The organism is Nonomuraea marmarensis (assembly GCF_043197025.1).
Classification (GTDB): Bacteria; Actinomycetota; Actinomycetes; order Streptosporangiales; family Streptosporangiaceae; genus Nonomuraea; species Nonomuraea marmarensis.
This window is the reverse complement of the sequence record NZ_JBICRM010000002.1, coordinates 280,114-337,154: the sequence shown is the minus strand read 5'-3', so window position 1 is coordinate 337,154 and position 57,041 is coordinate 280,114. Positions and strand designations below refer to the sequence as shown.

The following is a 57,041-nucleotide window of genomic DNA, read 5'->3' as shown; positions in this document are numbered from 1 at the left end:
ACGCGCTGGCCGCGTACGCGGTGCTGCGCGACCAGCTCGACGGCGGGCACGCGATCGAGCCCGACTCCGAGCTGCAGCTGCTCTACCACCGCATGCTGCACGACGACGTGTCGCTGCACGTCTCGGCGGGCCCGCCGGTGCTGCTGCCGCCCGACGTGACCGGCTTCACCGGCCGCGCCGACCTGCTCGACCGGGTGGTCGGCGGCCAGGTCGTGGTGCACGGCCAGGCGGGCGCGGGCAAGTCGGCGCTGGCGGTGCACGCGGCCTGGCGGCAGCGGGAGAGCTTCCCCGACGGCATCCTGTACGCCGACCTGCGCGAGACGACGGCGCCCGCGGCGGTGCTGGAGGACTTCCTGCGCTGGCTGGGCTGCCCGGCGCAGGCGATCCCGGCGTCGCTGGAGCAGCGCGAGCGGCTGTTCCGCACCTACACGGCCAATCGCAGGCTGCTGGTGCTGCTGGACAACGCGGCGGGCGAGGCGCAGGTGCGGCCGCTGCTGACCTCGTGCCCGACAGTTGTGACCAGCCGGTCCCCGCTCGGCGGCCTGACGGGGGCGCGGCGGTTGTCCGTGGGCGTGCTGGACGACGGGGACGCGCTCGACCTGCTGATCAGGAGCTCGGGCCGGCTGGCGCACGAGGCCATGCGCAGGCTGGCGCGCTTCTGCGGCGGCCTGCCGATCGCGCTGCGCATCGCCGGCTCCCGGCTGGCGGCCCGGCCGGAGTGGACGGTCGACTACCTGGTCGGCCTGCTGGAGGACGAGCACGAGCGGCTCGACGGGCTGCACGCGGGCGACCAGACCGTGCGCAGCGTATTCGCCATCGGCTTCGACGGCCTGCCTGAGCCGGCCCGGCGCACGCTGCGCGGGCTCGGCGCGCTGTCCGCGCCCGACTTCGCGGACTGGGTGACCGAGCAACTCGGCGGGCACGCGGAGGCGCTGGTGGACGCGGGGCTGCTGGAGACGTACGGGGTGGACGTGGCGGGTCAGGTCCGCTACCGGCTGCACGACCTGACCCGGTTGTTCGCCCGCGAGCAGCCGGTGCCCGGGGTGCTGGCGACGTTGTCGGCGGTGGTGCTGGCCAGGGTGCAGGCGTCGCGGTTCTCGCTGGTGTCGGGCGATCCGGCCACGGCCGTGGCCACCAGGGACATCAGGGAGTCGGTGGAGTGGCTGGCGGCCGAGCGGGCGTTCCTGGTCAGCCTGGTCGCCGACCTGCACGCGGCGGGGCTCGACGACGAGTGCTGGCGGCTGGCGCACCTGCTGGCGCCGTACCTGGAGCGCCACCGGTTCCTGGACGACTGGCGAGCCGTGGCCGGGCCGGCGCTGGAGTCGGCGCGGCGGGCGGGCGACGACCGGGGCGCGGCGCTCATCCTGCGCGACCAGGGCGACCTGCACCTGGCCGAGCGCGAGTGGGACGTGGCGCACGAGCGGCTGCGGCTGGCGCTGGGCATGTTCCTGCGGCAGGGCCGCGCCCGTGACGTCAACCACTCCAGGCGCCGGATCGGCCGGGTGCACCTGGAGCTGGACCGCCTGGAGGAGGCCGAGCGGGCCCTGCGCACCTGTCTGGAGGGCGCCGACAACCTGCGCGACGCCGCCGACGCCGAGCGGGTGCTGGGCTCGGTGTTGCGCCGCGCGGGCCGGCTCGACGAGGCCGCCGAGAGCCTGCTGGCCGCCGTCGGGCACCTCGCCGAGCTGGGCGACCGGCACCGGCAGGCAGACACGCTGCTCGAATTAGCCGCAGTACACCTGGCGCAGGCCGCCAAGCCGGCCGCCAGGGCCGCCGCCGAGCAGGCCAGGGGCATCGCCGTCCGCCTGGGCGACCGGCTGCTGGACGCCCAGGCCCTGCTGTCCCTGGCCAGGGTGAACCGGGCGGAGGGCGCGGCCGGGCGGGCGCGCGAGCTGGCCGGGGCGGCGCTGGAGGTCTTCGAGCAGACCGGCGACCGCCAGGGCGCCGCGAACGCCCGTGCCGTCCTGGCCCAGCGTTAGACCGCGAGCAGGCGGCGGACGTCCTCGCGGTGCAGCTCCTCGGCGGCCCCGGTACGCACGACGTGCCCGCCGTCGAGGATAACGAACCGGTCGGCCAGCCGCATTGCGATGTCCAGGTACTGCTCCACCAGCAGCACGGCCAGCCCGGAGGCGTGCAGCCGTTCGATGGCCGCCTCGATCTCCAGGATGATCGACGGCTGGATGCCCTCGGTCGGCTCGTCGAGGATGAGCATCTTCGGCCTGGTCACCAGCGCGCGGGCGATGGCGAGCTGCTGCTGCTGGCCGCCCGACAGGTGCCCGGCGCTCCGCTTGAGCAGCGGCTTGAGCGCGGGGAAGATCTCCAGGGCCTCGTCGATGGCCTCCCTGGTCACCTTGGCGGCCTCCATGGTCACCAGCAGGTTGCCGAGCACGGACAGCTGGGGGAAACACTGGTGGCCCTGGGGGACGTACCCCATGCCGAGCCGCACCCGTTCGTGCGGCTTCAGCCTGGTGACGTCGCGGCCGTCGAACGTGACCGTGCCCGCCGTCGCCGACAGCACGCCCATGACGGTGTTGAGCAGCGTCGTCTTGCCGACGCCGTTGCGCCCCATGACGCACACGAGCTGGCCCGGCTCGACCTCCAGCGAGACTCCGAACAGTACGCGCGCCCTCCCGTACCCCGACTCAAGGCCGCTTACCGACAGCGTCACTGGGCCTCCTCCCCAAGTAGACCTCCTGCACCCTGGGGTCGGCGCTGACCTGGTCCACCGACCCCTCCACGAGCACCTTGCCCTCGTGCAGCACGGTCACCTTCGAGGCGTGCCGCCGCAAAAACTCCATGTCGTGCTCCACCACGATCACCGTGTGGTCGTCGGCGATCTGGGTGAGCAGCTCGCCGGTGCGCTCGCGTTCGTCGCTGGACATGCCCGCCACCGGCTCGTCCAGGAGCAGCAGCCGCGGCCGCTGCGCCAGCAGCATGCCTATCTCCAGCCACTGGCGCTGGCCGTGCGAGAGAACTCCCGCTGAACGCTCGGCGAGCTCTTCGAGCCCCGTCCTGGTCAGGGCCTCCTCGACCGCCTCCGACACGCCCTTGCGCCGCCTGGCCAGCGCCCACAGCGGCTTGCGGAAGCTGGCCGCGAGATCGAGGTTCTCGACCACGGTGAGCTCCTCGAACACCACCGACGTCTGGAAGGTGCGGCCGACGCCCAGCCGGACGATCTGGTGCTCCTTCCGGCCCACCAGGTCGTGGCCGCCGAACCGCACGCTGCCCGCCGCCGGCTTGGTCAGCCCGGTGATCACGTCGATCAGGGTGGTCTTGCCCGCGCCGTTGGGGCCGATGAGGAAGCGCAGCTCGCCCTCGGGCACGGTCAGATCGACGCCGTCGAGGGCGCGGAAGCCGTCGAAGACCACCTGTACGTCACGTAGTTCGAGCACGACGCAACCTCCCCGCCAGCCCCACGATGCCCTTCGGGGCCAGGCTCATGACCAGGATGAACAGGGCACCCTGCAGGTAGAGCCAGCCGTCGGCGAACTGCTCGCTGAACGCCGTCTTGGCGTAGCCCATGACGACCGCGCCGAGCACGGCCCCGACGAGCGCGTGCCGCCCGCCGACGGCCACCGCGACGACCAGCTCCAGCGAGGGCACGACGCCGAGCAGCGCGGGCGAGATGATGCCGACCACCGGCACGAACAGCGCGCCCGCCAGCCCCGCCATGCCCGCCGAGGCGGCGAAGGTGACGGTCTTGACCAGGGCCGGGTCGTAGCCGAGGAACCGCACCCGGTCCTCGCCGTCCCTGACCGCGACGAGCAGCCGCCCGTACCGGCTGTTCACGAGCTGCCGGGTGGCGAGGTACAGGACCCCGAGTACGCAGGCCACCACCAGGTAGAGCCCCCGCTGCGTGGAGTCCTCGGCCAGGTCCTGGCCGAACAGGTCGAAGAAGTTCGTCATGCCGTTGGTGCCGCCGGTCAGGCCCTGCTGGCCGACGAGCAGGATCACCATGGCGGCGGCCAGGGCCTGGGTGAGGATGGCGAAGTACGCACCGCGTACGCGCTGCCGGAACACCAGCGTGCCGAGGATCAGCGCGATCGCCACGGGCCCCAGGATCGCCATCCCGATGGCGAACACCGGGTTGGCGAACGGCACCCACAACGCGGGCAGCCGCTCCACCCCGCTCCACACCATGAAGTCAGGCAGCCCGCCGCCCTCGGTGAGCTTCAGGTACATCGCCATGGAGTAGCCGCCGAGCCCGAAGAACACGCCCTGCCCGAGCGTGAGCATGCCGCCCTTGCCCCACGCCAGCCCGATCCCGAGCGCGACGATCGCGTAGCACAGGTATTTCGCCAGCAGCCCCAGCCGGAACGGCTCCAGCAGCAGCGGGGCCGCCACCAGCGCGATCACGGCCACGGCGGCGAAGGGCAGATGTCGTTTGATCATGTGAGCACCCTCGACCTCAGCACGAACATCCCCTGCGGCCGCACCTGCAGGAACGCGATGATCACGGCGAACACGATCACCTTCGCGAGCGAGGCGTCCGACCAGAACTCGGCGTAGGAGTTGAGCAGCCCGAGAGCGATCGCGGCCAGCACCGCCCCCCGCAACTGCCCCAGCCCGCCCGCCACGACGACCAGGAACGCGTCCACGATGTAGTACGTGCCGAGCCCCGGCCCGACCGGCCCGATGAGCGTCAGCGCCACCCCGGCCACGCCCGCCAGCCCCGACCCGATGAAGAACGTCAGCATGTCCACCCGGCCGGTGTCGATGCCGCTGGTCGCGGCGAGCTGCCGGTTCTGCACCACGGCCTGCGTCCTGCGGCCGAGCCCGGTGCGGGTGAGGTAGACCCAGATCGCGACCACGCCGGCGATCGCCAGCCCCATGATGAACAGCCGGTTGTACGGCAGGATCCCCACCCCTCCCGACAACCAGGAAGGGGCGGGCACCTGCACGTTCGGCGCGCCGAACAGGTCACGGGCGAGCTGCTGCAACACCAGGCTGACCCCCCAGGTGAGCAGCAGCGTGTCCAGCGGCCGCCCGTAGAAGTGCCTGATGGCGGCCCGCTCCAGGATCAGCCCCATGACCCCGGCCACCACGAACGCCACCGGCAGCGCCAGCACGAGATCCTGCATCAGGAACGCGGTGTACGCCCCCGCCATGATGAACTCGCCGTGCGCCATGTTGATCACGCCCATCTGCCCGAACGTGAACGTCAGCCCGAGCGCGATCAGCAGCAGCACCGCCCCGATCGACAACCCGATGGGCAGCTGGTTGACGAAGGCCGACATCAGCCGGTCGCCAGCCCGGTCGCCCACGGGTAGCCCTTGAGGTACGGGTCGGGCTTGATCGGCTTGCCCGAGTCCCACACCTGCTTGATCAGGCCGTCCGGCTGGATGATGCCGATGCGGGCGGTCTTGTACATGTGCTGGTTCTCTCCGTCGATGGTGACCAGGCCCTCAGGGCGTTCGAGCGCGATGCCGGGCGCGGCCTTCTTGACCGCCTCGACCTCGGTCGAGCCCGCCTTCTTGACGGCCTCGGCCCACAGGTAGACGGCGTTGTAACCGGCCTCCATGGGGTCGCTCGTCACCTTGCCGGGCCCGTACTTGGCCTTGTACGCCTTGACGAAGGCGTCGTTGGCCGGCGTCTCGGTGGTCTGGTAGTAGTTCCACGCGACCGGCTGGCCGACGATGTTGTCCACGCCGATGCCGGTGACCTCCTCCTCGGCGACGCTCACCGACAACACCGGCATGCTCTCGGCGGTGGCCCCGGCGCTCTTGAGCTGCTTGAAGAACGCGACGTTGCTGTCGCCGTTGAGCGTGTTGAAGACGGCGTCCGGCTTGGCCTGCATGACCTTGTTGACCAGCGTGGAGTATTCGGTGTGACCCAGCGGCGTGTACTCCTCGCCGAGGATCTCCATCCCGTTCGCGGCCGCGTACGCCTTGATGATCTTGTTCGCGGTACGCGGGAAGACATAGTCACTGCCGACCAGGAACACCTTCTTCTTGCCCTGCTCTTTCAGGTAGTCCAGGCCCGGGATGATCTGCTGGTTGGTGGTGGCGCCGGTGTAGAAGATGTACGGCGAGCTCTCCAGGCCCTCGTACTGCACCGGATACCAGAGCAGCGCCTTGTAGCGTTCGAAGACCGGCAACATCGCCTTCCTGCTGGCCGAGGTCCAGCCGCCGAAGACGGTGGCGACCTTGTCCTGCCTGATCAGCTTGGTGGCCTTCTCCGCGAAGGTGGGCCAGTCGGACGCGCCGTCCTCCACCACGGGGACGAGCTTCTTGCCCAGCACGCCGCCGGCCTTGTTGATCTCCTCGATCGCGAGCAGCTCGGCGTCGCGCACGGTGACCTCGCTGATCGCCATCGTGCCGCTGAGCGAGTGGAGGAGCCCGACCTTGATCTCGCTCTGCTGGGCGGCGGGCTCGGCGTCGGATCCGCAGGCGGCCAGCGCTAAGACAAGCATCGTGGAGACAATCGGGCGGGAGATGCGCACGGCGGTTCCTTCCTGCCGAACTGGTTCTGGGGAAAGACCGGTTCTGCGAGAAAGGTGACTCCGCGAAATTTCCCAGGAAGATCCCGGGCGTTAATTGGCTATTGCCAAACGTTCACAAATGCACTTAACCCGACATATGGCAGTTCATCCCAGCGCGAAACCAACACGACATCCCCCGGCAACAGCATGGAAACGGCCCTTTCCTATGGTCCGGCCATGCGGCTTACCTCACACGAGCAGGAACGGCTGCTCATCCACGTCGCCGCCGGGGTGGCGCGCCAGCGCCAGGCCCGGGGCCTGCGGCTCAACCATCCCGAGGCTACCGCCATCATCGCGTCATTCCTCATGGAAGGGGCCAGGGACGGGCGCACCGTGGCAGATCTGATGGAGGCCGGGCGCTCGGTGCTCGCCCGGGCCGACGTCATGCAGGGAGTGCCGGAGATGCTGGACACCGTGCAGATCGAGGCGACGTTCCCGGACGGCACGAAGCTGGTCACCGTACACAGGCCGATCCCGTGATCCCCGGCGAATACGTTCACCCGGAGGGCTCTCTCGCCCTCAACCCGGGGCGCGAGCGGGTGACGGTACGGGTGGTCAACACGGCCGACCGGCCGGTGCAGGTGGGCTCGCACTACCACTTCGCGGCCGCGAACCCGGGGCTGGAGTTCGACCGGAAGGCGGCCTGGGGGATGCGGCTCGACGTACCCGCCGGGACGGCGGTCAGGTTCGAGCCGGGCGTCGAGCGCGACGTGACGCTGGTGCCTCTGGCGGGCCACCGCGTCGTGCCGGGCCTGCGACCGGAGTGGGCGGGGCCGCTCGATGTCTGACGGAGCTCGGATCTCGCGCGCCCGCTACGCGGCGCTCTACGGGCCCACCGTCGGCGACCAGATCCGGCTGGCCGACACCGACCTGTTCGTGGAGGTCACCGAGGACCGGTCGATGGGGCCTTCGGGACCCGGCGACGAGGCCGTGTTCGGCGGCGGCAAGGTGATCCGCGAGTCCATGGGGCAGGCGCGGACCACCCGGGCGGAGGGCGCGGCCGACCTGGTCATCACCGGCGCGGTGATCCTCGACCACTGGGGCGTGGTGAAGGCCGACGTCGGCATCCGCGACGGCCGCATCTACGCCATCGGCAAGGCCGGCAACCCCGACACGATGGACGGCGTGGACCTGGTCATCGGGCCGTCCACGGAGGTGCTCGCGGGCAACGGCAAGATCCTCACCGCCGGGGCCGTCGACTCGCACGTCCACCTGATCGGCCCGCAGCTGCTCGACGAGGCCATCGGATCCGGTGTCACCACGATCGTCGGGGGCGGCACCGGGCCCGTCGAGGGCACCAAGGCGACCACCGTCACCGGGGCCTGGTATCTGGGCCGGATGCTGGAGTCGCTGGACGCGTACCCACTGAACTTCGCGCTGCTCGGCAAGGGCAACACGGTCAGCACCGACGGCCTGCTGGAGCAGCTCGAGGCCGGGGCCTCCGGGTTCAAGCTGCACGAGGACTGGGGCACCACGCCCGCCGCCATCGACGCCTGCCTGAGCGTGGCCGACGCGTCCGGGGTGCAGGTCACGATCCACACGGACACGCTGAACGAGGCCGGGTTCGTCGAGTCGACGCTCAAGGCCATCGGGGATCGCACAATTCACGCGTACCACACGGAGGGGGCGGGCGGCGGGCACGCGCCCGACATCATCCGGGTGGCCGCCTACCCCAACATCCTGCCCTCCTCCACCAACCCGACCAGGCCGCACACCATCAACACCCTCGACGAGCACCTCGACATGCTGATGGTCTGCCACCACCTCAACCCGTCGATCCCCGAGGACCTGGCCTTCGCCGAGTCGCGCATCAGGCCCACCACGATGGCCGCCGAGGACGTGCTGCACGACCTGGGGGCGATCTCCATGATCGGCTCCGACTCGCAGGCGATGGGGCGCATCGGCGAGACGATCATCCGCACCTGGCAGACGGCCCACGTCATGAAGGCGCGGCGGGGCTCGCTGGGTGGTCCTGCGGACAATCTGCGTGCGCGCCGCTATATCGCAAAATATACGATATGTCCGGCTATCGCCCATGGGCTGGACGCCGAGCTCGGCTCCGTCGAGCTCGGCAAGCTCGCCGACCTCGTCCTCTGGGACCCGGCGTTCTTCGGGGTCAAGCCGGACCTGGTGGTCAAGGGCGGCGTGGTGGCCTGGGCCCAGATGGGCGACGCCAACGCCTCCATCCCCACCCCCCAGCCGGTGCTGCCCCGTCCCATGTTCGGCGCCTCCCCGGTCACCGCCGCCGCCACCTCCCTCCACTTCGTCTCTCCGCTCGCCCTGGAGTCCGGTCTCGCCGACAGGCTGTCCGTACGCCGCCGCCTGGCCCCGGTGGCGGACGTACGCAGCCGGGGGAAGTCCTCGATGCCCCTCAACGACGCGTTGCCCAGGATCGAGGTGGCGCCGGACACCTTCGAGGTCCGCATCGACGGCAGCCTCGTCGAACCCGCCCCCGCCACCCGCCTCCCCATGGCCCAGCGCTACTTCCTGTTCTGATGCACCCCGCCCTGCTCCTCCTCACCGACTCCCGCCTCCCGGCCGGAGGCCACGCCCACTCGGGTGGCACCGAACAGGCCGTCACGTCGGGGGCGGTCCACGACGTGCCCTCACTGGCCCGCTTCCTGAGGGGCCGCCTCCACACCGCGGGCGCAGTCACCGCCGCCCTGACGGCCGCGGCCTGCGCCCAAGCCTCCTGGACGACTGCCGTCCCCGAGCCTTGGCCACGACTCGATGCCGAGGTGGACGCCAGGACCGCCAGTCCCGCCCAGCGGGACGCCTCCAGGACGCAAGGGCGGCTCCTCCTGAGGGTCGCCCGCCGGGTGTGGCCGTCGCCGGTGCTGGACGCGCTGGCGACCGCCGTACCGAATCCCCATCATCCGATCGCGCTCGGAGCGGCGGCGCACGCGGCCGGGGCCACGCCGGAGGAGGCGGCCGTGGCGGCGGCGTACCACGCGATCAGCGGCCCGGCCACGGCGGCGGTCCGGCTCCTGGGCCTGGACCCGGTCGCCGTGCACGGCCTGCTGGCCGACCTCACCCCCGACCTCACCGCCGTAGCCGCGCAAGCCTGCCTCGAAGCCCCCGGCTGGGAGGCTCTCCCCGCGTACTCAGCACCAGCATTGGACCTCCTGGCCGAGCAGCACGCGTCGGCCGCGGTCAGGCTGTTCGTCTCATAGGAAGGACACACGATATGGGCGCCAATCACGACGATCACCACCACGCCCCCGACGGCCGCGGCCGGGCGCTGCGCCTCGGGGTGGGCGGCCCCGTAGGCAGCGGCAAGACCGCCCTGGTGGCGGCCCTGTGCAGGACACTGGGCCCGACGCTCTCCCTGGGCGTGGTGACGAACGACATCTACACCACGGAGGACGCCGACTTCCTGCGCAAGGCGGGCGTGCTCGACCAGGAACGCATCCTCGCCGTCGAGACCGGCTGCTGCCCCCACACCGCCATCCGCGACGACATCGCCGCCAACCTCGACGCCGTGGAAACCCTGGAATACCGGTTCGGCCCGCTGGACCTGGTGATCGTGGAGAGCGGTGGCGACAACCTGACGGCCACGTTCAGCCGGGGTCTGGCGGACCGGCAGATCTTCGTCCTGGACGTGTCGGGCGGCGACAAGGTGCCGCGCAAGGGCGGCCCCGGCGTCACCACGGCCGACCTGCTGGTCATCAACAAGACCGACCTGGCCCCGATGGTGGGCGCCGACCTGGGCGTGATGGCCCGTGACGCGGCCGCCGTGCGCGGTGAGCGGCCCGTCATGTTCACCTCGATCAGGCAGGACCCCACCGCCGTCACCGTCGCCGACTGGGTCTCCGACCAGGTGTCGGTCTGGGCGCACACCCACGCGGCCCCCGTCTCCTGATGTCCGGGCAGCCCCTTCATGACGTGGGCCGCCGGGCGATGCGGGCCCGCGCCGCCGTGGCGACCGCCCGGTCGCCCGACGGCCGGACCATCGTGCACCGCCTGGCCTCGGCGCCTCCGCTGACGCTGCGCCAGACGGGCCCGTACACCGTCCACCTCGTCTCCACCGCGGCGGGCCCGCTCGGCGGCGACCGGCTGGCGCTGGACCTGGACGTCGCCCCGCGCACCACCCTGGAGCTGGGCTCGGTCGCGAGCACACTGGTCCTGCCCGGCGAGGGCGAGTCCGAGATGCTGATCACCGCGAGGGTGGGCACCGGCGCCACGCTCCGCTTCACGCCGGAGCCGACGGTGCTCGCCGCCGGTTGCCGGCACCGCCTTCTGGTACGCCTCACGCTGGAGCCGGACACGACCGTGGTCTGGCGAGAGGAGATCATCTTCGGCCGGCACGGCGAGGAGCCGGGCCGCTGCCACGCCCGCTTCGACGCCACCTGCGACGGCCTCCCGCTGCTCAGGCAGGAGTTCACCATCGGCGACCCGGCGCTGGACACCTCCCCTGCCGTCTACGGCGCGGCCCGCTGCGTCGGCACCACGTTCCTCACCACCCCCGCCAAAGAACCGCTGGTGGCCGAGGGGGTCGCCGTCCTCCCGCTGGCCGGACCCGGCACCCTGGTCTCCGCCCTGGCCGCCGACGCGGTCCAGCTCCGCTCGCGCCTCGAATGGGGCGAACGCGCGGTGGTCGATGGTGACGACTCCGTTGCGTTCAGTGGTGGCGGGCGCGCGCCCGGCTTACAGTGATCGTGTGGCCGATTACCTCCAGCCCACGCCCTCCAAGCCGCGGACCCGTCGCGGCTACCCGTTGGCCGTCGTGGTCGCCGGCGCCCTCCTGGTGTTCTGCGCGGTCCTGCCGTGGGCCGGCCTGGAGGTGAAGAGCAACCTGATCGGCGGCGGGATGGTCAACGACATCCGCGGCATCGACGACACGTTCGGCGTCTACACGCTGGTGGCCGGGCTGCTGGCGCTGGCATGCGGCCTGGCGGGCCTGCTCACCCGCCCGATGATCGCCGCCCTGGCCGCCGTCCCGGGAGCCGTGGCGGTGGCGGTGCTGGTGCTGTTCATGACCGACGGCAGCGGCATGCGCGACCGGCTCTCCGTCAACCTGGGCGACGTGTTGTCGATCGGGCCGGTGATCAAGTTCGGCTGGTTCGCCGCGCTGGCCTGCTCGGTGGCCGTCGTCGTCCTGTCGATCCTCGCGCTCTTCCGCCGTCAGTCGTAGAAGCCGAGCCGGCGCAACTGCTTCGGGTCGCGCTGCCAGTCCTTGGCCACGCTGATGCGCAAATCCAGATAGACGCGGCTGCCCAGCAGCGCCTCGATCTGCTTGCGGGCGTTGGTGCCCACCTCGCGCAGCCGCTCCCCCTTGTGCCCGATGACGATCGCCTTCTGCGAGGGCCGCTCCACGAACATGTGCGCGTAGATGTCCAGCAGGTCGTCGCGCCCCTCCCGGGGCAACATCTCGTCCACGACCACGGCGATCGAGTGCGGCAACTCGTCGCGTACGCCCTCCAGCGCCGCCTCCCTGATCAACTCCCCGACCAGCACCTGCTCGGGCTCGTCCGTGAGCTGCCCGCCCTCATAGAGCGGCGGCGACTCGGGCAGGTGCTCGATCAGCACGTCCGCCAGCACGTCGAGCTGGTCACCCGACTGCGCGGACACCGGCACGATCGCCGCGAACTCCGCCACCTGCGACACCGCCAGCAACTGCTCCGCGATCCGCTCCTTGCTCGCCAGATCGCACTTGGTCACCACCGCGATGACCGGCGTCTTCTTCACCGCCGACAACTTGTCGGCGATGAACCGGTCACCCTTGCCGATCGGCTCGTTGGCGGGCACGCAGAAGCCGATCGCGTCCACCTCGGTCAGCGTGGACAACACCAGGCTGTCCAGCCGCTCGCCGAGCAGCGTGCGCGGGCGGTGCAGCCCCGGCGTGTCGACGACGATGAGCTGGGCGTCGGGCCGGTGCACGATGCCCCTGATGACCCGCCTGGTCGTCTGCGGCTTGGACGAGGTGATCGCCACCTTCGAGCCGACCAGGGCGTTCATCAGCGTGGACTTGCCGACGTTCGGCCTCCCCACGAAGCAGGCGAATCCGGCGCGATGGTTGTCTGGCGAAGTCACACTGTGCATTGTGTCCCATCAACCGGCCTGGTCACGCCACCAGGCGAACGCCGTGGGCGCCACCAGCGGCGTCCACGGGGTCGTGTGCAGCCCGGGTAGCTCCTGCTCCGGCACCCACCGGAAGTCGTTGATCTCCACGCCGTCGGGCTCGGGATCGCCCGAGACGATCGCGCAGCCGTAGACGGCGATGACGTAGCCGACCTGGTGGCCGTTCGGGTAGAGGGTGCGGAACTCCGGGCCGCCGTAGACACCGATCAGGCCGCGTACCTCGATCTCGATGCCGAGCTCCTCCCGCAGCTCCCTGACCACGGCGTCCTCGGGGCGCTCGTCGGGGTCGATGCCGCCGCCCGGCGCCGCCCAGAGTCCCACGTCGCCGTGCCGCGCCATCAGCACCCGGCCGGCCTCGTCGAACACGAACCCCGAGGCCGACGGCAACATGAGCAGCTCAGAGCCGACCTTGTCCCGCAACCTCGCCAGAAACGGCGACATGGGCATGTCAGCTCCTCAACGTGCCGTCGGGACCGGCCACGAGCAGCGACTTGACGCCCAGCTCCGCGGCCACGGCCTCGTCGGCGGCGCTCGGCCCGCCCTCGCTGACCAGCGCGACGGCCTCCAGGGACCGCGCACCGCTGGAGATCGCCATGGCCGCCGCCACCTGCACCGCCGACAACGTCAGCGCGGCCAGCGACACGTTCGTCGCCGAGTACGTACGGCCGGTCTCATCCCGTACGGCGGCCCCTTCCGCGGAGCCGTTGCGCGCCCTGGCGGCCCGGGCCAGAGTGATGATCTTGCTGTCTTCAGGATCGAGAGTCACGCAACCCAGGTTAGCCAGGACGGATCCGTCTCAGGCGGCGGCCATGGAGATGACCGCCTCGACCACCTTGGCGGTACGGCCGGCGTCCACGTCGTCGACGCCCGTGTGCACCACGGACACCAGGGTGTCGCCCACCCGCGACAACACGACGTCCAGCGCGTACGGGTAGCCGTTCAGCCGCCCGCGCAGCCGCGCGCCCACGGCCTCGTCACCGGCGTCCTCGACCTCCAGGTCCTGCACCCGCAGGTTGGTGCCGCCGGAGACGCGGACCGCCCGGCACGACTGCAGCGCCTCGGCCAGGTCGTCGAGGCGCTCCTCGGCCTCCCCGCCCGCGTACCGCGCCAGCCCCACCCCGGCCTGCTCCCCCAGCCCTTCGCCGGGGTAGCTGACCGCCGCCTGTGCGGTCAGCGCCTGCCCGGGCGCGTGCCCACCCGCGGGGTCGAGCGCGGCCCGGCAGTTCCGGTCCGCCTGCCCGAACGGCACCCGCCACGCCTGCTCCGGCCTGACCGTGAAGCCGTCCGGCAACTGCGGCTCCCTGTTCAGCACCTCGCGCAACTGCGCCATGGCGCGCGGGTCGAGGACGCTCTCCGCTCCCCCGCCCCCGCATCCCGCCAGGGCGCAGGCCAGCAGCCCGCAGGCGATGATCTCGCGATTCATGATCCCCCCTGGAACGCAACGTCCCCCACCGACGAATGCGGCAATCCACCGGAGTTTCCACCAATACGCAAAAAGGGTGCCCCCATCCGGCTTTCCGGACGAGAACACCCTTTACGCCGACTCGCGTCCCAGCCGGCCCAGCCGGCCGTGACGCTGTCGTCCCCCCAGGAGCATCCTCCCGCCGCGAACCCCACCCGGCGTTCGGACGCTCCCTTTGTGACACCCACCGCACTGGATGTCGTGTTATGAGAGTGCCGGGCCGTGGTTGCAGACGACTTGTAGAACACTTGCGGCATTCGCCGGCATATGTCCGCAGCTAGTCGCGTTCGGCAGCGGCCTGTACGACCTCGTCCTCCGGAGGCGAGACCCGGCGCACGACCACGGTGCTGATGCGGTTGCGGCGGCCCGCGAGGCTCTCGGCGGTGAGCGCGAGCCCGGCCACCTCCGCCTGCGACCCGGCGATCGGCACCCGCCCGAGCGCATGGGCGAGCAGCCCGCCCACGGTCTCCACGTCGTCCACCTCGATCTCGGTGTCGAACAGCTCGGCCAGCTCGTCGACCGGCATCCGGGCCGTCACCCGGAGAGCACCGCCGGGCATGGGCTCGACCCGGGGCGCCTCCTGGTCGTATTCGTCGGTGATCTCGCCGACGATCTCCTCCAGCACGTCCTCGATCGTGACCAGGCCGGCGGTGCCGCCGTACTCGTCGATGACGATGGCCATGTGGATCTGGCGGGCCTGCATCTCGCGCATGAGCTGGTCGATGGGCTTGCTCTCGGGCACGTACGTGGCCGAACGCATGATCGACTCGACCGGCTCCTTGCCGCCGCCCTCGCCGGACTCGTGGATCTTGCGGGCGATGTCCTTGAGGTAGGCGATGCCGATGACGTCGTCCTCGTTCTCGCCCACGACCGGGATGCGGGAGAACCCGCTGCGCAGCGCCAGCGACAGGGCCTGGCTGATGCTCTTGCCGCGCTCGATGTAGACCATGTCGGTGCGCGGCACCATCACCTCGCGCACCAGCGTGTCGCCCAGTTCGAAGACCGAATGGATCATCTCGCGCTCGTCGGGCTCGATCACCCTGCGCTCCTCGGCCAGGTCGACCAGGTCACGCAGCTCGGCCTCCGAGGTGAACGGGCCGTCGCGGAACCCCTTGCCCGGGGTCAGGGCGTTGCCGAGCAGGATGAGCAGCCTGGGCAGGGGGCCGAAGATGCGCGTCAGGCCGTACACGATGGGGGCGCTGGCCAGCGCGACCGGCTCGGCGTGCTGGCGGCCCAGCGTCCGCGGCATGACGCCGACCACCACGTAGCTGGTCACGATCATCACGACGGCGGCCCAGACGTAGGCCCAGCCCTGGTCGTTCAGGAGATCGATGAACAGCAGCGTCGCGATGACCGTGGCGACCAGCTCACAGCTCAGCCTGAGCAGCAGCAGCAGGTTGAGGTAGTGCGGCGGGTCGGTCACGATGGCCTGCAGCCGCACCGCGCCCCGCCTGGCCTCGCGCACGTATTCCTCGGCCCGCACCCTGGAGATGCGCGTCAGCGCCGTCTCCGCGCCGGCGATCAGGCCACCGACGATCACGAGGGCGACGGCCAACAGCAACCAGGCGTTCACCGCGGGTCGCGCACCCCCTGCCACGACTCCAGGAGCCGAGCCTGCAGACCGAACATCTCCTTGTGCTCCTCAGGCTCGGCGTGGTCGTAGCCGAGCAGGTGGAGGATGCCGTGGGTGCACAGCAGCTCCAGCTCGTCCGTGGTGCTGTGCCCCGCCTCCTTCGCCTGCCTGGCGGCCACCTGCGGGCAGAGCACGACGTCGCCGAGCAGCGCCGGGTCGGCCGGACTCTCGGAGTCGCCACGCGCGCCGCCGCCCGGACGCAGCTCGTCCATCGGGAACGCCAGCACGTCGGTCGGGCCGGGCTCGCCCATCCACTTCTCGTGCAACTCGGCCATGGCGTCCTCGTCGACTACCACGATGGACAACTCGGCCAGCGGGTTGATCCCCATCTCACCGAGCACATGGGCAGCCAGCGCGCCGAGATCCTCCTCGTCAACCCCGGCACCGGACTCGTTGTTGATCTCAATGCTCACGATCGCTCACCCCGTCTGAAGGGGGGCCGGCCGTGGCGCTCAGCGCTCATCATCGCTCACCCGCCGCTTCCCCCGCTGCTGCTGCAGGCGCTTGGGCTCCTGCAGCGCGTCGTAGCGCCCGTAGGCGTCGACGATGTCGCTCACCAGCTTGTGACGGACCACGTCGGCGCTGGACAGGCGCGAGAAGTGGATGTCGGCGATGCCGTCGAGGATCTCCTGGACGACCCGTAGCCCGCTCACCGTGCCCGAGGGCAGGTCGACCTGCGTCACGTCACCGGTCACCACGATCTTGGAGTTGAACCCGAGCCTGGTGAGGAACATCTTCATCTGCTCGGCCGAGGAGTTCTGCGCCTCGTCGAGGATGATGAACGCGTCGTTGAGGGTGTTGTGAGTGAGCAGGAAGTCCTCGGTGACGTAGAGCGAATCCTCTGCTGCCACCTGGATGCACACGCATTCCGCCGTACCGCGCGGCTCGATGCGGTCAACGAAGCGCATGGGACGGCCGCCTCCGGACGCCTTGTAGCTCTCCGCCTTCCGAGACAACCGGAAGGGCTCGATGCCCTCCGGAAGCCGGATGTCGAGGATGTACGCATCGTGGCGGTGGTGAACCTGCCTCCCTCTCGCCAGTCCCGGCTTGTGCTCTGCCGCGGGGCGGGTGCGCCAATAGACCACGCCCCCGAGGGACTGGACGAGGAAGACGACGTCGTCACGAAGGCGCGGGGATACGGTGGTGAACTGGATCCTGCACGTGCGGCCTTCCTGGGTGACAGGACCTCCGTCAGCGTCGAGCAGCCCCTGAAGAACCGCCATCCTGATCTCCGGCGTGTTACGGAGATAGACCTCAGGGACAAACTTTGTGTGCGATCCGCAGCCCGACAGGTCCAGCCGGCGCATGACGTGGGTGATCGGATTGGCGACCGTCACGCTGTCTCCGGGCTGCCTCACCCGATTGAGCACGTAGTCCGGCCCGCCCTTCGGCCTCGCCTGCACGCCGGGGAGAGCACGCTCGAGCGCCTCAACGAGTTCCTGGTCGTTCGTGGCGAAACTCGGGGTCGTCGTCCCGGTGACGCATCCGTCTCCCAGGAGCAGGCCAAGCGCGTAGGGGTCCATGGGAACGTCGCGCTCGGGGAAGCGGACCGGCGCACTCAGCAGTGGCAACTCCCACTTCCGGTAATGAGCCGTCCGCAGGTCGCCGATCATCTCCTTCGTCTCCAGCACCCGCCACGGCTTTCCTCGATCGCCGTCATCGCGCGTGCGGACCGCCCAGAGGTGGTCTTCGGAGGCGAGCACCGAAGCACCGTCCTGGCTGTAGAGCCGATAGATCTTCTTCTCCCCCTGCGGATAGACGCCCAGCACGGGAGTCGGCTCACCGTTCGACCCGATGACGAGGTCACCGATCTCCAGTTCCCCGATTGAGCGGAAGCCGTCCGGGGTAAGCACGCCTGTGCCAAGCGGCATTGCTCTACCCCGCATGTACGCGAGCGGCGCGACCTCGATCGTGCCCGCGGCCATCAGCTTGGGGATGGAGTCGGGGTCGATCATGTCGTGCAGCGCGTCGTAGAGCGGCCGCAGGTAGGGGTCGATCTTCTCGTAGAGGGTGCCGGGCAGGAAGCCCAGCCGCTCCCCCGCCTCGACGGCCGGGCGGGTCAGGATGATCCGGTTGACCCGCTTCTCCTGCAGCGCGCGCACGGCCTTGGCCATCGCGAGATAGGTCTTGCCGGTGCCCGCGGGGCCGATGGCGAACACGATCGTGTGCTTGTCGATCGCGTCGACGTAGCGCTTCTGGTTGACCGTCTTCGGCCTGATCGTGCGCCCGCGCGAGGAGAGGATGTCGAGGGAGAGCACCTCGGCGGGGCGGTCGGAGGTCATGCGCAGCATGGCGATGCTGCGCTCGACCGCGTCGGGGGTGAGCTCGCCACCGCTGCGCAGCACCTCGACCAGCTCCTCGAACAGCCGCACCACGGTGCCGCTCTCGTCGGGGGAGCCGGTGACGGTGATCTCGTTGCCACGTACGTGGATGTCGGCCCTGAAGGCGCCCTCGATGACGCGGAGCAGCTCGTCGCGGGAGCCCAGGAGGCTGACCATCGGGTATTCGTCCGGTATCAGCACCTTGGCTTGAGTGCGCGAGGGAGGTGCTGTGCGTCGGGATTCGTGTAGTTCGGACATGGGCAGGCCAGCGGCCTGATGCCTCCCGGTCTCTTTCGGTGTACTTCTCCGCCCATCGTAGCCGGGACCAGGCTGATTGCTCGCGCCAATATCACCGCCACCGGATCAGCGGCGTCCGGGCTATCCGGGCGGCCAGGTGAGGGCGCGCCCGCCCAGGACGTGGGCGTGCACGTGGAAGACGGTCTGACCGGCGCCGAGGCCGGTGTTGAAGACCACCCGATAGCCGCCGTCGGCCACCCCCTCCTGCACGGCCACCGCGTGGGCGGCCTTCAGCACGTCGTCGGCGAGCCCGTCGTCGGCCTGGGCCAGCGCGGCCGCGTCGGCGTGGTGCTCCCTGGGGATGACCAGCACGTGCGTGGGGGCCTGCGGGTTGGTGTCGCGGAACGCCAGCGCCCTGTCGGTCTCGTAGACGATCTCCGCCGGGATTTCCTTGGCCACGATTTTGCAGAAGAGGCAGTCGCTCACAAACGCAACCCTATCGACCGTGGCTACTTGGGCACTCCGTTGCGAATCGGTAATCCTCTGTGTCGTGCGCAGGAAGATCCACGCGGTTAGGGTGAGTGTGCGACACTTCAGCAAAAAAACAGACGATTCAGGGTCGGGCGAGCGCCACCTGGCGAGGACACGACTGGGTAATGCACCCTAAGGAACCGGGGAAACCTCAAGAACCGGAAGAGCGTAAACCCTCTGGGAAGGCCGCGCGTCCCACTGATGTGACCACCGAAACCCTTCTGGCCGACAGGTCGATGGGGGCGGTGCCGGTCGGGTGGGATGCCGACGTGGCCGTGACAGCGCTCTATAGCGCGCACTTTCGGTCATTGGTGCGTCTCGCTGTGTTGCTGGTGCGCGATACGGCAACAGCTGAGGAAGTCGTGCAGGATGCGTTCGTCGCCATCCATGGTGCCTGGCGTAGGCTGCGTGACCCCGACAAAGCACTCGCCTACCTCCGTCAATCTGTCGTCAACCGGTCCCGTTCCGTGCTGCGTCACCGCGCGGTCGTCGAGAAGTACGCTCCTAAGGGCCTGCCTGATGCCCCGAGCGCCGAGAACGGCGCGATCGGCGAGCTGGAACGCTCCGCCGTCATCGAGGCGTTACGTGCCCTGCCGACCCGACAGAGAGAAGCACTGGTTCTGCGTTACTACGGTGATCTGTCCGAGGCTGAGATCGCCCACGCCATGGGCATCAGCAAGGGCGCGGTCAAGAGTCACACGGCACGTGGCATGGCCGCCTTGCGATCCGTCCTGGAGAAAATGTCATGACCCAGCCCCCCGACGAGTACGGCGACCTGCTGCGCCGTGCGCTCCGCGCGGAGGCGGACGCGGTCGTGCCCTCGCCGGAAGGACTGGAGATCATCCGCGCCCGCATCGAGCGGCGCGGCGTTCGCAACCTGTTCTGGTGGCGTGCGGGCGCGGCCGCCGCCAGTGCCTTGCTGGTGGCGGGAACGATCGTGATGGCCGTTCCCCAGCTGCGCTCACAGATCACCAACGAGCGCGCCTACCCCGTCAAGGACGAGACGACCTCCGAGGTCCCGTCCAACTCCTCCACCACCCGCTCCCAGCAGCCCCCGCCCGCCGAACCGACCGAACAGCCCCGCGTCGTGATCCCCCCCGTCGTCTCGAAGACTCCGACGTCGAAGCCGTCGAAGAAGGCGGACTCGACCACGAGGCCGTCGCCGTCCCCCAGCGCCACGAGCACCGAGTGCCCGTCGCCCGAGGTCGAAGAGCTCGACCCGCCCGAGGACTGTCCCATGGCCTCGCCCTCACCCTCGGTCATCGAGACGACCGTGCAGCCTTCCGCGTGTCCGCTCGACCAGTGCCCGCCCGACGACGTGACCGACGGGCCCACCGCCAACGGGGCCAGCCCGCTGGTCGACGCCACCCACACGACGCCCTGAAAGGGCGCTACCAGCGTCCGGTACGGGTGAGCAGCACAGAGGCCGCCGCCACCCCCGCCGTGGACGTACGCAGCACTGTGGACCCCAGCAACACGGGCACCGCCTTCGCCGTCCTGAACCTGGCGAGCTCCTCCTCCGAGACGCCCCCCTCCGGCCCCACGACCACCACGATGTCGCCCCCCGGCGGCAGCGGCACGCCGGACAGCGGCTCGGCCGCCTCCTCGTGCAGCACCAGCCCCTGCGCCGCGCCCGCCAGCAGCTCCTCGACCCGCGCGGTGGAGGCGGGCTCGGTCACCTCGGGGAAATGGAACCTGCGGGCCTGCTTACCCGCCTCACGAGCCGTGGACCGCCACCGGCCCAGCGCCTTGGCGACCTTGTCGCCCTTCCACTGCGTGATGCTGCGCGCGGCCGCCCAGGGCACGATCACGTCGACGCCGGCCTCGGTCATCATCTCGACCGCCAGCTCGCCCCTGTCGCCCTTGGGCAACCCCTGGACGACGACCAGCCGCGGCTTGGGCGGCTCGACCGCGTAGCGGCCCAGCACGTCCAGCTTGAGCGCGTCCTTCAGCACCTCGCGTACGACGCATTCGGCGACCGTGCCGGCTCCGTCGGTCAGATCGACCCGCTCGCCGGCCCGCAGGCGGCGTACGGAGGCCGCGTGCCGCCCCTCCGGGCCGTCGAGCGTCAGCTCCGGCCCGGCCAGCTCCTGGGCCAGGAACACCGGTACGGTCACGTCACCTTCCGTTGAAGGCGTCACGCAGGCGGGAGAAAAAACCCTGTTGCCCCGGTGCGAACTTGCCGGGCGGGCGCTCCTCACCCCGCTGCTTCGACAACTCGCGCAGCAGCTCCTCCTGCGCTGCGTCGAGGCGGGTCGGGGTCTCGACGTTGACGTGGATCAGCAGGTCGCCCCTGCCGGACTCGTTGAGCCGCTGCACGCCTCGCCCGTACATGGTGATGACCTGGCCGGACTGGGTGCCGGGGCGGACGTCGACCTCCTCGGTGCCGTCGAGCGTCTCCACCGCCAGGATGGTGCCGAGCGCGGCGGCCGTCATCGGGAGCTGGACGGTGCAGTGGAGGTCGTCGCCGCGCCGTTCGAAGATCTCGTGGGGCCGCTCGACGATCTCCAGGAAGAGGTCTCCGGGCGGGCCGCCGCCGGGGCCGACCTCGCCCTCGCCGGCGAGCTGGATGTGGGTGCCGTCCTCGACGCCCGCGGGGATGCGGACCTTGATCGTACGGCGGGTCCGCACGCGGCCGTCGCCGGAGCACTCCTGGCACGGGTGGCGGATGATGCTGCCGAACCCGCCGCACTGCGGGCATGGCCGCGAGGTCATGACCTGGCCCAGGAACGAGCGGGTGACCTGGGAGATCTCGCCACGCCCGTTGCACATGTCACACGTGTCGGGATGCGTGCCCGGCGCGGCGCCCGCCCCGTGGCAGACCTCGCAGAGCACGGCCGTGTCGACGACCAGCTCGCGGGTGGTGCCGAACGCCGTCTCGCGCAGGTCGAGCTCGACCCGGATGGTGGCGTTCCGGCCCCTGCGGGCACGCGTGCGCGGCCCCCGGGTGCCGGCCGCCGTGCCGAAGAAGGCGTCCATGATGTCGCTGAACGGGAAGCCCGCGCCGAATCCGCCCGCGCCCGCCGCCGCTCCGGCGCCGCCGAAGGGGTCGCCGCCCAGGTCGTACATCTGGCGCTTGTTCGGGTCGGACAGCACCTCGTAGGCCTGCGTGATCTCTTTGAACCGATCCTGGGTCTCAGGATCGGGGTTCACGTCGGGGTGCAGCTCGCGGGCGAGTCGGCGGTAGGCCTTCTTGATCTCGTCCTGACTGGCGTCACGGCGCACCCCGAGGGTGGCGTAGTAGTCGCTGTTTGCCACTTATCGACCTCTTAAGATGCAGCCAGGATCTGGCTGACGTATCGTGCCACCGCGCGTACGGCGCCCATCGTCACGGGATAGTCCATCCTGGTGGGACCCAGCACGCCCAGCCGGGCCAGTTGGTTGTCGCCAGAACCGTATCCGGTCGCGACGATGGATGTGCCCCGCAGGTAGGGGTTTTCCGAGCCGATGCGCACGGTGAGCGCGGACGGGGTGTCTGTGGAAGTCTCGCCGAGCAGCCGCATGAGGACGACCTGCTCCTCCAGCGCCTCGAGCACGTCGCGCAGGCCGGTGGAGAAGTCGGCGCCCGCGAGGTTGGCCGCGCCGGCGAAGACGATCTTCTCGTCGTGCCGCTCCACCAGCGTCTCGAGCAGCACCGACAGGATCGTGGCCACCACGGGCCGGTCTTCCAGGGGCAGTCGCTCCGGCAGGTCGGCGACCAGCTCGGGCACGTTGCCCAGGCCGCAACCGTCGAGGCAGGCGTTGAGCACCGCGCGCAGGTGGGCGATGCGGGTGTCCTCCACCACCTCGGGCAGCTCGATCACGCGCTGCTCGACGCGGCCGGTGTTGGTGATCAGCACGAGCATGACCCGGCGGTCGTTGAGCGGCACCAGCTCGACGTGCCTGACCGTCGAACGCGTCAGCGTCGGGTATTGCACGACCGCCACCTGCCTGGTCAGCTGCGCGAGCAGCCGGACCGTGCGGGTCACCACGTCATCGAGGTCGACCGCGCCGGCCAGGAACGTCTCGATCGCCCTGCGCTCGGCCCCCGACAGCGGCTTGACCTGCGAGAGCCGGTCGACGAACAGGCGATAGCCCTTGTCCGTCGGCACGCGGCCCGCGCTGGTGTGCGGCTGCGTGATGTAGCCCTCCTCCTCAAGCGCGGCCATGTCGTTTCTGACCGTGGCCGGGGAGACCTTGAGGTTGTGACGCTCGGCGAGCGCCTTGGAGCCCACCGGTTCGTTGGTGGACACGTAGTCTTCGACGATGGCGCGGAGCACCGCCAGCTTCCGATCGTCGAGCACGTGCTCACCTCCTGCCTCTGTCCCTACTGGGAAACGAGTCGTCTAGCACTCTGTGTTCCCGAGTGCCAAGTGTACGGCTCTCGCCCACAAGGTGCGATAACACCGGGTGCCATCCTGTTGCTAGCGTCTTACAAGCGACAGGCCTCACACTTGCGCACATGACCGACGATTCCCAGCCCCCGTCGTACGGCCCGCCGCCAGGGCAGGGTCCTTACCACGGTCAACCACAACCTCCCCAGCAACAATCTCCCCAGCCCGGGTACGGCCCGCAACCAGGCTCGCAGCCTGGATACGGCCCTCAGCCTGGCTCACAGCCCGGCTACGGCCCTCAGTCCGGTTATGGCCCTCAGTCCGGTTATGGCCCGCCACCGCAGTACGGGCCCCAGTACGGACCTCAGTACGGCCCGCCGCCTCAGTACGGACAATACGGCCAGCCACCCCAGTTCCCTCCACGAATCGACTCGAAAGCCATCAAACCGCGCCTCTGGTGGATCGCCCTCGTCTGGGGCATCGCCATCGTGTGCGCGGTCGCCGGTGTGGTCATCTTCGCCACCGGCCTGGTGAGCACCGTGTCCGAGCTGGCGCCGACCAGGACGTTCGCGTCGGGCGAAAGCGTCACGGTGCCCATCGACCCGGCGAACAAGCCGGCGATCTACATCGCCAGCGACACGGCCGTCAACTACGAGTGCGCAATCTCCGGCGGCCCCGGCCAGGCCAGGCTCGCCAAGACCACCGGCACTCAGACGGTAACGGACGGCAACGCCGTATGGGAGCAGATCCTCGTGATCAACGCGCCCGGCAAGGGCGACTACCAGCTGACCTGCACCAACCAGGAGCAGGCCACCGTACGTTACGGCGTCGGCCGCGAGCTGACCTCCGCCGCGGGCGGGATCGCCGGCGGGGTGGCCGCGCTGTTCCTGATTCCCGGCGCCGGGCTGCTCATCGCGATCGCCGGCACCGTCGTGGTCCTGGTACGCAGGAGCGGCTCCCGCAAGCGCCTTGCGGTCAGCGGGTGATTTGCTACGGTCCCCGTGTGTACGAGGGCGATGTACTTGCGGGAAATTGGCGGCGGCCGGGCAAGGGCAAGATCCCCAAAGTGCCCGCCGAGCCGGACCTCGTCGTCGAGGACGCCGACAGCGGCTTCTGCGGCGCGGTGGTGGCCTGCGACAAGGAGGCCGTCACGCTGGAGGACCGGTTCGGCAGGCGCCGCCTGTTCCCGCTCGCGCCGGCCGCGTTCCTGCTGGAGGGCAAGCCCGTGACCCTGGTACGCCCCTCGGGGGCTCCCGCGGGACCCCGGCGCAGCGCGTCGGGTTCGATCGCCGTGGAGGGCCTGCGAGCGAGAGTGGCCAGGGAGAGCCGGATCTACGTGGAGGGCGTGCACGACGCCGCCCTCGTGGAAAAGATCTGGGGCCATGACCTGCGGGTCGAGGGGGTCGTGGTCGAATATCTGGAGGGCGTGGACGATCTGCCCGCCATCGTGACGGAGTTCGCCCCCGAGCCGGGGCGCCGGCTGGGTGTGCTGGTCGACCATCTCGTGCTCGGTTCCAAGGAGAGCAGGATCGCCGCCGAGATCACCTCGCCGGACGTGCTCGTCGGCGGGCATCCGTACATCGACATCTGGCAGGCCGTCAAACCTTCCGTGCTGCGTATCCCCGGCTGGCCCGACGTGCCGCGCGGGGTGCCGTGGAAGGAGGGCGTGATCGCCGCCCTGGGCTGGCGCATGGAGCCCGCGGACGCCTGGCGGCGGATCCTCGGCGCCGTCTCGACCTACACAGACCTGGAGCCGGAGCTGCTCGGCCGGGTCGAGGAACTGATCGACTTCGTTACGGAGGCACCATGAGTCAGGACCAGCCCCAGCCACCGCCCGAGGACGACGACCGCACGCGATTCGTGTCCCCTTCGGACGTCCCACCGCCCGACGACGACCGCACACGCCGCGTCTCCCCTTCGGACATCCCCCCGAGTCAGGACTCCGGCCCTCAGCCGGGTTACGGGCAGCAACCCACCTCCGGGCCCGGCTACGGCCAGCAGCCCGGATCGCAGCCGGGCTACGGTCAACAGCCCGGCTCCCAGCCCGGCTATGGGCAGCAACCACCCAGTTACGATCAGCCCGGATACGGCCAGCCTGGATACGGCCAGCCGCCCGCGTACGGTCAGTCACAGCCCGGCTATGGACCGCCACCGCCCGGCTACGGCCCCCCGCCGCAACAGCCCGGCTACGGCTACGCCGCGGCCCCAGGCGAGCCGTACGTCCCCGGCCGCTTCGGCCCCCGCCCCGGCACCGACGACACCACGCTCGCCATGTTGTCGCACCTCCTGGGCCTGCTGGTCTCCTGGCTCGGCCCGCTGATCATCTACCTGATGAAGAAGGACGAGTCCCCCTACGTCAGGGACCAGGCCGCGGAGGCGCTCAACTTCCAGATCACGATGTTCATCGGCTACGTCGTGGCGGGCATCCTGGTGATCGTCTTCATCGGCATCCTGCTGCTGCCCGTCGTCTGGATCCTGTCCCTGATCTTCCACATCCAGGCCGCTATCGCCACGAACAAGGGCGAGAACTACCGCTACCCGTTCGCCATCCGCCTGATCACCTAGACCAGCAGATCCCTGATGAGGGCGTCGGCCAGCAGGCGCCCCTTGCGGGTGAGCACCATCAGGCCCGACCTGAACGCCTCGGGCTCCAGCAGGCCGCGCGTCAGAGCGCTCGCCACGGACGTACGCGCGGCGGGCGCCATGTCGGCGAGCGGATAGCCGGAGGCCAGCCGCAGCTCCAGCATCAGCCGCTCGGCGTCGCGGTCGTCATCGGAGAGCACCTCCCGGGCGTGGGCCGGCGAGGCGCCCGTGGCCAGCCGCTGGGCGTAGGCGGCCGGGTGTTTGACGTTCCACCAGCGGGTGCCGCCGACGTGGCTGTGCGCGCCGGGGCCCGCCGCCCACCAGTCGCCGCCGGTCCAGTAGAGCAGGTTGTGGCGGCAGCGCGCGTCGTCGGAGCCGGCCCAGTTGGACACCTCGTACCAGCGGAACCCGGCCTCGGCCAGCATCTCGTCGGCGATCTGGTAGCGGTCGGCGGCCACGTCGTCGTCGGGCATGGGCAACTCGCCGCGCCTGATCCTGGCGGCCAGCCTGGTGCCGTCCTCGACGATCAGCGAGTACGCCGACACGTGGTCGGGCCCGGCCTCGATCGCCGCGGCCAGCGAGGCCCGCCAGTCGTCGTCGGACTCACCGGGCGTGCTGTAGATCAGGTCCAGGTTGACGTGCTCGAACCCGGCCGCCTTCGCCTCGCGGACGGCCGCCGCCGCCCGGCCCGGCGTGTGCCTGCGGTCGAGCACCTGGAGCACGTGCTCGCGCGCACTCTGCATGCCGAAGCTGACCCGGTTGAACCCGCCGTGGCGGAGCTTGTCCAGATAGGCGGGGTCCACCGACTCCGGATTGGCCTCCGTGGTGACCTCGGCCTCCGGTCTCAGGCCGAACTCGGAGTCGATCGCGGCCAGGATTCTGGCCAGGTCCTCGGGAGGCAGCAGGGTGGGCGTGCCGCCGCCGAAGAACACCGTCTCCACCGGCAGGTCGGCGGTGCCCAGGACGCGGCGCGCGAGGCGTACCTCCTCGATGACCGTGTCCGCGTAGTCCCGGTGCGAAGCGCCGGGACCCAGCTCGGCGGCGGTGTAGGTGTTGAAGTCGCAGTAGCCGCAGCGGGTCACGCAGAACGGCACGTGCACGTAGAAGCCGAACGGGCGCTCGCCGAGGCCCCTCAGGGCGCTGTCGGGCAGCTCGCCCGAGGTGGGCGCGGGATCGCCGTCAGGCAGGGTGGATGGCACACCTACCAGTTTGCCCGGCCCGCAAGGGTGCTCCAATCCAACCGCTGATGTCGAGTCCGGAAGAGGTCGCGCGGATCGTTGACGGTGGGGAACGGCGGCTCTACGATCGCGTCTAACTTATAGGAAAGTTTCTTATAAGTGCGCCTCCCGGGAGCCGCTCCGTGAAGAAGAAGATCCTGATCACACTCTCGCTCTTACTCGGCTTCACGGCGGTCTCCGTGCCCGCCGAGGCCCACACCGGCTTCAAGCGGGTCGCGTACTTCATCCAATGGGGCGTCTACGGGCGCAACTACCACGTCAAGGACGTGGATACCACGGGCGCCGCGGCCAAGCTCACGCACCTGAACTACGCGTTCGGGTTCGTGAACGCCGAAGGCGCTTGCTATTCGGCCGACCCGTGGGCGGACTGGCAGCGGCCGGTGCCCGCGGAGCAGAGCGTGGACGGGGTCGCGGACGCGCCGGGCCAGGCCCTGAATGGCAACCTCAACCAGCTACGCAAGCTCAAGGCCAAGCACCCCGGCCTCAAGGTGCTGATCTCGCTGGGCGGCTGGACCGGGTCGAAGTACTTCTCCGACGCCGTCCTCACCGACGGCTCCCGGGCCGCGCTGGCGCGCTCGTGCATCGACCTGTGGTTGCGCGGCAATCTGCCGGGGCTCGAGGCGGGGGCCGGGGCCGGCGTGTTCGACGGGATCGACCTGGACTGGGAGTGGCCCGGCTCGTCGGGCGCCGAGGGGAACGTCATCCGGCCCGAGGACAAGCGGAACTTCACGTTGTTCGTGGCGGAGTTGCGGTCGCAGCTCAAGGCGTTCTCGGGGGCCGCGCAGCTCACGGCCTTCCTGCCGGCCGCGGCGGCGAAGATCGACGCCGGGTTCGAGGTGCGGAAGGTGTTCGAGAAGCTCGACTTCGCCACCATCCAGGGGTACGACCTGCACGGCACCTGGGAGCCGCAGACCGGCCACAACGGCAACCTGTTCACCGACCGGCGGGATCCCAACCCGGTGAAGTACAGCGTGGACCAGACCGTACGCGACTACCTGTCCCGGGGGGCGCCCGGGCGCAAGATCGTGGTCGGCGTGCCCGCGTACGGCCAGGGCTGGACCGGGGTCTCGGCCGGCGGCAACGGCCTCTACCAGCCCGCCACGGGACCGGCTGCGGGCAAGTGGGGCGCCGGGACCGAGGACTACAAGGACCTGGTGTCCAAGCCCGGCAAGCGCTACCGGGACCTGCGGACCGGGGCCCTGTGGCTGTACGACGGGAACGAGTTCTGGTCGTATGACGATCCGGCGATGCTGGTGGAGAAGGCGGCGTACATCCGGCTCAAGGGGCTGGGCGGGTCGATGATGTGGTCGATCGACCAGGACGACGCCCGGGCCTCGCTGACTTCGGCGCTGTACTCGGTGCTGCGCTGAGGACCTGGCCGGGCGCGCGCTTCCTACCCGCCCGCCCGGCCACCCACCTCACCCCGCCTGGTCACCCAGGACCCGCTCAGCCATCCGATCCCACTCATCGTCATGCCCGGGAACGGCCAGGATGCGGCCGAGCGCGTCGCGGTCCCCGTGCCGGGCCCGGAACCAGTCGCCCACCGTCACCCCCGCCTCAGGCCGGGAGACGAGCTCGACCTCGTCCCCCACGCCCAGCTCACCGAGCTCCACCACCCTCAGGTACGCCCCCGGCCGCCCCGCCTCCGTGAACCGCTTGACCCACCCGGGCTCGTCCATCCAGTTGCGGAACACCACGCACGGCACCCGAGGCCCGCTCACCTCCAGCACCGCGCTGCCCACCCGCCACCGCTCCCCGATCAGGGCGCCGTTGACGTCGAGGCCGGAGGTGGTGAGGTTCTCCCCGAACCGCCCGTCGCGCAGCTCCCTGCCGAGCTCGCCCTCCCACCAGTCGTAGTCCTCCCTGGCGTAGGAGTAGACGGCGTGGTCGAGCGACCCGTGGTGCTCCTTGTCGGCCCGCTCATCACCGGCCAGCCCGTTGGCGAGCACCTCCACCCGATGCGTGACGACCCGCTTGTCGATCGCCGTACGCCCCATCTTCCCCGCCCACTCAGCCTCGACCGGCCTGCCCACGTTTACCGAGTGAATGCGCATACCTGGACGGTAACCGACAGTCCGTTCTCCGAGCGACCCAATTCCCTTTGACCTGGGCCTCCACCCTGGGGTGGAGATCCCCGCCCTCAACCCTCAGACCGATCCGGTACGACCCCCGCCTCCCTACCGTCAATCCCGTGCAAACCATCCAGATCTCCGTTCTCGTCCTCCTCGCCGTCGCGTTCGTCATCTACCGCCAGTTGCAGGCCCGGCCCACGGGCAGGACGGCCATCTTCTACATCGCCGGCGGCATGATCGTCGTCGGCCTCGTCTCGGGCGGGCTCATCGACCCCGGGCACGTCGCGCTCAGCGTGATCATCCTTCTCGTGGAGGCCGTCGCCGCCGTCGCGCTCGGCGTGTGGCGCGCGTCGACCGTGCGCCTGTGGCTGGACGACTCCGGTGCCCCCTGGTCGAAGGCCACGGGCTGGACCCTGCTGGCCTGGCTGGCCGCGATAGCGGTCCGCCTCGGCCTGTATTTCGCCGGGAACGCCCTCGGCCTGACCCCCTCCACCGGCGGCATCCTGCTGTTCGTCGGCCTCACCGTCGGGGCCCAGTCGTATCTCGTCGCCCGCCGGGGTCGCGCGCTCGCCGGCACGGACAGGCGACCGGATACGGTCGTGGGGTGAGGCGTGCGCTGTCCGGAATCGTCCCCACCGCGCTGCGGTTGGGGGCGATCGTCTTGCTGATCGTGGTGCCGCTGAGTGCGACCTCCGCGCCGGGCCTCACCGGCACCGCGCTGGCCGTCACCCTCTTGACGGCCGCGCTGGCGCTCACCATGCTCGCCCTCGTGCTCCTGTCGCTGCGGAACGCGCACGAACCACCCGGCGTGTCATGGTGGAAGTCGCTCCGGTCGCCGCGGCAGGCGCCGCAGCCCGTCGCGCTGATCGCCCTCGGCCTGGCCGTGATCCTCTCCGTCGCCCTCAGCACGATGACCCACGGCGGCCCGGCGGTCGGGGCGCTGCTCATCAGCGTCAGCCTGGTGGTGACCCGCTTCCCCCTGCGCCAGTCGTTGCCCGTCGGGCTGCTGGCCATCGGGGGCCTGCTCATGGCGGGCGTGCTCGCCGGCGACCCGACCCAGAACCTCACGCTCATCCTCGGCAACTGCCTGATATTCCTGATCTCATATGCCGCGAAGCAGCGCAAGGCCACCAGGGCAGCCGAGGCCCGAGAAGCCGTGCTCGCCGAACGAGCCAGGATCGCCAGGGAGATCCACGACATCCTCGCCCACTCCCTGTCCGCCCAGCTCGTCCACCTGGAGGGCGCCAAGCTGCTGCTCCGCGCGGACCGGTCGGCCGAGGCGCTCGACCGGGTCACCCACGCCCGCGACCTGGCCAAGTCGGGGCTGGAGGAGGCCAGGCGCGCGGTGTCTGCGCTGCGCGAGGACCCGCCCGCGCTCCCCGTGGCCCTGCGCAGGCTGGCGGAGGACTTCGAGAGCGCCGCCCACCAGGCCTGCACGCTGCGCATCTCCGGCCCCGAGCAGCGGCTCGCACCGGAAACGGAGCTCGCCCTGGTCCGCACCGCCCAGGAGGCCCTCACGAACGTACGCCGGCACGCCCCCGGCAGCCCGGCCACGGTCGAGCTCGAGTGTGATCCGGCCTGGTGCGACCTGCGCATCACCAACCCCGCCTCCGCCGAGAAGGGCTCGCCCGGGGGCGGGTACGGCCTCGTGGGCATGCGCGAACGCGCCGAACTCCTGGGCGGCACGCTGTCGGCGGGCGAACGCGACGGCGGCTTCCTGGTGCACCTGAAGGTGCCCTCATGACCAGGGTGATCGTGGTGGACGACCAGTCCGTGGTGCGTGAGGGCCTGGTGTTGCTGCTCGGCCTGCTGCCGGAGATCGAGGTGGTCGGCTCGGCGGGCGACGGCGAGGCCGCGCTCCGGCTGGTCGAGGAGCAGCGGCCGGACGTGGTGCTGATGGATCTGCGCATGCCCCGCATGGACGGCGTGGAGGCCACCGGGCGCATCCGCTCCGCGTACCCGGACACCCACGTCGTGGTGCTCACGACGTATTCCGACGACGAGTCCGTCTTCGCCGCGCTGAGGGCGGGCGCGCGCGGCTTCCTCACCAAGGACGCGGACGCCGAGGACATCGCCAGAGCCGTCGCCACGGTGGTGCGTGGCGACGCCCAACTCGACCCCACCGTGCAACGCCGCCTCCTGGACACGATGTCACCACGCCCGACCCAACGCCCGACGCCTCCAGAGGTGTACAGGGGTGACCTTCCCGACGGCCTGACCCGGCGCGAGGGCGAGGTGCTGGCGCTCATCGCCGGGGGCCTGTCGAACGCCGAGATCGCCACCCGCCTCTACATCACGGAGGCCACCGTCAAGACCCACATCAACAACCTCTTCGCCAAGGCACACCTGCGCGACCGGGCCCAGGCCGTCACGTACGCGTTTCGCCACGGCGTAGCCCATCCCCACTGAGCGGCTCACCCCGAGTTGAGCTGCGACTCGGCATCGAACCCGGCCAGTTGTAACAACGTCTCCAGGGCCGCCTGCCTGGTCTCCTCGACCGAGTCCCCGCGCTCCCCGAAGCACTCGGCCGCCACGTCCAGCAGCGCCGTCACCACGGCCGCGTCGGGATAGGGCACGTCGACGAGCACCGTGCCATCCTCCCCCTCCTCGCCCGCAGTCAGGTGAAGCCTCAGCAGCCGCCGAGTCTCCTCAGCCACAGCGACCCCCAACACGGCGGCACGCTCGAATCGCTCAGAAGCAGTCACGTCACCCTCCAGTCGCACTGGTGTTCGGAACAGAAAGGTAGACGACGGCACCGACAGAAACGCCGCGATGGGCTGGTGCTGGTCCTGGTGGGGTACGTGGTGAGCGCGCGTCAGGGTGACAACGCTCAGGCGACGTAGACGTCGCTCGGCACGCCCCCGTACGGGATCGTACGGTCCTTGTGCATGCCCGCTTTTTCCGCCACCCTGCGCGACGGCAGGTTGATGTCACGGATCACCGCCACGACGGGCCCGAGCCCTTCGCCCACCCGCAGCGCCGCCTCCACCAGCTCCAGCGCGTAGCCGTGCCCCCAGGCCGAGGGGCGGAATCGGTAGTAGAGGTTGAGCACCTCGTCGCCGTCGAGGACCGCGCGGCGCAGGCCGCCGAAGCCGATCACGCGCGACTCCCCCACCAGCCGCGCCGCCCAGTAGCCGAGCCCGCGCTCCGCCCAGTCGGCCAGCCAGAGATCCAGCATGGCCCGGCTCGATTCGACGTCAGGAGTGGGGCCCGCGGGGTTGTACACGTTCGTCCGCGGGTCGGAGTGGATCTCATGGACGGAGATGAGATCGTCGGCGGTGACCCGAGAGAGCACCAGCCGCTCCGTTTGCACCACTTCCATGCATTCCAGGCTACTTCTTGGCCTTGTCGACGCTGGAGTCGGTGGACAGCGCGGCGACGAAGGCCTCCTGGGGCACCTCCACGCGCCCGACCATCTTCATCCGCTTCTTGCCTTCCTTCTGCTTCTCCAGCAGCTTGCGCTTACGGGAGATGTCACCGCCGTAGCACTTGGCCAGCACGTCCTTGCGGATGGCGCGGATGTTCTCGCGGGCGATGACCCTGGCCCCGATCGCGGCCTGGATCGGCACCTCGAACTGCTGCCGCGGGATCAGCTCGCGCAGCTTCTTCGCCATCTCGACGCCGTAGCCGTACGCCTTGTCCTTGTGCACGATCGCGCTGAACGCGTCGACCGCCTCCCCCTGCAGCAGGATGTCGACCTTGACCAGGTCGGCCTCCTGCTCCCCCGCGGGCTCGTAGTCGAGCGAGGCGTAACCGCGGGTGCGCGACTTGAGCTGGTCGAAGAAGTCGAAGATGATCTCGCCGAGCGGCAGCGTGTAACGGATCTCGACCCGGTCTTCCGACAGGTAGTCCATGCCGAGCAGCTGCCCGCGCCGCCCCTGGCAGATCTCCATGATCGCCCCGATGAACTCGGCCGGCGCCAGGATCGTCGACTTCGTCACCGGCTCGAAGACCTGCGCGATCTTCCCGCCCGTGGGGAACTCCGACGGGTTGGTGACCGTGAGCTCCTTCCCGTCCTCCATGACCACGCGGTAGACGACGTTGGGCGCCGTGGAGATCAGCGACAGCCCGAACTCCCGCTCCAGCCGCTCCCGCACGATCTCCATGTGCAGCAGCCCGAGGAACCCGACCCGGAACCCGAACCCGAGCGCGGCCGACGTCTCCGGCTCGTAGACCAGCGCGGCGTCGTTGAGCTGCAGCTTGTCCAGTGCCTCGCGCAACTCCGGGTATTCGTCGCCGTCGATCGGGTAGAGCCCCGAGAACACCATCGGCTTCGGATGCTCGTAACCGGCCAGCATCTTGCTCGCGGGCTTGACCGCCGAGGTGACCGTGTCACCCACGCGCGACTGGCGCACGTCTTTCACGCCGGTGATCAGGTAGCCCACCTCGCCGACGCCCAGGCCGCGCTCGGCGATCTTGGGCTCGGGCGAGATGACGCCGATCTCCAGCGTCTCGTGGGTGGCCATCGTGGACATCATCAGGATGCGCTCGCGCTTGCCCAGGTGACCGTCGATGACACGGACGTAGGTGACGACGCCCCGATAGGTGTCGTAGACCGAGTCGAAGATCAGCGCCCGGGCCGCCGCGTCGGCGACGCCGATCGGCGCGGGCACCGTCTGGACCACGTGGTCGAGCAGTTCGCGCACGCCCTCGCCGGTCTTGCCCGACACCCTGAGCACGTCGGACGGGTCGCAGCCGATCAGCCCCGCCAGCTCCTCGGCGAACTTCTCCGGCTGTGCCGCCGGCAGGTCGATCTTGTTGAGGACGGGGATGATGTGCAGGTCGGCGTTCATGGCCAGGTAGAGGTTGGCCAGCGTCTGCGCCTCGATGCCCTGGGCCGCGTCGACCAGCAGGACCGCGCCCTCGCACGCCTGCAGCGACCTGGACACCTCGTAGGTGAAGTCGACGTGCCCGGGGGTGTCGATCATGTTGAGCACGTGGCCGTCCCACGGCAGCCGCACGGCCTGCGACTTGATCGTGATGCCCCGCTCGCGCTCGATGTCCATCCTGTCGAGGTATTGGGCACGCATGGAGCGGTCGTCGACCACGCCGGTGATCTGCAGCATCCGGTCGGCAAGCGTCGACTTGCCATGGTCGATATGCGCGATGATGCAGAAGTTGCGGATCAACGCGGGGTCGGTCTGGCCAGGCTGAGTGCGCACCGAAGTCCGTTTCGACAGGGTTGAGGTCAAGCGTCTTTCATGGTGACATGCCCGGGTGATAGCCCGAACCGTCATCCGCCGCGGCTTACGCCTGCTCGCGCTTGCCTTGGTCGTCGTAGTCGCGCTGGTCGGCCTCCTCGCCGCCGCGCTTCGCCTCCAGTTTACCGGTGCCCCGGCAGGCTGGGCGAAGAGCACGGGCAACGACGCCCTCTGGCTGGGCCACGCGTGGGTGGACGGCCGCCGCACGGAGCGCGACGTCGAGCAGTTAGCGGTACGGCTGCGCGCCACCGGCATCAAGGACGTGTACGTCCACTCCGGCCCCTTCGAGTGGGACGGCCACCTAGATCCCGCCAAATACCCCAACGCCGGAAATTTCGTGAAATGGATGCATGAGCAGCTCCCCGCCATCCGCGTTTCCGCCTGGCTGGGACAGAGCGTCAAGAACGGCCTCGACCTCGACGACGCCGAGTCCCGCCAGAACGTCCTGGCCGGGGTGGCCGCCATCATGAAGCAGGGCTACGACGGCATCCACTACAACTTCGAGCCGATCGGCGACGGCGACACCGAGTTCCTCGACCTGCTGGACAGGACCAGGCAGTACACGAGGCTGGTGTCCACCTCGACCCCGCAGATCGAGCCGTACCCCTTGATGCGCCTGACCGCCAGGGCCGTCCTGTCCCACGACAAGTACTGGTCAGAGGGTTACTTCAAGCAGGTCGTGGACCGGGTGGACCAGGTCGCCGTCATGACCTACGACTCGTTCACACCGCTGCAGTCCCTCTACGGCGGCCACGTGGCGCGCCAGGCCGAGCTGGCGCTGGACCTGGTCCCCGACTCCAAGACCCTGTACATCGGCGCCCCCGCCTACCACGACCACGCCGTCCCATGGGTCGACAACGCGGAGAGTGTCGCGATGGCCGCCGAAGGCGCCAAGCTGGCCGTGTCGGAGCACGGCCGTCGCGAGCGGTTCGGGCTGGCCCTCTACGTGGACTTCGCCGCCACGGACGAGGACTGGCAGGAGTACATGAGGCGCTGGATGGCCTGAACTACCAGTACACTGGTCGGTGGACCCATTTGCCCAGGCCGGTGATTTGAGTAGCCGCCTGGATTATTGGTAATCTGTTCAACTGCGTGTGGCGCGCCCTCTCATCGAGCCCGCGCGCCCCATCCATCACTCAGACTTCACCGAGGCTTCTTCGTGGCGAACATCAAGTCCCAGATCAAGCGCAACAAGCAGAACGAGAAGGCTCGCCTGCGCAACAAGGCGGTCAAGTCCTCTCTGAAGACTGCGGTCCGCAAGTTCCGCGAGGCCGCCGAGCAGGGCGACGTCGCGCAGGCCGCCGTGCTGCAGCAGGCCGCAGCCCGCCAGCTCGACAAGGCCGTCAGCAAGGGCGTCATCCACAAAAACCAGGCCGCCAACCGCAAGTCCGCGATCGCCAAGCAGGCCGCGGCGCTGGCCGCCAAGTAAAACCAGCGCATCTGAAGCGCCGCACTCCCTCAGGAGTGCGGCGTTCTCGTTTTCGCACCCTTTTGTCACGGTTTCGATATCACACAGGCGTATCGGGTGCGTCACCGTTGCAAAGATCGCCTTGCTCTCGATCCCACATCTGCCCGAAGGTGCACTAAACGGGCGAAGGGGGACACATGCGGGGGCCGTTGGTCGTCAAAAGGGCGTTCAGCGAGCCGCTGCTCCTCCTGGCCGCGTTCGGGTCGATCCTGCTGGCCACCACCACGCTGGTGGCGCTGACCATGTACGCCTCCTCCATCGCCGACGCCGGTGTGCGCAGGACGATGGAGACGGCTTCGTACCGGCAGACCGCCGCCACCATCAGCGCCCCGGTGACGGCGGACACGTTCCCGAAGTTCGACCAGTCGGTACGCGCCGAGCTCGGCAAGGCGTACACCAGGCCGCCCGCCATCACCACCAGCTTCCGCTCCGACTCCTACGCCATGCCGGGGCAGGAGCGGCAGAAGCTGCCCGAGCTGCTCAGGTTCGGCAGCTATGACGGGCTGGACCGGCACGCCAGGCTCGTCTCCGGCGCCTGGCCTAAGGCCGGTGAAGGCCCAATGGATGGGCCCGTCGAGGCCGCGATCTCGTTGTCGGCGGCGTCGGCGACCGGGTTCGAGGTGGGCCGGGAGTTCACCACGAAGGGGCGGCTCGACCCGCGTCCCGTCGACGTCCGCATCGTCGGCGTCTTCCAGCTCAACGACCCGTTCGGCGAGCGCTGGGCGGGCGAGCAGCTGCTCAGCCGGGGGGTGGAGCGGGGCGAGTTCACCACGTACGGGCCGTTGATGGTGCCGCGCGAGACGTTCGTCGCCCGGTTCGCGACCAGTGTCAACGCCACCTGGACCGCCGAACCCGACCTGCGCGCCCTGACCCCCGACCAGCTCCGCCCGTTGGCCGCCGCGATCGGCCAGGTGGGCGAGCGGCTGAAGGCGGACGGCTGCGCCAACTGCGTGGCCGCCAGCGGCCTGCCCGACATGCTCACCCAGCTCGACACCGCGTCCCTGGTGGCCCGCTCCACCATGCTGATCCCGGTGCTGCAACTGCTGTTGCTGGCCGCGTACGCGCTGATGCTGACCGCGCGGCTGCTGGCCGACCACCGTCGTATGGAGGTGGCGCTGTTGCGCTCGCGCGGCGCGGGCACGCTGCGGCTGGCGGCGCTGGCGGGGAGCGAGGCGCTGCTGGTGGCGGTCCCGTGCGCGGTCGTCGCGCCGTTCCTCGGCCCGCCGCTGCTCACCCTGGTCAACCTGCTGCCCTGGATCAGGGCCTCCGGGGTACGGCTCGCGCCGTCCGCCGATCTGGGCACGTTCCTCGTGTCGTTCGGCGTGGCCGTGGCCTCGGCCGTGTTGCTGGTGTTGCCCGCGCTGGCGGGCGCACGGCGTACGTACGTGGAGGAGCAGTCGGCGCGCGGCCGCGGCGGCGGGCGCGGGCTGATCGAGCGGGCCGGCGCCGACGTGGCGCTGCTGGTGGTGGCCGGGCTGGCGATCTGGCAGCTTCAGCACTACGGCGCGCCGGTCACCGCGACGGCGGCGGGCGAGCTGGGCATCGACCCGCTGATCATCTCCGGGCCCGCGCTGGCGCTGCTCACGGGCGGCATGCTGGGGCTGCGGCTGGTGCCGCGCATCTCGAAGCTGGCCGAGAAACTGACCTCCAGGCGGCCCACGCTCGCCCCCGCGCTCGGGGCCTGGCAGGTGAGCAGGCGACCGCTCAAGTACGCGGGTCCCGCGTTGCTGCTGACCATGGCGATCGCGATCGGCGTCGTCTCCCTGGCCACCGCGTCCACCTGGCGGGCCTCCCAGCTCGACCAGGCCCGCCACCAGGCCGGGGCCGACCTGCGGTTGTCGGGGCCGCCGGACGGGCCTGAGCTGGGGGCGCTCGGGCGTGGCACGGCGTTCACCGCGTTGCCCGGCGTCACGGCGGCCTCCCCCGGCTTTCGCGGGCAGACCGAGATGAGCGGCGAGAGCGCGATCCTGCTCGGCCTCGACGCGGGCAAGCTCGGCGAGCTGTTCCGGCTGCGTCCCGATCTGTCGGCGCAGTCGGTCGGGGAGATGTCGCGGGCGCTGGTCGGCGATCAGGCGGGAAAGCTGGATGTTCCCGGGCGACCGGCCACGCTCACCGTGCGGGCCGAGGTGGACGCGGACCTGCCGCTGCGGCTGGTGGTCTCCGACGCGCTCGGGGTCTGGCGCGACCTGTCGCTCGGCGTGCTGCGGAAGGGTGCCAACCGGATCGACCTCGACCTCAGGTCGCTGGCCGGGCGTACCGGGAAGATCACGTACCCGCTGTCGTTGCGCGGGCTCGTCGCGGGCGCGCCGCAGGGCACCGCGAACCTGACCCTGACCGGCCTGAGCGCGGACGGCCGGGAGGTGGCGGCGCCGGCGCTCTCGATGAAAGTGACGGGGACGCGTCCTACCGTGGCCACCTTCGCGCCGCCGCCGCCGACGGGACCGCTGCCCGTCGTGCTGACCGCCGACCTGGCCTCCTCGCTCAAGCTGGCCGTCGGGCAGGTCGGGCCGGCCAGCATCGACCGCAGGGTCCTCCAGGTCAAGGTCGTGGCGATCGTGGACACGATGCCCACGACCACCGCGGGGCAGCGAGCCGTGCTCGCCGACTGGGGGACGATGCAGGCGCACGAGCTCGCGGCGGCGCAGTTGCCCAGGCCCGCCACCGAGTGGTGGCTTGCGGCCAACGAGACCGCCGCCGCGGTCAAAGTGCTCAAGGGCCGGCCGGAGTGGGACGTCACCGCGCTCGACCAGAGCGAGCTGGCGGCCAAATTGCGGGACGACCCGCTGGCCAGCGGGTTGCAGGGGGCGCTGATGCTGGGGTTCCTGGCGGCGCTGGTGTTCGCGGCGCTCGGGTTCCTGGTGAACGCGGCGGTCGCGGCGCGGGAGCGGAAGGCCGAGTTCACGATCCTGCGGGCGCTCGGGGTGAGCTCCCGGCAGGTGCTCGGGTTGCTGGCGATCGAGCAGGCGTTCGTCATCGGGTTGTCGCTGGTGGCGGGCACCGGGCTCGCGGTGGTCGTGGGCGTGCTGGTGGTGCCGCACATCGTGCTGACCGGGCAGGCCTCGGCCGTCACGCCCGGCGTCCTGCTCGACATCCCGTGGGCGGCCACGGCGGTGATGCTGGTGCTGGTGACGGGAGTGTTGTTCGCCATCGTCGGCGGGCTGGCGCGTAACCTGCGCGGGCAAAGCGGCCAACTCGTGGAGGAACGGTGAGGATCGCACTGCTCGCCAGGGTGCACCTGGGCACGGTGGCCGTGCTCTTCGTGCTGACCTTGAGCGCCTGCCTGCTGGTCGCGGGCCTGCCCAGGGCGATGCAGGCGTCGTACGACGAGGCGATGCGCCGGTCGCTGAGCGGCGCCCCCGCCGTGCAGGCCGACCTGACGGTGACCGTGGCGTCGCGCTCGCAGGAGGAGGACCTGCACGAACGCGGCCAGTTCGACTCCCGCGACCGCCTCTGGCACGAGATCGTGCCGCCCGCGCTGCGCCCCCTGGTGGTCACCGGCGGCCACATGAGTGCCAAGACCGCGCTCACGCCGGTGACCGGGACCGGCGGCCTGATGTACATCAATCTGGGCTGGCTCTCCGACGCCGACCGGCGCGTGGACTGGGTGCGGGGCCGCGCGCCCGGCGCGCCCGCCACGATGCGGTACGAGGGCGAGACCATCCCGGTGTTCGAGGTCGGCATCGTCGAAGAAGCCCTGCGCGAGATGGACCTCCGGGTGGGCCAGACGAAGCTGCTCGGCGAGAACGAGTACGTCGCCGTGAAGATCGTCGGCGCTTTCCGGGCGAAGGACCCCGAGGACCGCTACTGGAGCCACAACTCCGACATCCTGCACGTCGCGAAGGTGCAGCCGCCGGGTGAGCTGGGGTTCGAGAAGCACATCACGACGCTGATGCCCGACCAGGGCCTGACCGCGCTGAGCGGTGAGGGGCGCAACCTGTTCTATCACTGGATCCTGCCGATCGGCGCCGGGGCGGCGAGTGCGCTGGCCGCGCCCGGCATCGACGCGGCGGTCACCGAGTTCGGGCGGGTGGTGGCGCTGCAGTCGTCCAGCACCGCCAGCCCCTACCGCCTGGAGACCGGGCTGCCCAAGCTGCTCGACGACTTCCTGGCCGCGCTGGCCACCGCGCAGACCGTGATGTACCTGGTGCTCGGCGGGCTGCTGGCGGTTGCGCTGGGCGTGATCGCGCTGGCCGTGCAGCTGCTGGCCGACCGGATGGATCACACGCTGACGATGGCACGGGCGCGGGGCGGGTCGTTGCGGCAGGTGGCGGGCACGGCCGCGGCGCTGACCGGGCTCGCGGTGGCGCCCGCCGCCCTGGCCGGGTACGCGCTGTCGTACCTCGTGCCGGGACCCGTGTTGCCGATCGTGCACGTGGGGCCGGTGCTCGTGGTCGTGGTGGCCGTGGGGTTCGCCGCCGCGCGGCTGGCCGTCACGCATCGCACGCCGCTGCACGAGCGCCGCGACGACGTGGCCGCCGCCCGGCCCTCCGCCAGGCGGGTCACGCTGGAGGTGCTGGTCGTCGTGCTCGCGCTGGCGGGGGCGTACCTGTTGCGGGCCCGCGGGCTGACCTCGGATCCGTTCTTGCTGCTGGTGCCGCTCGCGCTGACGCTGGCGGCGGCATTGGTCACGTTGCGCTGCTATCCGTACCCGTTGCGGCTGCTCGTACGGCTGACCGGGCGCGGGCGGGCGGCCGTACCGTTCCTGGGGTTGACCAGGGCGGCCAGGGCGCGCTCCGCGAGCGTGTTGCCGGTGCTGATCCTGCTGCCCGCGCTGGGCGTGTCGGTGTTCGCGGCGGTGATCTCCGACGGGATCGCGAGCACGCAGCGGGTGGCGTCCTGGGAACAGGTGGGGGCGCCGATCCGGATGACGTCGCGCATCGAGATCCCCGCCGCGCAGATCGACCAGGTCCGCAAGACCGCGGGGGTGGAGCAGGTGGTGCTCGCGCAGACAGCTCGGGTGCAGGTCGGGTACGGCGCCGAGCGGGCGGAGGCCATCGCGGTGGACGTGGCGCAGTGGCGGGCGATCCTGGGCGATGCTCCCGTCAGCCTGCCCGCGTTGTCGGATGGCGCGCTGGTTTCGCCGGAGCTGCGGGGGCGGGGGACGTTCGAGATCGGGTGGCAGTCGCGGGTGAAGCTCGCCACGCGAGGCGTGATCGACTCGGTGCCCGGGTTCTACACCAACGGCAAGTTCATCGTCGTGCCCTTGAGCGTGCTGACCCGGCCCGCGGTGAACACCTTGCTGATCAAGGGGGACGCCGCGCCGGCCGAGTTGGCGCGGCTCGTCCCGTCGGCCACGGTGGAGTCCCAGTCGCAGGCTCTTGAGGCCATCCGCGATGATCCGCTCACCTTCACGGTGCGGTGGACGCTGCTGGTAGTGACGGTGGCGCTGGCCCTGTACGCGCTGGCCGCCGTCGTCTTGTCGCTGGTGGTCGGGGCTTCCGAGCGGGCCAGGGCGGTGTCGTTCCTGCGTACGCTCGGGCTGTCCGACCGGCAGGCGCAACGGCTGACCGTGCTGGAGATCCTGCCCATGATCCTGGTCACCGCGCTGGTCGGGCTCGGCCTGGGCCTCGGCCTGCCGCCCGCGCTCGGGCCCGCCGTGGACCTGTCGTCGTACGCCGGTGACCTGCCCGTCGGCGGCTACGCGCTCGACCTTGTCATGCCCAGCGCGCTGGCGATCGGGCTGGCATGTGTCGCCGTGCTCGGCGCGTACGCGCACACCGCCATCAGCCGCCGTCGTAACCTCGGCGCCGTCCTTCGAGTGGGGGACCTCTCGTGAACGCGACCCTGCCAGAGCTGGAAGCCAAGGCCACGCGGAAGAAGGCCGCGTTCGGCGGCGACGCGCACATCGTGTGCGACAACCTCGTGCGCATCTACAAGACCGAGGGCGTCGAGGTCGTCGCGTTGCAGGGCCTGGACCTGGTGATCGACAAGGGCGAGCTGGTCGCCATCGTCGGCGCGTCCGGCTCGGGCAAGTCGACGCTGCTCAACGTGCTGTCCGGGCTGGACGTGCCCACGGCGGGGGTGGCCAGGGTGGCGGGCATGGATCTGCTGTCGATGAGCGCTCGTGATCGGCTGCGGTACCGGCGGTCGGTGGTGGGCTTCATCTGGCAGCAGACGGCCCGGAACCTGCTGCCGTACCTGTCCGCCGGGGAGAACGTCGAGCTGCCGATGAAGCTCGCCGGGGACCGGTCGCGAGATCGGGCTCTTGAGCTGCTGGAGTTGCTGGGCGTCGGGTACTGCGCTAACCGGAAATCTGGCGAAATGTCGGGTGGCGAGCAGCAGCGGGTGGCCATCGCCGTCGCGCTCGCCAACTCCCCGCAGCTCATCCTGGCCGACGAGCCGACGGGTGAGCTGGACAGTGAGACGTCGGAGCTGGTGTTCGACGCGTTGCGCAAGGCCAACAGGGAGCTGGGGGTGACCGTGGTCGTCGTGACGCACGATCCGCTGGTGTCGGAGCAGGTGGACCGTACCGTGGGCATTCGCGACGGGCGTACCAGCAGCGAGACGCTGCGGCGCGAGGACGCCGAGGGGCAGATCATCGCCGAGGAGTACGCCGTGCTCGACCGGGTGGGGCGGCTGCAACTCCCGCGCGACTTCATGAGCGCCCTTGAGATGGAACGCCGGGTACGCCTTGAGCTCGAATCCGACCATATCGGCGTATGGCCCGCCCGAGAGGAGCCGTCGAATGACTGATTCGCCCCTGGTCGTGGTGGAAGGACTGCGCAAGGTCTACCGGACCGGGCCCAAGGAGGTCGTGGCGCTGCGTGACGTGTCGTTCTCGGTGTTTCCCGGGGAGCTCGTCGCGGTCAGGGGGCGGTCCGGGTCGGGGAAGACGACCCTGCTCAATCAGATCGGCGGCCTGGACAAACCCGACGCCGGTCGGGTGGTCGTGGACGGGCACGAGGTCACCGCCATGTCCGAGGATTCCCTGCTGGAACTGCGCAGGGACGTGGTGGGGTTCGTGTTCCAGTCGTTCGGGCTGATCCCCGTGTTGTCGGCGGCGGAGAACGTGGGCGTGCCGATGCGGCTGGTGCGCATGCCGGTGGCGGAGCGCGAGGCGCGGGTGCGGATGTTGCTCGCTCTGGTCGGGCTGGAGCAGCATGTCAACCAGCGGCCGTACGAGTTGTCCGGGGGGCAGCGGCAGCGGGTGGCGATCGCCCGGTCACTGGCGAACCGGCCCCGGTTGCTGGTCGCCGACGAGCCGACCGGGCAACTCGACTCGCAGACCGGGCGGCAGATCATGGAGCTGTTGCGCGCGCTCGTACGTAGTGAGGGGGTCACGGCCCTGGTCGCCACCCATGATCCCAGCCTGATCACGCTGGCCGACCGGGTACTGGAGATCAACGACGGGGTCGTACGGGAGGCTGCTCTGGCTTGACGGTGGTGGCGGTCGGGCGTACCGGCTGGTTGGGGGCGGCGTCAGATTTGCCCGCGTTGGCGTTGCCGGCGGCGGCGACCAGCACGATGGCGGCGAGGTTGGCGGCGGCGACCAGCACGCCACCGGTCAGCGCCAGCGACGTCACCCCGGTCACACCGGCCAGCGGCACCGCCACCGCCAGCCCGAACGGCCGCGACGCGAACGAGATGAGCTGGTCGAACGAACGCACCCGCCCCAGCGCCGCTTCCGGAATCTCCTGGGCCACGACCGTCTCCCACAGCGGGCTGAGCAACCCCAGCCCGAACATCGCCACGAAGTACGCGCCCGCCATCACGGCGGCAGGCGCCGGCACGGCCAGGGCCACCAGGGGCAGCAGGTAACACGCGGCGCCCGCCTGGACCGCGACGAGCGGCCGGCGGATGGGCAGCCTGGGGGCGGCGAACACGCCCAGGACCATGCCGACCGTCCCGCTCTGCACGATCACCATCCAGCTCGCCTCGCCACCCAGCTCCTGTACGGCGGTCAGGGGGCCGAGCGTGAGGAAGAGCCCGGCCACGAAGTGCCAGACACCGTGACCGAGCACGCAGGCCAGGAACCACGGCCGTCCCTTGATCTCCTGCCACCCGTCGACCAGGTCCGTGCGGAAGGAGTGCTGCCGGTGGGATCCGGAGGTTGCGAGCTCGCCAGCGGACGAGGTCCGGCTCAGCCCAGGCGCCCGGCTCAGCCCGGGCGTGCGTATGCCGCCCAGGGTCAGGGCCGAGCAGGCGAACAACGCCGCCGTGAGCGCCGCCGCCCACCCAGGACCGGCGGCCAGCGTGATTGCCCCGGCAAGCGCGGGTGCGACGACGGCGGAGAGACTCGTGGCGACGCCGATACGCGCGTTCATCCGCAACCGGTCAGGACCGGGCACCACGGCGACCACCAACCTCGGCACGGCCGGGCTGCCGAACGCGACGGCCGCTCCCGCCACCGCCGACAAGAGGGCCAGATCAAGAAGGCGGTTCAGGCCGAGCAGCAGTTCGGCGGCGATGGCGGCCTGCGGCAGGCACCGGGTCAGGTCTGCGAGCAGCACGACCCGTGCCGGCCTGAGTCTGTCGGCCAGCACGCCGCCGACGGGAAGCAACAGCAGGAGCGGAACCATCTCGCTGGCCAGTACGATGCCGAGCGCCCCACCATCGCCCGTCGCGCGCAGCACCGCCAGGGTCAGGGTCGTGGGAATGAGGGCGGTCGCGAGCGCCGAGAGGCACCGCCCGATCAGAAGCCGGTTCACCATGGTCCATGACGGTATTTCGCTAGCTAATGTTTCGTCAACAAAATACTTGCTAGCGTATGATCCGTGAGATGGAGGACTCGGTCGATCGCCATCTGGCCCGCTGGCGCGGCAAGGCGCCCTTCAACGAGCAGGTGGAGGCGATCGTGACGCGCCTGCAGTTCCTCGTTAAGCACCTGTCCCATGCCAAGGAGGCGGCGCTGGCGGAGGTGGGGATGCAGGACTTCGAGTTCGAGACGCTGCACCGGCTGGTGGCGCGCGACGGGGCCGCGACGCCTTCCGAACTGGCCGCCGACCTGCTGTTGTCCCCGGCCGGGATGACCGGCCGACTGGACACGCTGGAGAGGTCGGGCCTGGTAGGACGGGTGCGCAGCACGGAGGACCGGCGGCGGGTGGACGTGGAGCTGACGCCCAAAGGTCAGGAGCTCTGGATGGAGGCGATGACGATCCTGGCCGAGGTCGAGGCCACCATGGTGAACGCCGTCACCCCCGCGGACCAGGCCATCCTGGACGACCTCCTCAAGCGACTCCTGACGAAGGCAGAGACCACCCGGGAGCTCGGTCGGCACCACTAATTCGATTGAGCCGGACGACCGCCCGATGGTAAGCCCATGGGGTGCTCCCGCCGATCGGAGGAAATGCGTGACCGTGACACCCTTTCGCATAGAGGTGCCCGACGAGGTGCTCGACGACCTGCGAGTTCGACTGCGCTGGACGAGGTTCGCCGATGGCAGTGGCGCGAAGGCGTGGGAGGCGGGGGCTGATCCGGCCTATCTGCGGGAGCTGGTGGCGTACTGGGCGGACGGGTTCGACTACCGCGCACGCGAGAGCGAGCTCAACAACCTGGCGCATTACCGAGGGCAGGGCCTACATTTCGTACGGATTGCCGGAGTCGGGCCAGCGCCGATGCCGATCCTGCTCTGCCATGGGTGGCCGAGCAGCTTCCTGGAGATGCTGCCCCTGGCGGCCCGCCTGTCCGACCCGGCCGGCCATGGCGGTGACCCGGCCGACGCCTTCGACGTCGTGATCCCTTCCATGCCGGGTTTCCTCTACTCCGACCTGCCCAAGGAGCCGCTCACGCGGGCGGCGATGGCGCGGATGCTGCACGCACTGATGACCGACGAACTGGGCTACGAGCGATACGCCGCCTTCGGGGGCGACATCGGCGGAACGGCCATCCAGTGGCTGAGCACGCTGTATCCGCAGGAGGTGGCCGGGATCCACCTGATCCATCCCCCGTTTCCCGCCTCGTTCGACGAACCGCCGATGTCGGGCGAGGAGCAGGCGTTCGTGGACGCCGAAGCCGCATACGACGAGAGCGACGGCGGCTACAGCGCCATCATGGGGACCCGGCCCGACACCATCGCCGCCGCCCTGATCGACTCACCCGTCGGACTGGCCGCCTGGATCATCGACAAATATCGCGACTGGAGCGACTGCCACGGGGACGTGGAATCCCGCTTCGACCACGACACCCTGCTCACCATCCTGACGCTGTATTGGGCGACCGGCTCGATCGGCAGGTCGTTCAGGCAGTACTACGACTGGAAGCACAACATCCCGCGCCAACCCATCACAGTCCCCACAGCCGTCACGCTCAGCCACGAGCCGTCCATGGCCGGAGTCCCCCGCTCGATCGCCGAACGAGCCTGCACGGATCTCCGGCACTGGACCGAACCAGGTCGCGGCGGCCATTTCCTGGCCCTGGAGGAGCCGGACCTGATCTGGAACGAACTGACAACATTCCTCCGCCCCCTACGGAACGATCCCGACAGCCGACCTCCACGATGAACTCCAGCCGCTACCGCCCTGTGCGGCTGGCCACGATGACCTGCACCGTGTGCTCCAACGCGTAAGCCGGGTCCGCTCCCCCACCCTTGACCTGCTCATCGGCACTGGCCACAGCCTGGATCGCCCTCGACAACCCTTCCGGCCCCCACCCGTTGAGCTGCCGTTTCACCCGGTCGGCCTTCCACGGCGGCATGCCGACATGGCTCGCCAGTTGCCCGCCCCGAAGGTTGCGCGGCGCGCTGCCGACCTTGGCCAGCGACCGCAACCCTCCAGCCAGCGCGCTCACCAGCAGCACGGGAGCGACCCCGGTGCCGAGCGCCCACCGCAACTGCTCCAGAGCATCGGCCAGCCGCCCCTCGACCGCGGAGTCCGCCACGTTGAATCCGGTGACCTCGGCCCGCCCCTTGTGATAGCGAGCCACGGCCGCCGCACCGACCGTCTTGTCCTCTGTGTCGAACATCAGCTGACTACAAGCCGCCGCCAACTCCCGCAGATCGTTCCCCACCGCGTCGAGCAACGCCTGAGCCGCGTCACCGGCAATCCCCCGCCCCGCCCGCTTGAACTCCCCCTTGACGAACTCCAGCCGCTCCCCGGCCTTGGTGACCTTGTCCACCGTGACCACTTTGGCCCCGGCCTTCTTCACCCCATCGACCAGCGCCTTCCCCTTCACCCCACCCGGGTGCGCCAGCACGAGCACGGTGTCGTCGGAGGGCCGCTTGGCATAGGTCACGACCTCGGTGATGACGTCCTTCGCCAGGTCCTGCGCCGACCGGATCACCACCACGGACCGATCGCCGAAGAGCGACGGCGAGGTCAGCTGCAGCAACTCACCGACCGCGACCTTCCCCCCCACCAGGTCATGCACGTCGGCCCCGGAACCACCGGCCCGCGCCGCCGCGACGACACCACTCACCGCCCGCTCGGCCAGCAGCTCCTCATCGCCGACGACCAGGGTCACAGGTGCTGGATCGGTTCCCGCCATGCCAGGCAGCATGCCATGCCCCACCGACAAGCTGGTACTCAACGGGGGCTACGGGCCGCGTGGAACCACTGCGATCTCCCCGTCTCGCTCCACCACGGCGACGTCGCCTGACTGGTCGGTCCGGTAGACGGTGGCTCCGAGGCGACGCAGGAGGGCGAGGGTGGACGGGGCCGGATGGCCGTAGTCGTTGTCGGCGCCCACGCTGATCAACGCGGCTCGCACGCCGAGCGACGACAGGAACGCCGGGGACTGCCTGTTCGATCCGTGGTGCGGGGTCTTGAGGATGTCGGCCCTTACGGCCAGCCGGTGCAGGAGTTGTTCCTGCGCCTCGGTCTCCAGGTCACCGCCGAGCAGGGCCGAGCCCGGCCGCCAGCGTACGTGGAGGACCACGCTGGAGTTGTTGATCGCGCTGCCCTCGCCCTGGCCGTTCGTTTCGCCCAGGGTGGGGTCGGGAGCGAGGACGGTCAACTCTGACGGGCCGAATCGCCAGCGGGTGCCCGGCGAGGCCGTCCATTCGGGTATTCGGCGGTGCGCCAGTGTGGTTGAGATATGTGCACTCGCTCGCGCGCCGGTCCGCTGGGGGCTGACGACCACGGCTCCTACTCGCCGGTTCCTGAGGACTCCCGGCAGGCCGTCCACGTGGTCGGCATGCGGATGGGTGAGGACGAGCAACGGCACGTCTTCGACGCCGACCCTACGCAGGCAGCGGTCCATGGCGACCGGGTCGGGACCTGTGTCGACCACGACGCCTCGACCCGGTCCGGACGCGATGATGAGGCCGTCTCCCTGGCCCACGTCGCACATCACCATCAACCATCCCCTGGGTGGCCATGGGCCCGCGATGGGTCTGACCACCAGCACCGCTACCAAGGCGGCTCCGGCCATGGTCAGTGCCATCGCCCGCCAGGCGCGGCGCCGCAGGATCGGGATCGCGACGGCCACCGTGATCGCGAGCAGCCCGAGTCCCGGAAGCCCGGCGGGCCAGGGCAAGGTGGCGAACGGGAGATTCACCGCCCAACGAGCGACCATGATGATCCACCCGACCGCGAAGCCGGCCGGGACGACCAGCAGCCGGGCGCCACCGGGCCATATGGGCGCCACGAGAGCGGCCCCGAAACCGAGCAGGGTCGCGGGGGCCACCGCTGGAGCCACGAGCAGATTGGCGACCACCGCGACAGGTGTGAGCTGTCCCGACATCAACACCAGAACGGGCGTCACGGCCACCTGCGCCGCCGCCGGAACGGCCACCGCCTCGGCCATCCAGCGGGGCAACCGGTACGGCGTCCTGGCGGCACCGGCCCCTGACCGATCTTTGCTCTGGCCACCGGCGGCTGGGGCTGAGCGTTGTCCACGGTCCTTGCGCCGGGGCTGGTCACCTTCGTGGCCCGGGTCGTTCTGGTCGTTCTGGGCTGACAGGCGGTCGCGCCAGCGTGGGGCGAGGATGAGGATGCCGGCGGTGGCCGTGACCGAGAGGGCGAAGCCGTAGGAGCGGGCCAGCTCGGGGGCGAACAGCACCAGCAGCAGGACCGTGGCCGAGAGGGCGGCGAGACCGTCTCGCGCCCGGCCCGTGCCCAGGGCGACGGCGGCTACCAGGCCCATGAGGAGGGCGCGGAGCACGCTTGGGGACGGGCGGGCGACCACGGTGAAGGCGAGCATCGCCACGGCGGCGAAGATCGCCCTTACGGACAGGGAGAGGCCGATCAGGCGGGAGAGTGCCAGGGCCGCGCCCGCGACGATCGCCAGGTTTGCCCCGCTTACTGCATTCAAATGGCTCAGGCCGGCTTCCCTGAGGTCGGAGGCCACTTGCGGGTCCATGCGTGAGACGTCGCCGACCACCAGGCCGGGGAGGAGACCTCGTTGGTCAGGAGGGAGGGTGTCGGCGGCGGATCGCAGGCCGGATCTGAGGGTGCCTGCTACCGTCTGGAGCCCGGATGGCGGTGTCAGGACTCGTGGTGGGCCTCGGACCAGGAGGATGCCCGCCACCAGGTCGCCGGGGGTCCGCTCCGCCAGGCGGCCGGTGACTTCGAGGTGCTGGCTGGGGAGGAAGTCCTGCCAGGCATTTCCGGTGGCGAAAACGGTGATGGGGACGTTGACGGCTTGCCTGGTCCCGGAGGTTTGGATGGTCTTCAGGATGGCCGGTGTCACGTAGCTGTCCTGGGTGAAGTGCCCGCCTTTGCTGGGTCGGCGTTCGGGGTCGTCCGTAAGGGCGATCTGGGCGGTGATGGTGGTGTTGTGCGCGGCCAGTTCAGGTGTTGGGCCTGTGGTCAGAGCCTGGATTCGGAAGGCCACGGACGCCGATGACGCTGCTGCGCAGACGAGTGTGGCCAGGGCGACGTTACGCCAGGCGGATGGCCTGGCCAGGGAGCGGGTGCGCCACGCGACGGCTGAGGCGCCGAGGGTTGTGATGATGGCGACGATCATGCCGGTGGAGGCGGAACAACTGAGCAGGGTCAGCGCGCTGGCCCAGGCGGCTATGGCGGGGAGAATGAGAGGCCAGGCGTGCTCGCGCCCCTCGGCGTCCGAGCCGGTACGCGCGGGGCCCGTACTCGGTGAGTCGGCGTCGGTACGCGCTGGGCGAGCCTCTCCGCTACGCGAGTACGACATATCAGACGCGCACCTTCGTCTTGATCTCGTCGTACTTTCGTGGACCGATGCCGCTCACCTCGCGTAGCTGGTCCACGGTGGTGAAGCCGCCGTGGCTGTCTCGGAATTCGGCGATGCGGGCCGCGAGGACCTCGCCCACGCCTGGAAGTTGTTCGAGTTGGTCGGTCGTGGCGGAGTTCAGGTCCAGCACGGCAGTGGCGGGGTCCGTGACGGGAACGCCGGGGGCTGCCGCGCCCATGGTGGCCCCGACGACGATCTGTTCGCCGTCGATCAGGCGTCTGGCGAGGTTGAGCGAGCCTGTGGAGGCGCCGCGTGAAACCCCTCCCGCTGCTGTCACCGCATCCGTGACGCGGGCACCTGAGGGAAGTAGATAGACGCCCGGTTTGCGGATCTTGCCAGCGACGTGGACGGTCACTTTGGTGGTGGCGGAAGGTGAAGGAGACGAGGGGGAGATCGGAATCGGAGGTGGCAATGGCTCGGGTGAGGGCTGGGATCGCCACGCGAAGAAGGCCGCGACGACTATGGCAAGAGCGCCGACGGCGAGCAGCACACGAAGGCCCGGCCTACCTGGGTCGAGGGCAGGCGTCTGGGTGGCCAGGGCAGTGCGGAATGCCTGGAAGGAGGGAGGTATAGGGACGGGTCCGGCTCTTCGTTGAGGTCGTGTCGAGGCGTTGTCCTTGGTTCCGTCGTCGCATTCGCGTGGAGCGTCATCCAGGTCGGCCCGAAGGCCGATGGAATCCGCCACGTCTGCCCGGCGACCCGCTGTAACAGCCCCATCCAGCCCGTTGCTCGACCACGGCCAGGCCCGCCGAGCGAGAGGGCGGCGGGCAGGGGCGGTGATCGACCGTAGCCGGGACTCGGCTATGGTCCGCTCCGCCGTCGGGTCGGGGGTTCGCACGCCCGAGAATGTAGGCCCCTGCCCGCCGCTGTAAGGGCCCAGAGCCGCATTCTGTGGACAGAGCGGGCCGCGGGTGAAGGGGCTGTGGACAACGGAGCTCTGGAGGCCCCTGCGACAAGCGAAGCACGACTAGACGTCGCCGGAGGTGACCGTCAGGCCGAGCATGCCCGGGCCCACATGCACCCCGATCACCGCCCCGACCTCCACCACCTTCAGCTCCACCACCCCGGACACCCGTTTCAAGAGCCGTTCCGCCAGTGCCTCGGCCCGCTCCCGCGCCCCCAGGTGCTGGACCGCCACCTCCACCGGCCCGTCCCCCACCGCCCGCACCGCCAGGTCCTCCAGCCGGGCGATCGCGCGCGACGACGTGCGTACCTTCTCGAGCAGCGAGATGCGCCCGTCCACGAGGTGTAGCAGCGGCTTGATCATGAGGGCCGAGCCGACGAGGGAGGTCGCGGCGCCGATGCGGCCGCTGCGTCGCAGGTAGTCGAGGGTGTCGACGTAGAAGAACGTACGGGTGGCCGCTATGCGGCGGCGGACCGCCGACGTGACCGCCTCCAGAGAGGCCCCGCCGGCGGCGGCCCGTACGGCTGCCAGGACCGGATACCCGAGTCCCATGGCAATCGAACGGCTGTCGATCACCTCCACCGGTACGGGCGCGTCACGGGCGGCCACCAGGGCGGACTCCGCGGTGCCCGACAACTCGCGCGACACGTGGATCGAGACGATCCCCGTGGCCCCCTCGGCGGCCAGGGAGGAGTAGCAGGAGGCGAAACGGGCCGGTGCCGGGCGGGAGGTGGTGGCGGTGGCCAGGTCGCCCGTGAAGGAACCCTCGTCGTACGAGGTGCCACTGACGATCACCTGTACGGGCACCACCGTGGCCCCCGGAACGGCCGGTAAATACGCGGTTGAATCCGTGACCACGGCGACCAAGGGCGGCATGACCCGAGACTAACTACTGAACCGGCGTCCCGCCCCGCCACACCCGCCGCGGCTTGAGGCCGAAGGACCAGGCGAAGGCGCCCTCGTGGTCGGCGTCCCACTGCACGATGTCGGCCAGCCGCCCCGGGGCCAGCACGCCGCGGTCGGGCGCGCCCAGGACGGTGGCGCCGCCCAGGGTGGCCGCGCGGAGCGCGTCGTTGACGCTCATCCCGAACGCCGACACCGCCATGGCGATCACCAGGGACATCGAGGTGATGCCGCAGTAGCCGGGGTTGTGGTCGCTGCCGAGCGCGATCTGAACGCCGTGCTTGATCATCTGGCGGACCGGCGGCAGGTGGCCGCGCTGGAGGGCCGTGGCCGGGCAGACGACGGCCGGCACGCCGTACCGCGACATGATCGCGATGTCCTCGTCCGACATGTGGTGCAGCCCGTCGGCGGAGGCGCAGCCGAGCTCGGCGGCCAGCTGGACGGCGCCGCGGCGGCTGTAGAGGCCGGCGTGGATGCGCGGCAGCAGGCCGACGTTGCGGCCGGAGGCGAGGACCCAGCGGGACTCCTCGGTGGTGAAGTGGCCCTCGTCGCAGTAGACGTCGACGCTGTCGGCGCCCGCCGCGGCCGCGTCGGCGCACCAGGCGCCCACGGCCTCGACGTATTCGCGCTGGCGGCCGAAGTATTCGGGTGGCACCACCTGCGCCGCGAGGAAGGTGACGTGCACCCGCGGCATCATCGGCTCCTTCTCCAGCTCGCGCAGGAGCCGCACGTCGGCCAGCTCGCCGTCGCGGGTGAGGTGGTAGCCGGTCTTGGCCTCGACCGTGGTGGTGCCGCTGAGCAGCCAGCCGCGCAGCCGCTCGCGCACGCCGTTGCAGAGGGTCCACGGGTCGGTGCCACGGGTCACGGTGACGGTCGAGCCCACGCCGCCGCCCGCCGCGGTGATCGAGGCGGAGGTGGAACCGCCGGTGCGGATGGCCAGCTCGGCGTAGCGGTTGCCGGCGTAGACCGGGTGCGTGTGGGCGTCGATGAGGCCGGGCGTGACGAGCGCGCCGCCCAGGTTTTCGACGTGGTCGACGTCGACGATGTCGTCGACGACTCCTGGCACGCTCTGCGGCAGGTCGGGCGCCCGCCCGACCCACGCGATGCGGTCGTTGTGCACGAGGATGGCGGCGTTGCTGAGGACCTCGTTGCCGGTCCAGAGGCGGCCGATGTTGGTCAGGAGTCGAACGGTCACCGCATCACCACCCCGCATGATTCCCCACACGGGTGCAGCGCACAGCGCACGGCCTCTGCCGCGCCCACTGAGTCCGCTCCGGGTCCGGACGACATGGGGGGTCTCCTGCTCTCATCCGCGTCATGCTGTGCGGTGACCGTATCGCCGGAGGCATGATCCGGCGATTTCAGTTCAGTTACGTTATTTCACATGTCGGGCTGCTGTACAGGCTTATTCGGAAGAAAGACCATTGATCCCACCGGTCACCCAGCCCAACTTGTCCCCATTGGCCCCCGCTGACGACTTCGACACCAGCAGTCATCATCCGAAACCTAGAACCCGACCCCAAAACCCGAACCCAAAAACCAGAGCAACGTTAGGTCTGGCCATCCTAGCAATCCCAGGGTTCGGCGACCACTGCCGCTTTTGGGCAGCTCTGCGCGATTCGGCGAGCGCTGCCCAACCCGGCTAGGAGACGCGTTCGATCGGCTTGCCCACCCGCTCCAGCTCCTGGAACAGGCTGGGCAGCACGCGCGCGTGCAGGATCGTGCCCTCCTCGACGTGGTCCACCGAGAGCACCTCGCCCTCCTTGTGGGCCCGCGAGATCAGGTCACCCCGTTCGTACGCCACCAGCAGGTGGACCTCGTGATCCAGCCTGGGCAGCTCGCGCTCGATGAGCGCCATCAGCTCGGGAATGCCCTTGCCCGTCCGCGCGGACACGACGATGCTGTCGCGCTCACGCCTGGCGATCCGGTCGAGCACCTCCTGGTCGGCGGCGTCGGCCTTGTTGATCACCACGATCTCGCGGATGTCGGAGGCGCCGTCGATGTCGGCGAGCACCTCGCGTACCGCCGCGAGCTGACCCTCGGGGTCGGGGTGCGCGCCGTCGACCACGTGCAGGATCAGGTCGGCGTCGGCGACCTCCTCCAGCGTGGAGCGGAACGCCTCGACGAGCTGGTGCGGCAGGTGGCGGACGAAGCCGACGGTGTCGGCGATCGTGAACAGCCTGCCCTCCGGCGTTCGCGCACGGCGTACGGTCGGGTCGAGGGTGGCGAACAGCGCGTCCTCCACCAGCACCCCCGCGCCGGTGATGCGGTTGAGCAGCGAGGACTTGCCCGCGTTGGTGTAGCCGGCGATGGCCACGGCCGGGACCTCGCGCCGCTGGCGCTGGTAGCGCATCGTGTCGCGCGAGGTGGACATGCCGTGGATCTGGCGGCGCAGCTTGGACATGCGCTCGCGGATGCGCCGGCGGTCCAGCTCGATCTTGGTCTCACCGGGGCCGCGGCCGCCGATGCCGACGCCGCCCGCGGCGCGACCGCCGACCTGCCTGGACAGGTTGCCGCCCCAGCCGCGCAGGCGGGGCAGCAGGTAGGAGAGCTGGGCCAGCTCGACCTGGGCCTTGCCCTCGCGGCTCTTGGCGTGCTGGGCGAAGATGTCGAGGATCAGCGCGGTGCGGTCGATGACCTTGACCTTGACCGTCTCCTCGAGCTGGCGGAGCTGACCGGGGGTCAGCTCGCCGTCGCAGATCACGGTGTCGGCGCCGGTGGACTCGACCACGTCACGCAGCTCCAGAGCCTTGCCGGAGCCGATGTAAGTCGCCGGGTCGGGCTTCTGCCTGCGCTGGATCAGCCCGTCGAGCACCTGGGACCCGGCCGTCTCGGCCAGGAGCTTGAGCTCGAGCAGGGAATTTTCCGCCTCGTCGGCGTTGCCGGAGGTCCAGACGCCGACGAGGACGACCCGCTCGAGCCGCAGCTGCCGGTATTCGACCTCGGAGACGTCCTGGAGTTCGGTCGAGAGGCCCGCCACGCGGCGCAGCGCCTGGCGCTCCTCGAGGTCCATGTCGCCGGTCTCGAACTCGTCGAGCGCGGTGTATTCGTGCATTCGTGTCATCTCTATTAGGGAACGTCTGGACACCTCGGTGTCTTCCCATGATGGTGGCACGACACCCTCGGCGTCATCACCTGGTTATCCAGGCAACACGCTGACGTCGCCGGACCCCGAGGTCATCGAGATCTTGTGCGGGGAGGAACCCTCGTTCTTGACGGAGATCGTCGCGTCGCCGGACCCCACGTCGGTCTTCACGTCATAGGCCCCGTCGGGAACGTTGAGCACGACGTCCCCGGAACCGGCCTTCAGCTCGGCGCTGTCGGGCGCGGCCGTGTACTTCAGCTCGACGTTCCCCGACCCCGCCTCGGCGAACACCTTCTTGCCCGCCAGGCCCGTGGCGTCCACGTCGCCGGAGCCGACGTGCACGTCGACCTGCCCGGTCAGGGCCCTGAGCGTGATGTTGCCGGAGCCGCTGTCGAGGTCGACGGGCAGCCCCTTGGGGACCTCGATCTTGTAGTCGACGCTGCAGCTGCCCCAGCTCGACGGGCAGTCGTAGGTGACGAACAGCACGTCGCCATCCACCTTGTGCTCCGCCGCGGGCTTCTCGTCGCCGCGCCAGCGGAGGGTCTCGACGACGCGTACGGCGCTCCCGTCGGTCTCCGTGACCACGGTGTCGCCGGAGCCGCTCTTGAGCTGCAGCTTGGCGACCTTGTCCGTCACCTGGTACGAGGCCGTGTCCTGGTTCGTGGGGCCGCCGATGCTCGCGAGCCCGCATCCCGTCAGCAGTAGTGCGGAGGCCAGCAGCCCGCCCGTGATCGCCATCGTCTTCATGTGGTGAATCCTTTCCCGGCGTGGCCTCCGCCGCATCGGGGATGCCCCGGGGACACGCCCCAGGGGAACCCCAGCTTTGACCCGGGGACCCCTACGGAGTAATTTCAGTTCCACAATCCAGAAGCGGTTTTCCACATTGCGGAAGAGGTTCCATGGAGATCACCGGCCCGATGCTCGACCGGTTCGACGAGATCCTCACGCCGGAGGCGCTCGCATTCGTGGCGGCTCTCCAGCGGGAGTTCGGCGCCAGGCGGCTGGAGCTGCTGGCGGCCCGCCAGGCGCGGCAGGTGGAGCTGTCGGCGGGCGGCACGCTCGACTTCCTGCCGGAGACCAAGCAGATCAGGGAGGCCGACTGGCAGGTCGCGCCCCCGGCGCCGGGCCTGGAGGACCGGCGGGTCGAGATCACCGGCCCCGTCGACAAGAAGATGACCATCAACGCGCTCAACTCCGGCGCCAAGGTGTGGCTGGCCGACTTCGAGGACGCCAACTCGCCGCTCTGGGAAAACTGCGTGAGCGGGCACGTCAACCTGCGCGACGCGCTCGACCGTACGATCGACTTCGAGAGCGGTGGGAAGGCGTACGCGCTCAAGCCCGACGCCGAGCTGGCCACGGTCGTGGTGCGGCCGCGCGGCTGGCACCTGGACGAGAAGCACGCCGAGGTGGACGGGCAGCCGGTGTCTGGCTCGCTGTTCGACTTCGGGCTCTACTTCTTCCACTGCGCCCAGCGGCAGATCGACAAGGGCAAGGGCCCCTACTTCTACCTGCCCAAGATCGAGTCCCACCTGGAGGCGCGGCTTTGGAACGACGTGTTCACCAGGGCGCAGGAGCTGCTCGGCGTCCCGCACGGCACGATCAGGGCGACCGTGCTCATCGAGACGTACCCGGCGGCGTTCGAGATGGAGGAGATCCTGTACGAGCTGCGCGACCACTCGGCCGGGCTCAACGCGGGCCGCTGGGACTACCTGTTCAGCGTGATCAAGAAGTTCCGGACCAGGGGCCGCGAGTTCCTGCTGCCCGAGCGGAACGCGGTGACGATGACGGCCCCGTTCATGCGCGCGTACACCGAGTTGCTGGTGCGCACGTGTCACAAGCGCGGCGCGCACGCCATCGGCGGGATGGCGGCGTTCATCCCCTCGCGGCGCGACCCCGAGGTGAACGCCGTGGCGCTGGAGAAGGTGCGGGCGGACAAGACGCGCGAGTCGGGCGACGGGTTCGACGGGTCGTGGGTGGCGCACCCCGACCTGGTGCCGATCTGCCGCGAGGTGTTCGACGGCGTGCTGGGCTCGCGGCCCAACCAGCTCGACCGGCTGCGCCCGGACGTCAGCGTGACCGCGGCCGAGCTGCTGGCCGTGTCCGAGACGCCCGGCGAGATCACCGAGACCGGGCTGCGTAACAACGTGGACGTGGCGCTGCGCTACCTGGCCGCCTGGATGGGCGGGCTCGGGGCGGTGGCCATCCACAACCTCATGGAGGACGCCGCCACGGCCGAGATCTCGCGCTCGCAGATCTGGCAGTGGATCCACAACGACATCACGCTCGCCGACACCGGCGCGCAGGTGACGAAGGAGCTCGTCGAACGGATCATCTCGGAGGAGCTCGACAAGATCGCGGCGGAGCCGGGTTACGACGAGAAGCTGTTCGTCCAGGCCACCGCGCTGTTCAAGGAAGTGGCGCTGGACGACGACTTCGCCGAGTT

General features: G+C 70.1%; 54 protein-coding genes and 3 pseudogenes (2 of these 57 only partly in view). 26 read left to right on the top strand and 31 right to left on the bottom strand.

The window, feature by feature from the left end:
- Positions 1–1,979 carry the 3' portion of an AfsR/SARP family transcriptional regulator gene (locus tag ACFLIM_RS04585; RefSeq protein WP_393162187.1) on the top strand. Its footprint begins 592 nt before the window's first position, so only the last 1,979 of its 2,571 coding nucleotides appear in the window; its start codon lies off the left edge, out of view; it ends in the stop codon at positions 1,977–1,979.
- Here ACFLIM_RS04585 and urtE read toward each other — a convergent pair.
- The 5 genes from urtE to urtA are packed head-to-tail and all read right to left on the bottom strand — an operon-like array spanning position 1,976 to position 6,412.
- Positions 1,976–2,668 (bottom strand): urea ABC transporter ATP-binding subunit UrtE, encoded by a 693-nt coding sequence (gene urtE, locus ACFLIM_RS04580; protein WP_393162185.1) that lies wholly within the window; start codon positions 2,666–2,668, stop codon positions 1,976–1,978. The two genes, ACFLIM_RS04585 and urtE, sit on opposite strands and share 4 nt — an antisense overlap.
- Positions 2,643–3,392: an urea ABC transporter ATP-binding protein UrtD gene (gene urtD / locus ACFLIM_RS04575; RefSeq protein ID WP_393162183.1), complete on the bottom strand. Its 750-nt coding sequence runs from the start codon at positions 3,390–3,392 to the stop codon at positions 2,643–2,645. Before urtD ends, urtE begins: the two co-directional genes overlap by 26 nt.
- On the bottom strand, positions 3,376–4,392 hold the full coding sequence (gene urtC, locus ACFLIM_RS04570) for an urea ABC transporter permease subunit UrtC (RefSeq protein ID WP_393162181.1): 1,017 nt from the start codon (positions 4,390–4,392) through the stop codon (positions 3,376–3,378). The genes urtD and urtC overlap by 17 nt, the downstream gene beginning before the upstream one ends.
- Positions 4,389–5,237 carry an urea ABC transporter permease subunit UrtB gene (gene urtB, locus ACFLIM_RS04565; RefSeq protein WP_393162522.1) on the bottom strand — a complete coding sequence of 283 codons (849 nt, stop codon included), beginning with the start codon at positions 5,235–5,237 and terminating at the stop codon, positions 4,389–4,391. The genes urtC and urtB overlap by 4 nt, the downstream gene beginning before the upstream one ends.
- Positions 5,237–6,412, bottom strand: a complete 1,176-nt coding sequence (gene urtA, locus ACFLIM_RS04560; protein WP_393162179.1) for an urea ABC transporter substrate-binding protein — start codon at positions 6,410–6,412, stop codon at positions 5,237–5,239. Before urtA ends, urtB begins: the two co-directional genes overlap by 1 nt.
- 246 nt (positions 6,413–6,658) lie before the next feature.
- Between urtA and ACFLIM_RS04555 the strand changes: the two genes are divergently transcribed.
- Genes ACFLIM_RS04555 through ACFLIM_RS04525 form a run of 7 tightly spaced genes read left to right on the top strand, consistent with a single transcriptional unit; the run spans position 6,659 to position 11,615 of the window.
- Entirely contained in the window at positions 6,659–6,961 is a 303-nt protein-coding gene (locus ACFLIM_RS04555) for an urease subunit gamma (protein WP_393162177.1), read from the top strand.
- Entirely contained in the window at positions 6,958–7,269 is a 312-nt protein-coding gene (locus ACFLIM_RS04550; protein WP_393162175.1) for an urease subunit beta, read from the top strand. The genes ACFLIM_RS04555 and ACFLIM_RS04550 overlap by 4 nt, the downstream gene beginning before the upstream one ends.
- Entirely contained in the window at positions 7,262–8,977 is a 1,716-nt protein-coding gene (locus tag ACFLIM_RS04545) for an urease subunit alpha (protein WP_393162173.1), read from the top strand. The genes ACFLIM_RS04550 and ACFLIM_RS04545 overlap by 8 nt, the downstream gene beginning before the upstream one ends.
- Complete coding sequence (locus tag ACFLIM_RS04540; RefSeq protein ID WP_393162171.1) at positions 8,977–9,654, top strand: urease accessory protein UreF; 678 nt, start codon at positions 8,977–8,979, stop codon at positions 9,652–9,654. Before ACFLIM_RS04545 ends, ACFLIM_RS04540 begins: the two co-directional genes overlap by 1 nt.
- 14 nt (positions 9,655–9,668) lie before the next feature.
- Positions 9,669–10,343: an urease accessory protein UreG gene (gene ureG / locus ACFLIM_RS04535; protein WP_393162169.1), complete on the top strand. Its 675-nt coding sequence runs from the start codon at positions 9,669–9,671 to the stop codon at positions 10,341–10,343.
- Positions 10,343–11,137, top strand: a complete 795-nt coding sequence (locus tag ACFLIM_RS04530; protein ID WP_393162167.1) for an urease accessory protein UreD — start codon at positions 10,343–10,345, stop codon at positions 11,135–11,137. Before ureG ends, ACFLIM_RS04530 begins: the two co-directional genes overlap by 1 nt.
- A gap of 4 nt (positions 11,138–11,141) precedes the next feature.
- Complete coding sequence (locus ACFLIM_RS04525; protein ID WP_393162165.1) at positions 11,142–11,615, top strand: hypothetical protein; 474 nt, start codon at positions 11,142–11,144, stop codon at positions 11,613–11,615.
- On the opposite strand, the gene era is transcribed toward ACFLIM_RS04525, so the two are convergent.
- From era to ACFLIM_RS04475, 10 genes and pseudogenes are all read right to left on the bottom strand, one after another.
- Positions 11,606–12,514, bottom strand: coding sequence for a GTPase Era (gene era / locus ACFLIM_RS04520; protein WP_393162163.1), 909 nt, complete (start codon positions 12,512–12,514; stop codon positions 11,606–11,608). The two genes, ACFLIM_RS04525 and era, sit on opposite strands and share 10 nt — an antisense overlap.
- 18 nt (positions 12,515–12,532) lie before the next feature.
- The gene (locus ACFLIM_RS04515; protein ID WP_393162161.1) at positions 12,533–13,009 is read right to left on the bottom strand and encodes an NUDIX domain-containing protein; all 477 of its coding nucleotides are present in this window, start codon (positions 13,007–13,009) and stop codon (positions 12,533–12,535) included.
- Between the two features lies 1 nt (position 13,010).
- Positions 13,011–13,328 carry a cytidine deaminase gene (locus ACFLIM_RS04510; protein ID WP_393162159.1) on the bottom strand — a complete coding sequence of 106 codons (318 nt, stop codon included), beginning with the start codon at positions 13,326–13,328 and terminating at the stop codon, positions 13,011–13,013.
- Positions 13,329–13,358: 30 nt separating this feature from the next.
- Positions 13,359–13,985: a hypothetical protein gene (locus ACFLIM_RS04505; protein ID WP_393162157.1), complete on the bottom strand. Its 627-nt coding sequence runs from the start codon at positions 13,983–13,985 to the stop codon at positions 13,359–13,361.
- A gap of 316 nt (positions 13,986–14,301) precedes the next feature.
- Complete coding sequence (locus tag ACFLIM_RS04500; protein WP_393162155.1) at positions 14,302–15,597, bottom strand: hemolysin family protein; 1,296 nt, start codon at positions 15,595–15,597, stop codon at positions 14,302–14,304.
- A complete protein-coding gene (ybeY, locus tag ACFLIM_RS04495; RefSeq protein WP_393162153.1) occupies positions 15,594–16,070 on the bottom strand; it encodes an rRNA maturation RNase YbeY in 477 nt (158 codons plus the stop codon). Before ybeY ends, ACFLIM_RS04500 begins: the two co-directional genes overlap by 4 nt.
- A 39-nt stretch (positions 16,071–16,109) precedes the next feature.
- A pseudogene (locus ACFLIM_RS04490) lies at positions 16,110–16,454 on the bottom strand (PhoH family protein); the annotation flags it as partial.
- Positions 16,455–16,733: 279 nt separating this feature from the next.
- Positions 16,734–16,880: pseudogene (locus ACFLIM_RS04485) on the bottom strand (LAGLIDADG family homing endonuclease); the annotation flags it as partial.
- A 645-nt stretch (positions 16,881–17,525) separates the two neighbouring features.
- Positions 17,526–18,155: pseudogene (locus ACFLIM_RS04480) on the bottom strand (PhoH family protein); the annotation flags it as partial.
- 201 nt (positions 18,156–18,356) lie between these two features.
- On the bottom strand, positions 18,357–18,701 hold the full coding sequence (locus tag ACFLIM_RS04475; RefSeq protein WP_393162152.1) for a histidine triad nucleotide-binding protein: 345 nt from the start codon (positions 18,699–18,701) through the stop codon (positions 18,357–18,359).
- Positions 18,702–18,982: 281 nt separating this feature from the next.
- Here ACFLIM_RS04475 and ACFLIM_RS04470 point away from each other — a divergent pair, with 281 nt between their 5' ends.
- Complete coding sequence (locus tag ACFLIM_RS04470; RefSeq protein WP_393162520.1) at positions 18,983–19,495, top strand: SigE family RNA polymerase sigma factor; 513 nt, start codon at positions 18,983–18,985, stop codon at positions 19,493–19,495.
- The gene (locus ACFLIM_RS04465) at positions 19,492–20,130 is read left to right on the top strand and encodes a hypothetical protein (RefSeq protein ID WP_393162150.1); all 639 of its coding nucleotides are present in this window, start codon (positions 19,492–19,494) and stop codon (positions 20,128–20,130) included. The genes ACFLIM_RS04470 and ACFLIM_RS04465 overlap by 4 nt, the downstream gene beginning before the upstream one ends.
- A 7-nt stretch (positions 20,131–20,137) precedes the next feature.
- On the opposite strand, the gene ACFLIM_RS04460 is transcribed toward ACFLIM_RS04465, so the two are convergent.
- Genes ACFLIM_RS04460 through hrcA form a run of 3 tightly spaced genes read right to left on the bottom strand, consistent with a single transcriptional unit; the run spans position 20,138 to position 23,029 of the window.
- Complete coding sequence (locus ACFLIM_RS04460) at positions 20,138–20,863, bottom strand: 16S rRNA (uracil(1498)-N(3))-methyltransferase (RefSeq protein WP_393162148.1); 726 nt, start codon at positions 20,861–20,863, stop codon at positions 20,138–20,140.
- Position 20,864: 1 nt separating this feature from the next.
- A complete protein-coding gene (gene dnaJ, locus ACFLIM_RS04455; protein ID WP_393162146.1) occupies positions 20,865–22,004 on the bottom strand; it encodes a molecular chaperone DnaJ in 1,140 nt (379 codons plus the stop codon).
- A gap of 11 nt (positions 22,005–22,015) precedes the next feature.
- Entirely contained in the window at positions 22,016–23,029 is a 1,014-nt protein-coding gene (gene hrcA, locus ACFLIM_RS04450) for a heat-inducible transcriptional repressor HrcA (RefSeq protein ID WP_393162144.1), read from the bottom strand.
- 518 nt (positions 23,030–23,547) lie between these two features.
- Here hrcA and ACFLIM_RS04445 point away from each other — a divergent pair.
- Genes ACFLIM_RS04445 through ACFLIM_RS04435 form a run of 3 tightly spaced genes read left to right on the top strand, consistent with a single transcriptional unit; the run spans position 23,548 to position 25,624 of the window.
- Positions 23,548–24,045: a hypothetical protein gene (locus ACFLIM_RS04445; protein WP_393162142.1), complete on the top strand. Its 498-nt coding sequence runs from the start codon at positions 23,548–23,550 to the stop codon at positions 24,043–24,045.
- Positions 24,046–24,062: 17 nt separating this feature from the next.
- Positions 24,063–24,869, top strand: a complete 807-nt coding sequence (locus tag ACFLIM_RS04440; protein ID WP_393162141.1) for a DUF3097 domain-containing protein — start codon at positions 24,063–24,065, stop codon at positions 24,867–24,869.
- Positions 24,866–25,624: a DUF4870 domain-containing protein gene (locus ACFLIM_RS04435; protein WP_393162139.1), complete on the top strand. Its 759-nt coding sequence runs from the start codon at positions 24,866–24,868 to the stop codon at positions 25,622–25,624. Before ACFLIM_RS04440 ends, ACFLIM_RS04435 begins: the two co-directional genes overlap by 4 nt.
- Here ACFLIM_RS04435 and hemW read toward each other — a convergent pair.
- A complete protein-coding gene (hemW, locus tag ACFLIM_RS04430) occupies positions 25,621–26,841 on the bottom strand; it encodes a radical SAM family heme chaperone HemW (protein ID WP_393162137.1) in 1,221 nt (406 codons plus the stop codon). The two genes, ACFLIM_RS04435 and hemW, sit on opposite strands and share 4 nt — an antisense overlap.
- A gap of 161 nt (positions 26,842–27,002) precedes the next feature.
- On the opposite strand from hemW, the gene ACFLIM_RS04425 reads away from it, so the two are divergent.
- Positions 27,003–28,250 carry a glycoside hydrolase family 18 protein gene (locus tag ACFLIM_RS04425; protein WP_393162135.1) on the top strand — a complete coding sequence of 416 codons (1,248 nt, stop codon included), beginning with the start codon at positions 27,003–27,005 and terminating at the stop codon, positions 28,248–28,250.
- Positions 28,251–28,298: 48 nt separating this feature from the next.
- On the opposite strand, the gene ACFLIM_RS04420 is transcribed toward ACFLIM_RS04425, so the two are convergent.
- Entirely contained in the window at positions 28,299–28,934 is a 636-nt protein-coding gene (locus ACFLIM_RS04420; RefSeq protein ID WP_393162133.1) for an MOSC domain-containing protein, read from the bottom strand.
- A 137-nt stretch (positions 28,935–29,071) separates the two neighbouring features.
- On the opposite strand from ACFLIM_RS04420, the gene ACFLIM_RS04415 reads away from it, so the two are divergent.
- The 3 genes from ACFLIM_RS04415 to ACFLIM_RS04405 are packed head-to-tail and all read left to right on the top strand — an operon-like array spanning position 29,072 to position 31,361.
- Positions 29,072–29,560: a hypothetical protein gene (locus ACFLIM_RS04415; RefSeq protein WP_393162131.1), complete on the top strand. Its 489-nt coding sequence runs from the start codon at positions 29,072–29,074 to the stop codon at positions 29,558–29,560.
- A complete protein-coding gene (locus ACFLIM_RS04410; protein WP_393162129.1) occupies positions 29,557–30,696 on the top strand; it encodes a sensor histidine kinase in 1,140 nt (379 codons plus the stop codon). The genes ACFLIM_RS04415 and ACFLIM_RS04410 overlap by 4 nt, the downstream gene beginning before the upstream one ends.
- Complete coding sequence (locus ACFLIM_RS04405; RefSeq protein ID WP_393162127.1) at positions 30,693–31,361, top strand: response regulator; 669 nt, start codon at positions 30,693–30,695, stop codon at positions 31,359–31,361. The genes ACFLIM_RS04410 and ACFLIM_RS04405 overlap by 4 nt, the downstream gene beginning before the upstream one ends.
- A gap of 5 nt (positions 31,362–31,366) precedes the next feature.
- On the opposite strand, the gene ACFLIM_RS04400 is transcribed toward ACFLIM_RS04405, so the two are convergent.
- The 3 genes from ACFLIM_RS04400 to lepA form a co-directional block, all read right to left on the bottom strand.
- Positions 31,367–31,609, bottom strand: a complete 243-nt coding sequence (locus tag ACFLIM_RS04400) for a hypothetical protein (protein WP_393162125.1) — start codon at positions 31,607–31,609, stop codon at positions 31,367–31,369.
- 173 nt (positions 31,610–31,782) lie between these two features.
- A complete protein-coding gene (locus tag ACFLIM_RS04395; protein WP_393162123.1) occupies positions 31,783–32,274 on the bottom strand; it encodes a GNAT family N-acetyltransferase in 492 nt (163 codons plus the stop codon).
- A gap of 10 nt (positions 32,275–32,284) precedes the next feature.
- Positions 32,285–34,114 (bottom strand): translation elongation factor 4, encoded by a 1,830-nt coding sequence (gene lepA / locus ACFLIM_RS04390; protein ID WP_393162121.1) that lies wholly within the window; start codon positions 34,112–34,114, stop codon positions 32,285–32,287.
- 55 nt (positions 34,115–34,169) lie between these two features.
- On the opposite strand from lepA, the gene ACFLIM_RS04385 reads away from it, so the two are divergent.
- The 6 genes from ACFLIM_RS04385 to ACFLIM_RS04360 all read left to right on the top strand — a co-directional run bounded on the left by ACFLIM_RS04385 (position 34,170) and on the right by ACFLIM_RS04360 (position 42,999).
- Positions 34,170–35,159 (top strand): glycoside hydrolase family 18 protein, encoded by a 990-nt coding sequence (locus ACFLIM_RS04385; protein WP_393162119.1) that lies wholly within the window; start codon positions 34,170–34,172, stop codon positions 35,157–35,159.
- Between the two features lie 153 nt (positions 35,160–35,312).
- Positions 35,313–35,582: a 30S ribosomal protein S20 gene (rpsT, locus tag ACFLIM_RS04380; RefSeq protein WP_393162117.1), complete on the top strand. Its 270-nt coding sequence runs from the start codon at positions 35,313–35,315 to the stop codon at positions 35,580–35,582.
- 176 nt (positions 35,583–35,758) lie between these two features.
- Positions 35,759–38,830, top strand: a complete 3,072-nt coding sequence (locus tag ACFLIM_RS04375; protein ID WP_393162116.1) for an ABC transporter permease — start codon at positions 35,759–35,761, stop codon at positions 38,828–38,830.
- A complete protein-coding gene (locus tag ACFLIM_RS04370; protein WP_393162114.1) occupies positions 38,827–41,397 on the top strand; it encodes an FtsX-like permease family protein in 2,571 nt (856 codons plus the stop codon). Before ACFLIM_RS04375 ends, ACFLIM_RS04370 begins: the two co-directional genes overlap by 4 nt.
- Entirely contained in the window at positions 41,394–42,314 is a 921-nt protein-coding gene (locus ACFLIM_RS04365; RefSeq protein ID WP_393162112.1) for an ABC transporter ATP-binding protein, read from the top strand. The genes ACFLIM_RS04370 and ACFLIM_RS04365 overlap by 4 nt, the downstream gene beginning before the upstream one ends.
- Positions 42,307–42,999, top strand: a complete 693-nt coding sequence (locus ACFLIM_RS04360; protein WP_393162110.1) for an ABC transporter ATP-binding protein — start codon at positions 42,307–42,309, stop codon at positions 42,997–42,999. The genes ACFLIM_RS04365 and ACFLIM_RS04360 overlap by 8 nt, the downstream gene beginning before the upstream one ends.
- Here the strand turns inward: ACFLIM_RS04360 and ACFLIM_RS04355 are convergent.
- Complete coding sequence (locus ACFLIM_RS04355; RefSeq protein WP_393162108.1) at positions 42,962–44,272, bottom strand: MFS transporter; 1,311 nt, start codon at positions 44,270–44,272, stop codon at positions 42,962–42,964. The genes ACFLIM_RS04360 and ACFLIM_RS04355 overlap by 38 nt on opposite strands.
- A 68-nt stretch (positions 44,273–44,340) precedes the next feature.
- On the opposite strand from ACFLIM_RS04355, the gene ACFLIM_RS04350 reads away from it, so the two are divergent.
- Both ACFLIM_RS04350 and ACFLIM_RS04345 read left to right on the top strand, forming a co-directional pair.
- On the top strand, positions 44,341–44,844 hold the full coding sequence (locus ACFLIM_RS04350) for a MarR family winged helix-turn-helix transcriptional regulator (RefSeq protein WP_393162106.1): 504 nt from the start codon (positions 44,341–44,343) through the stop codon (positions 44,842–44,844).
- Positions 44,845–44,911: 67 nt separating this feature from the next.
- Positions 44,912–46,060 carry an epoxide hydrolase family protein gene (locus ACFLIM_RS04345; RefSeq protein WP_393162104.1) on the top strand — a complete coding sequence of 383 codons (1,149 nt, stop codon included), beginning with the start codon at positions 44,912–44,914 and terminating at the stop codon, positions 46,058–46,060.
- A 10-nt stretch (positions 46,061–46,070) separates the two neighbouring features.
- Here the strand turns inward: ACFLIM_RS04345 and holA are convergent, their stop codons facing one another.
- The 7 genes from holA to ACFLIM_RS04310 form a co-directional block, all read right to left on the bottom strand.
- Positions 46,071–47,042 carry a DNA polymerase III subunit delta gene (gene holA / locus ACFLIM_RS04340; protein WP_393162102.1) on the bottom strand — a complete coding sequence of 324 codons (972 nt, stop codon included), beginning with the start codon at positions 47,040–47,042 and terminating at the stop codon, positions 46,071–46,073.
- Positions 47,043–47,090: 48 nt separating this feature from the next.
- On the bottom strand, positions 47,091–49,646 hold the full coding sequence (locus tag ACFLIM_RS04335; RefSeq protein ID WP_393162100.1) for a ComEC/Rec2 family competence protein: 2,556 nt from the start codon (positions 49,644–49,646) through the stop codon (positions 47,091–47,093).
- A 1-nt stretch (position 49,647) separates the two neighbouring features.
- The gene (locus tag ACFLIM_RS04330; RefSeq protein ID WP_393162098.1) at positions 49,648–50,196 is read right to left on the bottom strand and encodes a helix-hairpin-helix domain-containing protein; all 549 of its coding nucleotides are present in this window, start codon (positions 50,194–50,196) and stop codon (positions 49,648–49,650) included.
- 477 nt (positions 50,197–50,673) lie between these two features.
- Positions 50,674–51,486, bottom strand: a complete 813-nt coding sequence (locus ACFLIM_RS04325) for a DegV family protein (protein WP_393162096.1) — start codon at positions 51,484–51,486, stop codon at positions 50,674–50,676.
- 13 nt (positions 51,487–51,499) lie between these two features.
- Positions 51,500–52,708 carry an amidohydrolase family protein gene (locus tag ACFLIM_RS04320; RefSeq protein WP_379514971.1) on the bottom strand — a complete coding sequence of 403 codons (1,209 nt, stop codon included), beginning with the start codon at positions 52,706–52,708 and terminating at the stop codon, positions 51,500–51,502.
- A gap of 447 nt (positions 52,709–53,155) precedes the next feature.
- Positions 53,156–54,568, bottom strand: coding sequence for a GTPase HflX (hflX, locus tag ACFLIM_RS04315; RefSeq protein ID WP_393162518.1), 1,413 nt, complete (start codon positions 54,566–54,568; stop codon positions 53,156–53,158).
- Positions 54,569–54,652: 84 nt separating this feature from the next.
- Positions 54,653–55,345, bottom strand: coding sequence for a DUF4097 family beta strand repeat-containing protein (locus tag ACFLIM_RS04310; protein WP_393162094.1), 693 nt, complete (start codon positions 55,343–55,345; stop codon positions 54,653–54,655).
- A gap of 152 nt (positions 55,346–55,497) precedes the next feature.
- Here ACFLIM_RS04310 and aceB point away from each other — a divergent pair, with 152 nt between their 5' ends.
- Positions 55,498–57,041: the 5' portion of a malate synthase A gene (gene aceB, locus ACFLIM_RS04305; RefSeq protein ID WP_393162092.1), read on the top strand. It continues 34 nt past the right edge of the window; 1,544 of the gene's 1,578 nt are visible here — the first part of the coding sequence; its start codon is at positions 55,498–55,500; its stop codon lies off the right edge, out of view.

Excerpts from the sequence above, each read along its gene's own strand:
- ACFLIM_RS04325 (WP_393162096.1), bottom strand. The coding sequence starts at position 51,486 with ATGCCGCCCTTGGTCGCCGTGGTCACGGATTCAACCGCGTATTTACCG.
- urtB (WP_393162522.1), bottom strand. The coding sequence starts at position 5,237 with ATGTCGGCCTTCGTCAACCAGCTGCCCATCGGGTTGTCGATCGGGGCG.
- ACFLIM_RS04310 (WP_393162094.1), bottom strand. The coding sequence starts at position 55,345 with ATGAAGACGATGGCGATCACGGGCGGGCTGCTGGCCTCCGCACTACTG.
- ACFLIM_RS04395 (WP_393162123.1), bottom strand. The coding sequence starts at position 32,274 with ATGGAAGTGGTGCAAACGGAGCGGCTGGTGCTCTCTCGGGTCACCGCC.
- urtC (WP_393162181.1), bottom strand. The coding sequence starts at position 4,392 with ATGATCAAACGACATCTGCCCTTCGCCGCCGTGGCCGTGATCGCGCTG.
- ACFLIM_RS04465 (WP_393162150.1), top strand. The coding sequence starts at position 19,492 with ATGACCCAGCCCCCCGACGAGTACGGCGACCTGCTGCGCCGTGCGCTC.
- ACFLIM_RS04355 (WP_393162108.1), bottom strand. The coding sequence starts at position 44,272 with ATGGTGAACCGGCTTCTGATCGGGCGGTGCCTCTCGGCGCTCGCGACC.
- ACFLIM_RS04435 (WP_393162139.1), top strand. The coding sequence starts at position 24,866 with ATGAGTCAGGACCAGCCCCAGCCACCGCCCGAGGACGACGACCGCACG.
- ACFLIM_RS04555 (WP_393162177.1), top strand. The coding sequence starts at position 6,659 with ATGCGGCTTACCTCACACGAGCAGGAACGGCTGCTCATCCACGTCGCC.
- ACFLIM_RS04470 (WP_393162520.1), top strand. The coding sequence starts at position 18,983 with ATGGGGGCGGTGCCGGTCGGGTGGGATGCCGACGTGGCCGTGACAGCG.
- ACFLIM_RS04505 (WP_393162157.1), bottom strand. The coding sequence starts at position 13,985 with ATGAATCGCGAGATCATCGCCTGCGGGCTGCTGGCCTGCGCCCTGGCG.
- ACFLIM_RS04335 (WP_393162100.1), bottom strand. The coding sequence starts at position 49,646 with ATGTCGTACTCGCGTAGCGGAGAGGCTCGCCCAGCGCGTACCGACGCC.
- ACFLIM_RS04360 (WP_393162110.1), top strand. The coding sequence starts at position 42,307 with ATGACTGATTCGCCCCTGGTCGTGGTGGAAGGACTGCGCAAGGTCTAC.
- ureG (WP_393162169.1), top strand. The coding sequence starts at position 9,669 with ATGGGCGCCAATCACGACGATCACCACCACGCCCCCGACGGCCGCGGC.
- ACFLIM_RS04405 (WP_393162127.1), top strand. The coding sequence starts at position 30,693 with ATGACCAGGGTGATCGTGGTGGACGACCAGTCCGTGGTGCGTGAGGGC.
- urtA (WP_393162179.1), bottom strand. The coding sequence starts at position 6,412 with ATGCTTGTCTTAGCGCTGGCCGCCTGCGGATCCGACGCCGAGCCCGCC.
- ACFLIM_RS04545 (WP_393162173.1), top strand. The coding sequence starts at position 7,262 with ATGTCTGACGGAGCTCGGATCTCGCGCGCCCGCTACGCGGCGCTCTAC.
- ACFLIM_RS04515 (WP_393162161.1), bottom strand. The coding sequence starts at position 13,009 with ATGCCCATGTCGCCGTTTCTGGCGAGGTTGCGGGACAAGGTCGGCTCT.
- ACFLIM_RS04420 (WP_393162133.1), bottom strand. The coding sequence starts at position 28,934 with ATGCGCATTCACTCGGTAAACGTGGGCAGGCCGGTCGAGGCTGAGTGG.
- ACFLIM_RS04350 (WP_393162106.1), top strand. The coding sequence starts at position 44,341 with ATGGAGGACTCGGTCGATCGCCATCTGGCCCGCTGGCGCGGCAAGGCG.
- holA (WP_393162102.1), bottom strand. The coding sequence starts at position 47,042 with ATGGCGGGAACCGATCCAGCACCTGTGACCCTGGTCGTCGGCGATGAG.
- ACFLIM_RS04540 (WP_393162171.1), top strand. The coding sequence starts at position 8,977 with ATGCACCCCGCCCTGCTCCTCCTCACCGACTCCCGCCTCCCGGCCGGA.
- ACFLIM_RS04530 (WP_393162167.1), top strand. The coding sequence starts at position 10,343 with ATGTCCGGGCAGCCCCTTCATGACGTGGGCCGCCGGGCGATGCGGGCC.
- ACFLIM_RS04375 (WP_393162116.1), top strand. The coding sequence starts at position 35,759 with ATGCGGGGGCCGTTGGTCGTCAAAAGGGCGTTCAGCGAGCCGCTGCTC.
- hflX (WP_393162518.1), bottom strand. The coding sequence starts at position 54,568 with ATGCACGAATACACCGCGCTCGACGAGTTCGAGACCGGCGACATGGAC.